Below are 55,536 nucleotides of genomic sequence, written 5' to 3'. Positions count from 1 at the left end.
TGCTGGGTTTAGAGGGGGCGTATAGGCCCGACAGCACCGATTGCCAAGGGGCGCGTGCCTGCTCAGACCGCTTGCAGTTTGCGCGCCTCATCTCCTGCCAGTTTCAGCAACTCGTCCATGAAGGGTTTGCCCAGATCGTCCTCCCGCACCGCCGCATACAGCCGCCGGGTGATGCCCTGCGCGGTCAAGGGCCGCGTGACGTAGTCAGAGGAGTATTTCACCTCCCGCACCACCCAATCGGGCAGGACCGACACCCCGCGATTGGAGGCCACCAGCAACAGGATCACAGCCGTCAGTTCCACTTGCCGAATGGCAGCCGGTTCCACTTTGGCCGGGATCAGCAACTGGCTGAACACATCCAGCCGCGCGCGGTCCACCGGGTAGGTGATCAGCGTCTCCCCGCGAAAATCCGCCGCCTCAACATGGGGTTTCTCCGCCAGGGGATGGGTGCTCGCGGCGACAAAAACCGCCTGGTAATCAAACAACTCAACGAATTTCACCCCCGGCAGCTCCTCCGGATCAGACGACACCACCAAATCCACCTCTTCACGCAACAGCGCAGGCAAGGCGTCAAACGCCAGACCCGGCCGAATGTCCACATCCACATCCGGCCAGCTTCGCCGGAATTGCTCCAACACCGGAAACAACCACTCAAAACAGGCGTGGCATTCAATGGCGATGTGCATCCGGCCCGTGCTGCCTTCCCGCAGGCCTGAGAATTCATCCTGCAACGCCTGCACCTGCGGCAACACCTGCTGCGCCAGCTTCAGCAACCGCTGCCCTGCGGGCGACAGTTTCAACGGTTTGGAGCGGCGCACAAACAGCTCAACCCCCGCCTGATCTTCCAACCCTTTGACCTGATGGGACAAAGCGGATTGGGTGATGTTCATCTGCTCGGCCGCCCGCGCCAACCCGCCTGCTTCATGGATCGCCTGAATGGTGCGCAAATGGCGGAACTCAATGTGCATGTGAGGTGATCCTCATGTTAAAGATGAAAGTTATGAATTTGTCTCACATCAGCAATCGTGAGACAAGAGGGCATCGCAAGTCAAAGGATGCCGCCATGACCACGCCCGCTGTCTCGTTCGAAGTCTTCCCACCCCGGTCGGTTGGCGCGGCTTTCACTCTGTGGGACACAGCGCAGACACTGGCCCCGCTGGCGCCGCGCTTCTTTTCGGTGACCTATGGCGCCGGCGGCTCCACCCGCGATCTGACCCATGACGCGGCCCACGTGCTGCGCCGCACCTCCGGCCTGCCGGTGGCGGCACATCTGACCTGCGTCGGCGCCAGCAAGGACGAGACGATGGCCGTCGCCCACGGATATGCCAAGGCTGGCGTGACCGACATCGTCGCCCTGCGCGGCGACCCGGCGGCAGGCGACGCGCAGTTCACCCCGCACCCCGACGGGTTCAAAGACAGCTGTGAACTGATCACCGCCATTGCGGAGACCGGCACCTTCAACATCCGCGTGGGGGCCTACCCCGATCCGCACCCCGATGCGGCCAGCCCACAAGCCAACATCGACTGGCTCAAACGCAAGTTCGATGCAGGCGCGGATGAAGCAATCACCCAGTTCTTCTTTGAGCCGGATACTTTTCTGCGGTTCCGCGACGCCTGTGCGGCCGCAGGCATCGACAAACCCATCACGCCCGGCATCATGCCGATTGTGAACTGGACATCCGCGCGCAACTTCGCCCAGCGCTGCGGCGCGGTGGTGCCGGACTGGCTGGATCAGGCCTTCGAGGCCGCACTGCGGGACAACCGTCACGACCTGCTGGCAACAGCGCTCTGCACGGAACTGTGCAGTGACCTGGTCGATGAAGGCGTGGAAGCGCTGCATTTCTACACGCTCAACCGGGCCGAACTGACCCGCGATGTCTGCCGCGCGCTGGGGGTCACACCACAAGCCACGCTGGAAGACGTCGCGTAAGACTTGCCCCCGCAGCCCCAGCCAGTAGCCTCCCCCGGACATGTCACTTGCCGGAGGCCCCATGCCGCGTATCGCCGAAACCCCCGAAGACCTGCTCAGCCAATCCGAAGCCCTGAAACTGTCGGGCCTTGAGTTCATGCAGAAGATCCTCGATGGCACCAACCCCGGCCCGCCCATCGCCGCAACCATGGGATACATCCTGCGCGAAGTGGCAGAGGGACGCGCGGTCTTTCGCGGCGCGCCATCGTTCAGTGTCACCAATCCGATGGGCACCGTTCATGGCGGCTGGTACGGCACGCTCCTCGATTCAGCGATGGCCTGCGCGGTGATGACCCATGTGCCGCGCGGATCGGTCTACACAACGCTGGAATACAAGATCAACATCCTGCGCGGCATCCCGCTTGGCATGGAAATCGACTGCATCGGCACGACAACCCACGCAGGCCGCTCCACCGGCGTCGCAACGGGCGAGATCCGCGGCGTGGCAGACGGCAAACTCTATGCCACAGGGTCCACCACCTGCCTGATCATGAAAATCGCCTGACCTCTGCCCCCAAGAGTACTGCCGCCCGACGCCCCTTCCAAATGGTTCTAAAAACCCCCTCGGAGAGCTAAAATCTCTTCTGGTGCTCCAAAAGAGATTTCAGGCCTCTGGCAGGGTTTTTTGAACCATTTGGAAGCAGGGTCAGGCGGTCCACCTCAGACGAAGTTGTTCAATCAGACCGGGTTTGTCGGCCTTGGCATTCCTGCGCTGCTCGATGCTTTCATGCAAACGTTCGGAGGCATCAAAGCCGACCTTGCGTTTGCGGCGTGTCATGAACACCCGGCCATAGCCGCGGAAGGTGCCGACGGAAGGGGCCAGCGGATCGGTGGGATAGCGCAGCGCCCAGCCCTGCGGCAGCGGCAGGCCGCTTTCCTGGGCGCGGCTCAGGAGCCAGATCAGGGGGATGTTAGCCAGAGGACGGGCGATGTTGTGGCCGCCCAGTTGCCCGCCGACATCGCCATGGGTGCCGGGGAACCAGACCTGTTCGACACGGCCCGCATAGGCGTCATGGGTTTCCCACAGCACCGGTTTATAGGCCACACGGGTTTCATTATGGGCCAGCGCGTGAAAGCCGTTCTTCACGATGCCGCTCAGATCCGGGGTGTGGAAGGAATGGCGTTCCTCGCTCAACCGCCACAGGATGGGAGCGTTGATGCCGAGCGATTTGACCGTGTCCCAGACGCCGATCATCTCGATCTCGACCCGGTCATGGCATTTGCTGCGGGCAAAAGCGCGGGCGGCGTTTGAAGTTGGGTCGCATTCATAGTGGCGGTAGGCGTCGCGCACGTTGCTTTCCGTGGCATGGGTTTCGCGCAACAACCCCACCCGGTCAATCACGCCTGCAAGGCTGCGCACCGCATATGCGCCGCGTGAATAGCCCAGCAAATAGATGCGATCGCCCACGCGGTAGCGCGATGCCAGATAGCCGTAGGCACGGCGTATCTGCCGGTTGATGCCCCGCCCCATCATCACATCCACCGCCGAGCGCCAGTCGCGCCATTGCAGACCCGGCTCGTAGTAGATCGACAGCGCCCCGCCCATCTCGCGGGCCAGCATATAGGCGCGGCCTGCGTTGGTCTGGCAATCGGGGTGCAGCGACGACATCGTCCCGTCCAGAATGATCAGATGCGTGACCGGGCCGCGACGCGGGCCGAAGTCCGTCTCAGGCCTGCGCCAGATCCGCCCCAGCAGGCGGTTCAGCAGCGTTTCCTGCGATCCTTCATTCAGCGGCGATTTTCTCACCCTGCAACATCTCCCAAACGCGGTGCGGCGTGAACGGCATATCCGCCTGTCGCACACCCTGATCCCACACCGCATCTTGCACGGCATTTGCAATTGCCGCCAGTGCGCCGACGGTCCCTGCTTCGCCGCAGCCTTTCATGCCCATGATATTGGCCGTCGAAGGCACCGGCTCTGAGGTAAAGGAGATATGGGGAATGTCGCCCGCCCGTGGCAAGGCGTAATCCATGAACGTTGCCGTGAGCAACTGTCCGTCCTCGTCATAGACCACCCGCTCCTGCACCGCCTGACCAATGCCCTGCACAACACCGCCATGCACCTGCCCTTCGGCCAGCATTGGATTGATAAGATTGCCAAAATCATCCACCACCGTGTAGCGATCCGTGGTCACAACGCCGGTATCGGGATCAATCACCACTTCCGCCACATGCGCCCCATTGGGGAAGCTGCGGCCCGGAAGTGTCGCGCGTTCGTGATGGCTCAGGAGGTCATCGCGGCCCTTGGTGCGGGCCATCTCCGCCACTTCCAGCATCGTGGGCGTCAGGTTTGAGCCGTCAGCGCGGAAGCGTTCGTCGTCAAAGCTGATCTCAGCCGCAGGCACGCCCATTTCCTCTGCCAGAAAGGCGGTGAAGCTCTCTTTGATCGTCTCTACCGTCGCCAGGGTGGCCGTGTTCTGCGTCGTCACGGAGCGCGAACCGCCCGTGCCGCCGCCTTGGGCGATCAGGTCGCTGTCGCCCTGCACCACCCGGATCAGATGCGCGGGGATACCCGTCTGGTCTGACAGGAACTGCGCATAGACTGTCTCATGCCCCTGTCCGTTGCTTTGTGTGCCGACGTAGATCGTCGCGGTGCCGTCGTCCTCAAAATCCACCATCGCGCCTTCGGAGGGATCGCCCAGGATGCTCTCGATATAGTAACACAAACCGATGCCCCGCAGCAGGCCGCGCTGCGCATCCGCAGCCTTGCGGGAAGCAAACCCGGCGGTGTCCGCCTCACGCATCACCCTGTCCAGCACGAGGTTGAAATCCCCCACGTCGTAGGTCTCCCCCGTGGCGGTGGTGTAGGGAAATTGCGCGGGTTTGATGAAATTCACGCGCCGCAGGTCCCAAGGATCCACGCCCAGCTCGCGCGCCGCGCGGTCGATCAGGCGCTCCAACACATAGATCGCCTCGGGCCGCCCGGCCCCGCGGTAGGCATCCACCGGCGTGGTGTTGGTGTAATACCCCTCGACCTGAAGCCATGTGGTCTGCACGTCATAGACCCCCATCAACACGCGGCTGAACAGCATCGTCTGAATTGCCTGCGCGAACTGCGAGTTATAGGCACCGAGGTTGCAGCGCGTGCTGACCCGGTAGGCGGTGATCCTGTTGTCCGCATCAAAGGCAAATTCCGCCAGCGAGGTCAGATCCCGCCCGCCATTGTCGCTGAGCATCGCCTCCGTGCGCTCCGACATCCAGCGCACCGGGCGGCCGGTGACGCGCGCGGCCTGTGCCGCGCAGAAATACTCCGGATAGGCCATCGCCTTCATCCCGAAGCCGCCGCCGGTGTCGGGATTGGTCACGCGCACGTCCGCTTCATCCAGATCAAACGCCTTGCTCAGATAGCCCTTGTGCGCCCAGACCCCCTGCCCGTTGTTGGCCACATGCAGCCGGCCCTCGACCCATTCGGCATAACACCCGCGCGGCTCCATCGAGTTCACGATGATCCGGTTGTCCTCCACATCCAGCGCCACGGTCCGGGCCGCTGCATCAAAGGCCGCCTGCGTGGCGGCTTCGTCCCCCATGCCCCAGTCAAAGGCTTTGTTGTCTGGGGCCTCGGCATGCAAGGTCTCCCCGCCTGCGGCCACATCCACCTTGGCAGGCAGGTCATCTACATCAAACAGGATCATCTCAGCCGCATCGCGCGCCTGAGCCATGGTCTCCGCCACGATCAGCGCAATCGGCTCCCCCACATAGCGCACCCGATCCTTGGCCAGCAGCGGGCGCAGTGGCCCTGCCCCCTTGCTGCCATCGCGGTTCTGCACCTGCGTGCCGGGCATCGACACATCAATCCCCGCCGCTTCAAGATCCGCACAGGTCAGCACCGCATGCACCCCCTCCGCCGCTGCCGCGTCAGACACATCCAGTTCCGTGATCACCCCATGGGCCTGAGAGGAGCGGAAGAAGAACCCGTGCAGCGCGCCCGCAGGTGCGATGTCATCCACATACCGCCCCGCGCCGGTCAGAAACCGCACATCCTCAGTCCGGATGACCGATTGACTCTTTCCGAATTTTTCCATGCTGTGCTGCCTCTGATTGGTGCCAATTCTCCAAGCGGACATTAGCTTGGGAATGTGCAGTGTCCAGTGCGGCCTCTTTACCCGCAACCCTTTCGCGCCATAGGGTTGCACCACGACCCAACTGCGCCGCAAGACAAAAGGATATTGCCCGATGGACCGTGTGAAATTCACCCAGATGAAAGACGGCACTGCCGAAGACTACGCCTTTCTGACCGCCCATGAGGTCGCCTATACCAAAGGCACCGCCGACCGCCTGCTCAATGCGCTTGTCGATCTGGACGAAGGGCTGTCGGGCTACCAGATCACCCGGCTGGGCCATTCGCTGCAATCGGCCACGCGGGCCGAACGCGATGGGGCAGACATCGACTGGATCGTCTCGGCGCTGCTGCATGACATCGGAGACATCTATGCGCCCTACAACCACGATGAATACGCCGCCACCATCCTGCGCCCCTTCGTGCGCGAGCAATGCAGCTGGTGTGTGCAGACCCACGGGGATTTCCAGATGATCTACTACGGGCATCACGTGGGCGCGGACCCGCACAAACGCGACCGCCATGCCGGGCACATCTATTTCGACGATTGCGTGACCTTCTGCGAACGCTGGGACCAATCGAGTTTTGATCCCGCCTATGACACCCTGCCGCTGGACCACTTCCGGCCCATGGTGCATGAGGTTTTCGCCCGCACGCCCTATGATCCGGAGGTGATCCGCCCCGGCGCCCGCGAACCGCTCACGGCCTGACCCCGGCGGGGCTGCGCCCCCCGCAGGCGCGCGCCCCCGCTGGCACCCTTTTCCTTCCCGCGATCCTCGGCTAGACCCGCATCAACTGCATACGGGAAAGATGACATGGCCCTCGACAAGACATTCAACGCCGCCGACGCCGAAGAGCGCCTCTACGCCGCCTGGGACCGCGCCGGTGCCTTTGCCGCAGGCGCCAACGCCAAGCCGGGGGCGGAGACGTTCTCCATCATGATCCCGCCGCCCAATGTGACGGGCGTGCTGCACATGGGCCATGCGTTCAACAACACGTTGCAGGACACGCTGATCCGCTGGCACCGGATGCGCGGGTTCGATACGCTCTGGCAGCCCGGACAGGACCACGCGGGCATCGCCACGCAGATGGTGGTGGAACGTCAGCTGGCCGAAACCCAGCAGCCGGGCCGGCGCGAATTGGGACGTGAGGCGTTTCTCGACAAGGTCTGGGAATGGAAGAAGGAATCCGGCGGCACGATCATCGAGCAATTGAAACGCCTCGGGGCCTCCTGCGACTGGGACCGCAACGCCTTCACCATGTCCGGTGCGCCAAATGCGCCCGAAGGCGAGGAAGGTAATTTCCACGACGCCGTGATCAAAGTCTTCGTCGACATGTACAACAAGGGCCTGATCTACCGCGGCAAACGCCTCGTGAACTGGGACCCGCATTTTGAAACCGCTATTTCCGATCTCGAAGTCGAAAACACCGAAGTCGACGGTCACATGTGGCACTTCAAATACCCGCTCGCCGGCGGCGCGACCTATACCTATGTGGAGAAAGACGAAGACGGCAACGTCACCCTGACCGAGGAACGCGACTACATCTCCATCGCCACCACGCGGCCTGAAACCATGCTGGGCGACGGCGCGGTTGCGGTGCACCCCTCCGATGAACGCTACGCGCCCATCGTGGGCCAGCTGTGTGAAATCCCGGTTGGTCCGAAAGAGCACCGCCGTCTGATCCCGATCATCACCGACGACTACCCCGATCCCGATTTCGGTTCGGGCGCGGTGAAGATCACGGGTGCCCATGACTTCAACGACTACGAAGTCGCCAAACGCGGCAATATCCCGATGTATAACCTGATGGACACAAAAGGTGCGATGCGCGCAGACGGTCGGCCCTACGCCGAGGAAGCAGCGGTGGCCCAGCGCATCGCCAACGGTGAAGAGACGTTTGACGAAGCGAAGATCGCCGCGATGAACCTCGTCCCCGAAGCCTACCGTGGCCTTGACCGTTTCGAGGCCCGCAAGGCCGTTGTCGCCGACATCACCGCCGAAGGCCTCGCCGTGATGACCACAGACGACGATCCGCGCCTCGGCCGTAGGATGGGTGGTTCTGCGTCGGAAGACGAAGGTTCACCCATCGCCACCCCCCTCGTCGAGGCCAAGAAGATCATGCAACCCTTCGGCGACCGCTCCAAAGTCGTCATCGAGCCGATGCTCACCGACCAATGGTTTGTGGCCACCGACAAGATCGTCGGCCCCGCACTGGACGCCGTGCGCAATGGCGATGTGCAGATCCTGCCGGAGCAGGACAAGAAGGTGTATTTCCATTGGCTGGAGAATATCGAGCCTTGGTGTATCTCCCGGCAGTTGTGGTGGGGACATCAGATACCGGTTTGGTATGGGCCCCATCCTGACGTTGTTGCTGACCCCAATGGCTTTCCCGGAAAAAGAGTGGCTTTCTGCGCAGCGTCAGCAAATGAAGCCTTCGAGAAGGCCCGCAAATTCTATCAAGAATTCGCTCCAAAATCGGAGCTGGAATTTGAAGAAAGAAATTGGGAAGACGGCACCTTCACGATGCACGGCTGTGAAGACGGAAACAGCATTGTTGAAATTGGTCTCGTTCGCGACCCGGACGTCCTCGACACATGGTTCTCCTCCGGCCTCTGGCCCATCGGCACCCTCGGCTGGCCCGAACAAACCGGAGCGCTCGACAAATACTTCCCCACCTCGGTCCTGATCACCGGGTTTGACATCATCTTCTTCTGGGTCGCCCGGATGATGATGATGCAATACGCTGTGGTGGAACAAAAACCCTTCGACACGGTCTATGTCCACGCCCTCGTCCGCGACGAGAAGGGCAAGAAAATGTCGAAATCCCTCGGCAACGTCCTCGACCCGCTGGAACTGATCGACGAATACGGCGCCGACGCCGTGCGCTTCACGCTGGCCTCCATGGCCGCCATGGGCCGCGACCTGAAACTCTCGACCCAGCGCATCCAGGGCTACCGAAATTTCGGCACAAAACTCTGGAACGCCCACCGCTTTGCAGAGATGAACGGCGTCTTTGACGGTGAGGCGGCGCAAAAACGGTGTACAGGTTGTGTACAGGTTGTGACTCCCGCTGCCACCCTCAACAAATGGATCGTCGGAGAGACGGCGCGGGTGCGGGAAGAGGTCGATCAGGCCCTCTCAAACTACCGTTTCAACGATGCTGCCAGCGCGCTTTATGCCTTTGTCTGGGGAAAGGTCTGTGACTGGTACGTGGAACTGTCCAAACCGCTGCTGCAAGACGACGCACCAGAGGCGGAAGAAACAAGGGAAACAATGGCTTGGGTGCTGGATCAATGCCTGATCCTGCTGCACCCCATCATGCCGTTCATCACCGAAGAACTGTGGCAAACCACCGCAAAACGCGAAAAAATGCTGATCCACGCCGATTGGCCCACATATAGGCTCGCCGACCATCTGGACGAGGCCGCTGACCGCGAGCTCAACTGGGTGATCACGCTGATTGAAAACATCCGCTCTGCGCGCGCCCAAATGCACGTCCCCGCAGGCCTCAAAGTGCCCCTGCTGATGACCGACATCGACGCCGCTGGGCAGGCCGCATGGGCGCGCAACGAGACGATGATCAAACGCCTCGCCCGCGTGGAAAGCCTTGATAAAGTGGATACTTTCCCCAAAGGCACCGCCTCCATCCCCGCGCCGGGTGCGACCTTCGGCCTGCCGCTCGAAGGTCTGATCGACATCGACGCGGAGAAGGCCCGCCTGCAAAAATCGCTCGACAAATTGAACAAGGAAATCGGCGGTCTGAACGGGCGTCTGAACAACCCCAAATTCGCCGCCTCCGCGCCCGAAGATGTGGTTGCTGAGGCCCGCCAAAACCTCGCCGAGCGCCAATCAGAGGCCGATCAGCTACAAGCCGCCCTGGATCGTTTGGCAGAAATGGCCTAACCGCTTCTTCCAAATGGTTAAAAAAACCCCCGCGGAGCGTTAAAATCTTTTCTGGACCGCCAAAAGAGATTTTGTGCCTCCGGCGGGGTTTTTTTAACCATTTGGAAGGGAATAGGTCGTATTAACCTTAATGCGGTCCTAGTTGTGGTGACGAAGATCGTCCATTTGGAAGGCCCCGTCTGGAGACAGATGGGGCTAACCTTTGGTCGGATTACTTGAAGACAGCCGCGCGTTTGCCGAATTCAGCAGCAACCACTTCCATTTGGTGGGGTTTGCCCATCAGGTCTGCCTGTTCGCGGGATTCCGCGAGCAACACCTCGGTGTCGTTCGCACCGGATTCAGCAAGCGCAATCAAGCGCTTGGCGGCGGGAATGGCAGATGGGCTTTTGCCTGCGATGGTCGCGGCCAGCGCATTTGCAGCCGCCAGCGGGTCGTCGGCCAGTTCCGTGATCAGACCCCAGCGTTCAGCCTGATCGGCAAGAATGGGTTCAGCCGTGTAGGTCAGCCGCCGCAGTACGTCCGACCGCACAAGGCGCGGCAACAGCACCATGCCGCCCATGTCCGGCACGATGCCCCATTTCATTTCCATCACCGCCAGCTTCGTGCCCGGTGCGGCAATGCGGATGTCAGCGCCCAGCGCCAGCTGCATCCCCGCGCCATAGACCACGCCGTGCAGGGCGGCGATCACGGGCACCTCCAGCCGGTGCCAGATCATCGCCACTTCCTGCCATTGGTTGGTGGTGCCGTCACCGTGGGTGCGGGGCATCAGAAGCTCGGACGGGTCCTTGCCGATCATTTGGCTCAGGCCGCTCACATCGATGCCCGCACAGAACCCCTTGCCGTCGCCTGACAGGACCACAACGCGGACGTTGGAAGCGGCAACCTCTTGACCTGCCGCGATAATCGCGTCGATCATGTCCTGATCTACGGCGTTCATCTTGTCCGCACGGGTCAGGCGGACCTGGGCGATGTGGTTCTCGATTGTGACGCTGACGCGGGTCATGGCATTCTCCCTTTATCTGCGCAGACTAGACCCCAATGGCCGCGCGTTGGCGAGGGGGAACGTTACGGCACAAGCCGGTCGATGGCGCGCATCATGCCCAGCTTCTTGTCATAGACAAGTGTGAGGATCCGGCGTGCGGCGGGTCTGCTTGCGACCATCGGGATCGCCCGTACCGCACTGGCAGCAACTGTGGCCGCGATGAAGCCGCGTCGGGTGAAATGGGGCATAGGGCCTCCTTTCTTGCGAACGTTTCTCATCTAGGCATGTCAGCCGCCGGTTTCAATGCACTTGCAAGGCGCCATCCCGGATCGTACCACCAAGATATGACCCAATATCGCCTCACCCCGCTTGCCGCTGATCTGCCTGCAACCGTCCCCTTCGTGGGCCCCGAAGCGCAGGAACGTGCAGCGGGCCGTGCATTTGATGCCCGGTTGGGGGCGAACGAGAACGTCTTTGGCCCCTCCCCCAAAGCCGTCACCGCCATGGCGGCCAGCGGGCAGTGGATGTATGGCGATCCCGAAAGCCATGATTTGAGGCAGGCTCTGGCCGCGCATCACGGCACGACACCTGCGCATATCATTGTGGGCGAAGGCATCGACGGCTTGCTGGGATATCTGGTGCGGCTCTTTGTGGGTCCGGGCGATGCGGTTGTGACCTCTGACGGGGCCTATCCCACATTCAACTACCATGTCGCGGGCTTTGGCGGGGTGTTGCACAAGGTGCCGTACCGCGATGACCATGAGGATCCGGGCCGCCTTTTTGCCAAGGCGGCGGAGGTGGATGCCAAGCTGGTATATCTGGCCAATCCGGACAATCCGATGGGGTCCTGGCATCAAGGCAGTGATCTGGCTGCCGCCATGGAGGCGCTGCCCGAAGGCACGCTGCTGGTGCTGGATGAAGCCTATATCGAAACCGCGCCAGAGGGCACGGCGTTGCCGCTGCCAGCCGATGACCCGCGTTTCATTCGGTTGCGCACCTTCTCAAAGGCTTACGGGATGGCGGGCGCGCGGGTTGGCTACGGCATCGGCCATCCGGATCTGATCACGGCCTTCCACAAGGTCCGCAATCACTTTGGCATGAACCGGTCCGCGCAGGAGGGTGCGGTGGCCGCATTGCAGGACGACGCCTGGCTCGCCCATGTCCAATCCGAGGTGACACGCGCGCGGGAACGGATTTCAGAGATTGCGCAGGCCCATGGGCTGGTCCCGCTGCCGTCGGCCACCAACTTTGTCACCATTGATTGCGGGCAGGACGGCGACTTTGCCCGCAAGGTGCTTGCCGGGCTGGTGGCACGGGGCATCTTTGTCCGTATGCCCTTTGTTGCCCCGCAAGACCGCTGCATCCGCGTCAGTTGCGGCACACCTGCGGATCTTGACGCGTTCGCACGCGCTCTGACACCTGCGTTAGAGGACGCAAAAAGGGGCTGACGCGCAGACAGGCTGCGTTATATTCTTGTTGAGAGATGCCTGATATGAGCCCGTTTCATGCGCGACAACAACGACCGACCCTCTGCACCTGATTTCACCGTGGCCTGCATTGTCATGTTCGGTGTCAACCTGACATGGATGTTGATGGTGATCTGGGTGGTCTGGGGATTGATTGCCGCCGCAGCGACCGGCTGGGCCGTGAACAAGGTCATCAACCGCATAGAAGCCGCGCGCAGTTAGGCCCGGTACCCGGCGGCAATCACGGCAGTTGCGGCATCCAGCGCACCTGCGCCATGTGGGATGTCCAGCGCGCTCAGCCCGCTTTCGATCCCGCCGAGCATGCCCATGATCATCTGACCGTTGATGTGCCCCATATGCCCCAGCCGGAAGAACCCGTGCCATGCGGGGTCATCAGGTGCGGCCATCCCCAGCCCGATACCAAGGGTCAGCCCGAGGTTCTGTTCCGTCCAGGTGCGCAGATCCGTCGCCTTCGGGGCGTCCAGCCGCAGCGCGGTCACGGCCGTGCTGCGGTGGGCGCGGTCGGTGACGTTCATCGCAAAACTGCCCGCGCTGCTCCACGCTTCGCAGGCGGCCCAGATCGCCTGCGCCAGGGTCGTATGGCGGGTCCAGATCGCCTCCATCCCTTCGGCGTGGATCAGGTCGAGCGCGACACGCAAACCGTAGAGGTGATGGGTGGGCGCGGTGCCGCCGAAATATTCAAAGAAATGATCTGGAAAGGCGCGCGGGGTCCAGTCCCAGTATCTGCTGACGCGGGGCATCTGCTGGCGCACCGCATAGGCGCGGTCGTTGAAGTAGACAAAGCTGACACCCGGCGGCACCATCAGCCCCTTTTGACAGCCTGTGACCATCACGTCGACGCCCCAGGCGTCCATCTCAAACCGGTCACAGCCCAGTGAGGCGATGCAATCGGCCATCAAGAGCGCGGGATGGCCCAGATCATCCAGCACGGCCCGCAGTGCCGGAATGTCGTTGAGGATGGACGAGGACGTATCCACATGCACCGCAAGCACCGCTTTGATCTGGTGGTCTGTGTCGGCGCGCAGGGCGTCCGCGATCCGGTCCATATCCATCGGCGTGTTCAGCCCGAAGTCGATCAGGTCAACCTCGGCGCCGATGCCTGTTGCCATCTCTCCCCAGCCGATGCCGAAACGGCCCGTGGCCGGCACCAGCACGCGGTCACCGGGGGAGATCACATTGGCAAGGGCAGCCTCCCATGCGGCGTGACCGTTGCCGATGTAGATCGCCACATGGCCGTCCGTGCGCGCCACCCGCTTGAGGTCTGTCACCAGCGCGGGCATCATGTCCACCAACTCGCCTGCATAGATATTCGGGGCCGCGCGGTGCATGGCCTGCAAGACGGCATCCGGCATCACCGAAGGGCCGGGAATGGCCAGATAGGACCGGCCGGGTGCAGGCATGGGGGTATGGGTCATCGGACACCTCTTGCTGTAACTTCGCGGAACCTACGCTTCCGCCCCGTGGCGTCAACCACTCTGCATGGTTGCCAGATGCTTGCCCTGTGTGCCCGCCTTGCGTAAACCATTGAAATTCCCTTTGCCGCTCGGAGGCTGGCGCGGACATGAACGACCAAACCTATACCTCCCGGCAGTTGCTGGCGTGGCTTTGGCGCGACTATCTGAAGAAACACGTCGGGCTGATGAGCGTGGCGGTGGTCTTCATGATCATCGAAGGCAGCACGCTGGGCGCGCTTGCGCGGCTGATGGAGCCAATGTTCGACCGTGTCTTTGTTGCGGGACAAGAGGATGCTCTGATCTGGGTGGGCCTGCTGCTGATCGGCATATTCGTGCTGCGGGCCATTGCCGGGGTGGCGCAGAAGGTGCTGCTGACGCGGGTAGCGCAGGCAACGGCGGCGGATATGCGGCTGGATCTGCTCGCCCGGATGATGAAGCAGGACGGTGCGTTTCACCAGACACATCCGCCGGGGTTCCTGATCCAGCGGGTGCAGAGTGATGTGAACGCGGTGGGCGACGTCTGGCGCGCGGTGATCACCGGTGCGGGGCGTGATTTCATTGGCCTGCTGGTTCTGCTGGGCGTGGCGATTTCCATTGATCCGATCTGGGCCTTGCTGGCCTGTGTGGGCATCCCGATCATGGTGCTGCCAGCCGCTGCCGCGCAGCGCTTTGTCCGCCGCCGGTCACGTGAAGCGCGTGATCTGGGTGCGGATCTGGCAACCCGGCTGGACGAGGTGTTTCACGGGCTGGTGCAGATCAAACTGAACGCGCTGGAGGACTATCAAGCCGGGCAATACCGTGATCTGACGGGTAAATTCATCAAGACCGAAGTGCGCGCAGCCTTTGGCAACTCGGCTATTCCGGGGCTGATCGACATCATTTCCGGCCTCGGGTTCGCCGCCGTGATCCTCTATGGCGGGTCGGAGATCATCTCAGGCGACAAGACCATTGGTCAGTTCATGACGTTCTTTACCGCGATGGGCTTTGCTTTCAGCCCGTTGCGGCGGCTGGGCGGGATCAGCGGGCTGTGGCAGATCGCGGCGGCGGCGCTGGAGCGGATCAAGGAGTTGATGGATGCGCCGCTGCATCTGGAGAACCCCAAATCGCCGATCGCCCTGCCCGAGGGCAAGACGGACATCACACTTGAGGACGTTGACCTTTTTTATGGCGACACGCAGGTGCTGGATCAGCTGTCCCTGAGTGCCGCAGCGGGCCAGACGACCGCGTTGGTCGGGGCCTCTGGCGCGGGGAAATCCACGATCTTCAACCTGCTGACCCGGCTGATCGACCCCAAGAACGGCCATGTGCGCATCGGCGGGGCGGCCACGACGGAACTGGCGATTGCCGATCTGCGCAGCCTCTTTTCTGTCGTGACGCAGGAAGCCTTGTTGTTTGATGAAACCCTGCGCGAGAACATCGTGCTGGGGCGGAAAGATGTCTCTGACACCCGCCTCAAGGAAGTGCTGGATGCCGCCCATGTGAGTGACTTCCTGCCCCAGTTGGAAAAGGGGTTGGAAACGCGGGTCGGCCCGCGCGGATCAGCCCTGTCAGGCGGGCAACGGCAACGGATCGTGATTGCGCGCGCCTTGCTGCGCGACACGCCCATTCTGCTGCTGGATGAGGCGACAAGCGCACTGGATGCGCAGTCCGAAAAGCTGGTGCAGGCGGCGATTGACAAACTCTCCGAAGGGCGCACCACCATTGTCATCGCCCACAGGCTTGCGACCATTCGGAGCGCGGACAAGATCATCGTGATGGATCGGGGCAAAGTGATGGACCAGGGCACCCATGATGAGCTGCTGGCGCGCGGCGGGATCTATGCGAACCTCTATCGTTTGCAGTTTCAGGACGGCAAGGAAGTGACCGACACCCGCAGGCTGGATGCCCGCAGCAAGAGCGTGCGCCGCGACGATGACCGCCCGCCCAGCCTGTTTGCCCGGATCAGCGAACGCCTGTTTGGCTAAGCTCAGCGGCGATAACTGCGGGCCAGCGTTTCAACATCCTGCCCGGCCAGATAGCGCAGCAGGGTCAGCAGATTGCGCGCCCCGCGCCGGAGCCATCCCTGACGGCGATACTTTGCGGCTGAGGTAACAGCGATCATATCCAGCCCCACAAGCTGCCCTTTGAGCGCGCGGGCAAGCCGCACGTCCTCCATCAACGGCTGGTCCGGATAGCCCCCTGCCCTTTGATAGAGCGCCTTGGAGAGCAGCAGCGCCTGATCGCCGTAAGGCAACCCCAGACGGCTGCGCAGGTTCGCCCAGCCGGCCACAAGGGCTGCTGCGATACCGCCTTGATCAAACGCCAACCGCCCCCACCCTGCCTTTTCCGGCTGGCTGAGATGCGCAAGTGCGGCTTTTGACCAACCGGGCGACAGCACCGTATCTGCATGGACCACCAGCAACCAGTCGCCTTTCGCAGCCGCGCAACCGCGCCGCAACTGCCCGCCGCGCGACGGCGCGCCGTGCAGCACCTCGGCGCCCCAGGCCTGTGCGGTGGCGCCCGTTGCATCGGTTGAGCCGCCATCGCTCACGATCAATTCGCGGATCAGTCCCGCCTCAATCCCCTCCATCAGGGCAGCCAGACAGGCAGGCAGGGGCTCTGCCGCGTTCAGCGTCGGGATGATGACAGAAACAGGCGCGCGCATGCTTGCCCCTTTTGGATGGCGGTCGATGCCTATATGTCACCTTGGAACAGCAAAGGACAGAAGATGACCAACCGACGCATCCTGCGCCTGACCGGCACTGACAGCCACAGCTTCCTGCAAGGCCTGATCACCAATGACGTGGACAAGCTGGCCCACGGTCCGATCTATGCCGCGATCCTGACGCCACAGGGCAAATACATCGCCGACTTCTTTGTTGTCGCGCGGGACGGCGGTATCCTGATTGATGTGGCCGAGACGCTGGGCGATATGCTGACGCAACGGTTGAGCATGTATAAATTACGCGCGGATGTGGTGATTGAAACGCTTGATCTGCATCTCCATCGCGGGTTGGGCGCGGCCCCTGAGGGCGCCTACACCGATCCGCGCAATCCGGCGTTGGGCTGGCGCGCGTACCGGGACATGCCGCAGGCTGATGATGGCACCGATTGGGATGCCCTGCGCGTGGCTCATATGGTGCCGGAAACCGGGATTGAGCTGACCTCGGACAGTTTCATCCTTGAGATGGGGTTTGAGCGTCTGAACGGCGTGGATTTCCGTAAAGGCTGCTACGTCGGTCAGGAAGTGACCGCACGGATGAAGCACAAGACATCGCTGCGCAAAGGATTGGCGCGGGTCCGTCTGGATGGAGACGCCCCGACAGGCACGGAACTGACAGCGAATGGCAAACCTGCGGGCACGGTATTCACCCAGGCAGAGGGGCAAGGGCTGGCGTATCTGCGCTTTGACCGGGCCAAAGGCCCCCTGCACGCCGGGGATGTTGCGGTCACCTGGACCGAAAATTCGGACAATTAGAAACAAAAAACCCCGGATCAGGTCCGGGGTTTGCTGCACCGCAGCACATGACGTGGCGTCAAGCTGCGTCAACTTACGGATAAGAAATCACGCCCGTTCGACGTATTCCATCGTCTCCGTGTTCACCACAATGTCTTCATCCTGACCGACAAACGGGGGCACGGACACTTTGACGCCATTGTCCAGAACAGCCGGTTTGAATGAATTCGCAGCCGTCTGACCTTTGACCACAGGCTCCGTTTCGACCACCTTGCAGACGACCTTTTGCGGCAGCGAAGCGTTCAATGCTTCCTCCTCGTGGTACTCCACCACGATCATCATGCCGTCCTGCAAGAAGGGGCGGCGCTCTCCCAAAAGCTCGGAGGACAGTTGCACCTGATCGTAGGTTTCCGTGTCCATCAAAACCAGCATCCCACTGTCTTCATACAAGAATTGCTGATCCTTCTGTTCCAGCCGGACTTTTTCAACCTTGTCCGCGGACCGGAAACGTTCGTTCAGTTTGGAGCCGTTGCGCAGGTTGCGCAGCTCGACCTGAGCAAAAGCGCCCCCCTTGCCAGGTTTCACATGGTCGACTTTGACCGCCGCCCAAAGGCCGCCGTTATGCTCCAGCACGTTGCCGGGGCGAATTTCATTTCCGTTAATCTTTGGCATGGTCCAAAACCCCGTACAAAGGTTGATGTGAAGTTAACCCAGCCTATATCCAGAGGAGGAATAGCATGCAAGCAAGGCTCCGCTCATGCCGCACCTGCGAGATGATATGCAACCAACGCATGGGAGACATGCGATATAGTTGTATCCGAATCGAACTGGATGCGTCATAAGAGGCGTCACGCCAGAATGACAAGAGCAAGAATAACGGAAAGGACGACGAGATGAGAGATTTCGTTGACGGCACCGCTTTCAATAACGAACAGGGCAATCGTGCCCGCAAATTGTTTGCTGCAGTGGTGCTCGCGGCTCTCGATGACGCGATTGCTGACGACAAGAAATATGGCAATGGCCCAGAACAGATCGCTCGCTGGGCCCGCTCCCGCGATGGCCGCGAAGTGTTGAGCTGTGCCGGCATTGACCCTAACGAACGCGTGGTTTCTGGCCTCATGGATTTCGTCGGCAAAGGCGTGCGCACATCTGTCGCGCTGTCGCGCGAAGAGTCAGAGCGCAGGAATGCAGCTTTGCAGGCCGAAGCGGCCTGATCGCACACAGAGTTTGATTTTATGAACGCAGCCTACGGGCTGCGTTTTTTTGTGCAAGATGGGCTGCATTCAACTGTCCTGGAAGACAAACAGCCACGTCCGCGCCACGTTCAGTTCGGCCAGCAGCAGCAGCGCAAACACCACTGACAGGACCATGCCCGGACGCTTTACCCACAAGGTGATCGCGGCAACGACGCAGGCGAAAGCCTCAAGAGGGGCAATCAGATTAGCCCCCTGCCTGCGGTCCCAATAGCTGAACGGACTTTCAAAAACCCAGCCCGTGAGCGGCCAGAAATGCGGCCGACCATCGTCATGGTGCAGCGGGAAGTCGAGCGCCAGATGCAGCAGCGCCGCCCCTGTCAGCGCAATCCCCCAAGCGCTGCGTTTCCACAAGGCGATGGCCAGCAGGACGCCCCAGACAAGGAACGAATTGTCGATCGCAAAGATCCGTTGCCAAGTGTCAGAGAAATACAGCTCATTAAAGACGATGTTGGGCGGGATGTTGTAGATCGTCAAAGCCGCGCCTGCGAGCAGATACAGCGACAGATCAGGTAACAAGGCCCCCACCAACGCCGCCCAAAGCACCTTGCGCGGCATCGGATTGGCAGCCCCCTGCCGGCTGGGTGCCATGACGGCCGCGCCGATCAGCAAATGCGCCGGTGTGTTCATCGCTTGCCTCTTCCCCCTGCCCCGAATTTGCGCCAGTTTGACCGAAAACCAGCAGAGCCACCACATGACAAAAGCCATCATGATACAAGGCACCGGCAGCAATGTCGGGAAGTCGATGATCGTCGCCGGGTTGATCCGGGCCGCGGTGCGGCGCGGCGTGGAGACACGGCCGTTCAAGCCGCAGAACATGTCGAACAACGCAGCCGTCACGGAAGATGGTGGGGAAATCGGCCGCGCGCAGGCATTGCAGGCGCGGGCGGCAGGGGTGGCACCCCATACGGATATGAACCCCATCCTGTTGAAGCCGCAGTCGGCAACAGGCGCACAGGTGATCGTGCAGGGCCAGATTGCAGGCCATCAGGAGGCCGCAGCCTTTGGCAAGAACAAGGCCACTCTGATGCCAGCGGTTCTACAGTCATTTCATAGGCTTGCAGACACATGTGATCTGATCATCGTTGAAGGCGCAGGCAGCCCGGCAGAGACAAATCTGCGGTCTGGCGATATTGCCAATATGGGATTTGCACGGGCGGCAGAGGTTCCGGTAATCCTGATGGGCGACATCGACCGGGGCGGCGTGATTGCGCAGATTGTCGGCACGCAGGCCGTTCTGGAACCCGAAGATCAGGCGATGATCAAAGGGTTTTCAGTGAACAAATTTCGCGGTGACCGCAGCCTGTTTGATGCAGGCCGCGATGACATTGCCGCGCGGACAGGGTGGCCGTCCCTCGGCGTGATCCCGTGGTTTGATCAGGCGCATCGCTTGCCCGCCGAAGACGTGATGGACCTGCCTGCCCGCAGCCAGTCGGGCGGAGCGGGCTGTGTGATCGCTGTGCCGCGTCTGCCGCGAATCTCCAATTTCGATGACCTTGATCCGCTGTCGGCGGAACCGGGTGTCGATCTGCGCGTGATTGAGCCGGGCCACCCCCTGCCCGGTGATGCTGATCTGGTGCTGCTGGTGGGCAGCAAGGCGACGATCTCTGACCTCGCAGCGCTGCGCGCGGAAGGCTGGGACGTTGATATCAAAGCACATCTGCGGCGGGGTGGCAGGGTGCTGGGTCTGTGTGGGGGGTATCAGATGCTGGGCCGGACCATCGCCGACCCGCATGGGATCGAGGGTATGCCGGGAACGGTTGAGGGTCTGGGCCATCTGGAGGTCGATACCGTGATGGAGCCGATCAAACATCTGTCGCTGAAACAGGGGACCCACCCGGCAAGCGGCACGTCCTTGCAGGGGTATGAGATCCATATTGGCGAAACCACGGGCTCGGATTGTGCACGCGGTTGGCTGGTGTTTGAGGGACAGCGTGCGGGTGCGACGCGCCCGGATGGACAGGTCGCAGGGTGCTATCTACACGGCATTTTTAACAGCGACGGGTTCAGAAAGGCCTATCTGCAAGGCTTTGGCGTCACATCAACATTGGCCTTCGACGCAGGTGTAGATGCCGCGCTGGATGCACTGGCGGACCATGTGGAACGGTACATGGATGTGGGTCTGTTTCTGTCGCTCGCCGCGGGCGTACAGAGACCCTAGGTGTTTATTCCAGTTCCTGCGCGGTCAGGGCGCGGTGGATTTCACGGCGGACCAGCTTGCGCACGTTCCGGGTGATCCGTTCACCCAAAGCGCCTTGCAGCTCTGCGCGGACGATCTCACTGACGATGTCGCGCAGGGCTTCTTCATCCAGCAACTGGCTGTCGTCTACGTCGTCGAGGCCATCCTCTGCGGTGGAAGAGGTTTCGGCCGCGGTGTGTTCAATCGGCGTCTGGCGCGCCGTTACCGCGGTGCGGGCATCGGCTTCTGCCTGGGCGCGGGCTTCCTCGCGCTGCGCTGCTGCGCGTTTGTCAGCAGCGACACGTTCGGCGGCGGCGGCGCGGGCCGCTGCAATGGCACGGTCCCTTGCTGCCTGATCTTCGGCAGCGATGTCCCGTGTCCGGGCCTCACGCGCCTCCCCTTCTGACCGCATCTCTGCGGCACGCTCTTCCTGAGCGGCGGCGGCGGCCGCAGCACGGGCTGTGCCGATCATCACCACATCCGGGTGCGCTTCCTGCCAGGCGGCCTGCGCCGCTTCGGAGCGCAGAGGCAAACCTGTCGCATCATGCGAGACGTCGTCCTCCCAGGCCATCGCAGGCTGGTCGGTGCCGGAATAATCATCTGTGCCGGGGGTATCAGGCTCCCAGGTGTCAGCGATATTGCCAATGGCGGTTTCCAATGCGGCGATCTTCGCGCTCAAGGTTGCCGCTTTGCTGGCGGCAACCATACCGGCCTGGCGATCCTCGTCCGGTGCGTCGGCGCTGCTTTGAGGTGCTTCTGGCTCGTGCAGGTCCTGATCCCTCGCAGCGGCTTCCTGACCGCGCTTGGCCAGCATATCAAAGTCAAACATATCGTTCTCCCCTGATGCTTCCTCTTCTGGTTCAGCTTCTCCTTCAGCCTCGGCCTCGGCTTCAAACGTGTCGTCATCTGCCTCCGCCTCTTCCTCAGCGGCATCAAGGTCGCCTTCCGCCACATGCGGCGGGTCTTCACTGACCGTGGCAGGAGGATGCGCGCTCACATCATCCGCTTCGCCGGTCTCTTCCTCATCATCGCTGAAGCCATAGGGGTCTTCGCTGTAGTCGTCTGCATGGTCATCGTGTCTGAACATCGGCATTTTCGATGGGTCAGCGGAACTGGTGGCTTCTTCGCCGTTCTCATTGGCAACCAGATCATCAAAAAGCGCTTCGTCCTCGCCCGACCAGCCGAAATCTGCGCCGATACGGCGGTTGTAGACATCTGACGGCATATCATCAGAGGGGTCGAACAGCTGTTTGGCCGTCTCCCCCACGGTGTCTTGGTATGTGTTCTGGGGATCTGCCTGCGGAATGCTCTCGTTCTTCTCAACCGTCTCTTCGTCTTCCACACGCAAGGCCGGGGTCAGCACCAGACGATCTGCGGCGTCTTGGGATTGGGCCGTTTGTTTGGGGCGTTTCTCTTCCGAGACCAGACGTCGGATCGAAGACAACACATCTTCGACCTCGGCATTTGTGACGGGATCAGACATAGGATTCTACCACTCTTTCCTCAGCCCTCATGGTAACGATCTTCGCGATTCCTGCAACGGGACCGCGAGAATTGTCAGTCTTTTTGCAGCGCCCGCAAAACACGGTCGAGCTTTCTGCCCTGCTCGGATTTCTTAGCAGGTGCATCCTTAACAAGATTGTAATAGCCCTCCGGATCATAGAGCTGAACAGGCAGGCGCAGGTCCTTGGCCGTCAGACGGCCCGTGGCGGACAGCACGGAATACGCCGCAACATAGAGGTTCGCCCGCGCCGTCACGCGGGATGTTTCCGCGTCCAGCAACGACTGCTCTGCATCCAGAACATCCAGTGTTGTCCGCGCGCCCAGCGTTGCTTCTTCGCGCACACCCTGGAAGGCGATACGTGCGGCACGGATCTGGCGATCCGTCGCTTCAAGCTGCGCACGCGCTGCCAGAAGATCCGCATAGGCGTTGCCCACCAATTGCTCCAGATCGTGTTTCACAATGTGCAGTTCTGCCCGCTGGGCATCGCGCTGTGCCATGTTGCGACGAATGGCCGAGGACAACCGCCCGCCCTGATAGATCGTCTGGTTGGCCTGCACACCAATGCTGGCGATGTTGCTGCGCGCAGAGGAGTTCATATCACGGCTGATCCGCGCATTGCCCTGTAGCGTGACACGTGGGTTCAGATCGGCAGTGCTGGCGCTGGTCAGCAGATCGGCTGCCTTGGCCTGAAACTGCGCCGTGAGCATCCGGGGATGCTGCCGCACGGCAAGCGCTTTGGCCGCCCTTACGTCATTGCCCACATTGGGCAAGGCGGGTGGCTGGGCCAGATTGCCGGGCGTGCGACCGACCGCATTGCGATACGCTTCAATCGCCTGCAACAGGTCCCCTTCTGCGCCCGCCAGTCCGCTGCGCGCCTGAGCGAGCTGCGCTTCAGCCAGCGCCACATCCGTCCGCGTCACTTCGCCAACCTCGAAACGGTCTTTCGCTGCCCGCAGTTCCTGGGTCAGCAAACGCTGGTTGTTCTTTCTGAGCGCCACAAATTCAGAAGCTTCGAGCACCCCGAAATAGGCTGCAACAGCCGAGAGCAAGACCTGTTGTTCGATGTTGCGCAGCACCTCACGGGTGGCAAGTACGGTTTCCTTGGTTGCTGCCACGCGCAATTTGCTCGCGCCGGAATCATACAGGAGCAGTTCAGCCGTCAGGTTAGCGGCAAGTGTCAGATCCTCGTTTGCCTGACGGACGCCCCCACTGGTGGAGAATCGCGAGCTGCCGAAGTCTTGGGTTGCTTCCGCCGACCAGCGCAGTACCGGCTTGAGCGTCGAGACCGCCGCGGCGACATCCTCGTCCGCTGCGCGCAGCAACGCCCGGTTCTGTTCAATCAATCCAGAGTGCTTGTAGGCGCCCACCAGGGCATCTGCCAAGGTTTCTGCCTGGGCCTGAACGGCCACCACATTTGCTGCCACGACGACGCAAAACGCGCGCCCAAATGACATCACACGGCTCCTGGCCACCATCACCAAAACTCCTGTCTAACGAATTCTCTGCCTGTTCGGACGCATTCTCGTCCTTTATATCCCTAAAGGGTAAACACAGAATCCTTTTCAAATCCACGTATTACAGGGGCAGAGGCGTTAAATACCATGCGCCAACTGACAATTCCGTCACGCTTGTGGCCTAAACGCACCTCTCCCAGGGCGCCATCCATGAAGAGACAGGCAATCCGCCCTCCTTCTTTCAACTGATCCGTGAGCGTTGACGGCACCTGCTGCACCCCGCCCTGAATGATAATCACATCATAGGGACCGTGTTTTGCGGCACCGTTGCCCAAGGGGCCCTGATGGACCACAGCATTGTCCGCACCCGCTGCCACCAGCGCTTCCTGCGCCTCTCGCGCCATGGCTTCGTCTTCTTCCACGGCCACGACGGCTTCGGCCATATGGGCAATCACCGCTGCCGAATATCCCATCGCACAGCCCAGATCGAGCACCATCTCGGTGTTGCTGATGGCCAGCGCGTCCAGCATCTTTGCCAAGGTGCGCGGCTCCAGCAGCACCCGCCCCTGACCAAGATCGAGGTTTTCGCCCATATAGGCCGCCTCCCGCTGCGCTGAAGGTACGAAATCTTCACGCGGGACGGTTAACATTGCGTCAATGATCGGAAATTTAGTCACATCCGAGGGGCGGACCTGTGTGTCTACCATCATCGTCCGTCGGTTTGCGAAATCGCGCATCTGCATCTCTCATGGGGTCAATTGCGTTGGCGAAGATGTGCCATATCGCGCGCAGCACAGCAACTGCCCCCGTGCGATCCCCGTACGATTTGCGTCATATGGCATCTTGCAGCACCCGCATTGATCCGCTAGCAGTGCGCGAGACCACAGGCGGCGAGTTGGCGGAGTGGTTACGCAGCGGATTGCAAATCCGTGTACACCGGTTCGATTCCGGTACTCGCCTCCACATCCCTCCGCACGCCTCCTCCCCCCGTCACCAAGGCAAGACATGCGCCCCCAGAACGGCGTAGTCGAAGCCGTCCGCACGGCCGCCCAGATGTGTCGCCAGAAAACGCTCCATGCGGCGGTGGGCGATGATGCGGGTCTTCCACCCCCAGGCGCTGAACTGATGGCCCGCGCCTTTAAGCAGCATGTAGTCCACTTCTTTTCCAGCCTCTTCAAGGGCTTGCACCATGCGGTCGGCCTGGTCCTGGATCACACGCACGTCGTTGGAGCCCTGGATGATCAGCAGTGGCGCTTCCACCGCCGCGGCGTTGTAGAGCGGGGAACGGTCCCGGATGTCAGCGAGGTCCTCGGGATCTTCCGGATCACCGATGTATTTGAGATACCAGCTTGGCCAGCCCTGCCAGTAGGCGGGCACCTCCTGCAACATGGTGGAGATGTCAGAGATGCCGTTGATGTTGATCCCGGCCGCAAAGAGGTCAGGGCTTTCCGTCAGAGCCGTCAAGACCTTGAGGCCGCCGAAACTCCCCCCAAGCACGCCCACTTTTTCAGGGTCGGCCAACCCTTCTGCCACGGCCCAGGCGCGTGCATCCACGATGTCGAGGTGCATTTTGCGGCTGACTTCGCCCACTGCGGCCTCCCGGAAGGCGCGGCCGAATCCGCCGCTGCCGCGGTAGTTTACGTCCAGAACGACGTAGCCACGGTTGGCCAGCCAGCTGTGAAAGCCGTTGAACCCCCAGCCGCTGCGGGTGACGGGCCCACCATGGATCAGGATCACCATCGGCGCGGCCTGCGTTACCCCTTTGGGTCGGGTAAGCGTGGCATGCAGCGTCAGCCCGTCGCGGGCTGGAAAACTGACCGGCTCCATTTCCGACATATGTTGTGCAAAGGCGGCGATGGGTGGCGTGGCAATTGTCGTGACCTCGTCCCTTTCGGCATCAATCAGAAATTTGGACCAGCCTTTTGTGCTGTGTTCCGTCTCAACAATCATCTTAGACATGTCGTTAGTGCTGGAGACACGGTGCAAGGCCACCTGCCCTTCCTGCGGGATGGCGCCCAACATCGCTTGATAGGCGGGATCAAAATACGCGCGACGCTGATAGTCAGGATAGGAAACCGCGCTCAACGGTGCGCCGGTGGCCGGATGCGTCTCCACCCAGCTGAGGTCGACCGTCTCATCTTCGAACAGGATTTCCTGCGTCCTGGTGGCCGGATCAAAACGGATCAGCGCTGACGTGTCTCTGCCCAGTGTTGAGACGGCGAGGATCTCTCCATTCTCATCCGGTTCGGCAAGAACGCTGAACCAATCTTCCAAGCCGCCTTCGGCAATCTGCATCCAACTGCCATCGGGCTGGAGAAGTTCTGTACGCCAGTCATCCGGCGTCTCGAACACTGTCTTTGCATAGATGTCGCCACGGCGGTTCACCCGCCATTGCACGCCCAGCTCGGAGACCTGTTCAAGGGGTGTTGTCTCCCCACTGTCGAGATTGAGGCGAAACAGGTCAAATTTGCGCGCGTCACGGGCGTTGTGGGCCACCAGAATGTCCGCGCCGCTTTCGGCAGGGACCGCATGGATCCAGCTTTTGACGTCGCGACCAAAATCGTAGCTGCGCGGTTCCGCACCGGGTTGGGTGACGTCGATGGACACGATGACATCGTTTTCCCAGCCATCGCGATCGGCCTGATACAAAAGGTATCGGCCATCGGCGGACCATTGGTACCAGCGCACTTCGTCGGAGGTGTGAAAGATCTCTGTCGCCTCGCCCTCAAGGGGCCGGACCCAGAGCGCAGGTTTGAGATACTTGGATTCGAGCCATGCCAGATACTTGCCGTCCGGCGACAGCCGGTAGCGCCAGCTTGAGTCCGCGTTGGCATAATAATGCCGCAGGGCAACCAGATCGGGAAGTCCTGCTTGTAACGCCGGATGGGTCGCCGGGATTGGACGGAAGACCCAGAAGACCACTGCCGCCGTTGCCGCAATCAAGACCAGAACGCTGATGAAAATCTTACGCAACATGGGGTATCTCCATGGGATCAAATGAAATTTTGGCGCGTGTCACGCCATTGAATCATGCGCGGAAACGTAAGGACATGCTCACATGTCGCGGGCATCCGCGCAATCGGCATAGTCCTCATCTCGGCAATGAAATGCCAATGGTCTGCAAGATTGCATCTGCCGCGCGGCGTGATCCGGAACGGGCTTTCATCGCCGATGAAATCTGCCCCAGGTGATCCCGCATGTGCCGATCCGCCAACAGGGTCGACATCGTGTCGTGCAGCATCTGCGGCGACCAGCGGTCGCGCTGAAAATGAACGCCGGTGCCGGTTTGCGCCGCACGAAGGCCGTTGTCATGGCCGTCCCAGCAGTAGGGCATGACCAGCGACGGCACGCCGAAATACAAGGCTTCGCAATAGCTGTTGTTGCCGCCGTGATGGATGAACAGATCCGTTTGCGCAACGATGGAGGGCTGGGGAAACCAGCTGCCCAGATAGACGTTGTCCGGCACCCGGCTGTAGCTTTCCAGAAACCCGCCGACGTTGACATAAAACCGGGCGGGAAACGTGGCGAAGGTGTCGATCATCCGGCTGATCAGGTCCGTATCAATCGCGCCCAGACTGCCAAAACTGAGGTAGATGATCGGCCCTTCGTTGACCGGCAGGGGCGGCGGGTCAAAACGCGCCTCTTTGCGCACGCAGCCTTCCAGAAATACGAAGCGTTCAGCCGGTAGCGGTGCTGCCCGGTCATGGCGAATGGCAGAGGGGGCGAGGATCAGATTGAGGTGCGGCGACGCCTCAAGGTATTGGCCGTCCGGAAGCGGCGGCAGGCCGCAGGTTTTGCGAAACCGATTGTACCGCTGATGCGATGCAGCGGTCACGTCAAGGTAGGCGCGTTCAAAGCCGGGGCGCGCTGGATCGTCGGCGGCCATGCCGGACAGATAGGGTGGCACGTTTGCATCCGGCAGCTCTGTCTCGGCGCAGGAAACCACCCGGATCCATGGCACACCGGCATTTGCGATGGCGGGAAACATGATCACATTGTCCAGCACAATACCGTCAGGTTTGATGCGCTTGAGCAGCGTTTGCAGCCCCTCCTCCACCTGCATGGCCGTATCGACAATCGCATCCCATGTCGGCGCCACATAGGTTTCAAGCTGTTCGGTCGGGGTCTGGTTGAAGTGCACCAGATGCGCTGTAACAAAGGCCTGCCAGGTCTCTTCCGTCTGCTGTTTGGCGGAGGGCGAAGCGGGCAGTTGATATTCCTTGAAGCCATATTCGGTGAACACCCCGTTAAAGCCGGGATGGCACAGGAAGACCGGCGTTGCCCCTTGGCGCTGCAACTGCTGCGCAATGCCCACGCAGTTCAGCGCGGAGCCAAAGCTTGCTTCGGGGAACAGGGCGATGACGGGTTTGCTCATCCAACGGCACCACGCATTCTTGGCAATATCCCCCGATTGACGGTTTGCGGCCTGCGGATCTGGCTGCGGCGCAGGTGCAGGATCATCTGATCCGCCGCCAATTGGTGTTGGGACCGCTCAAGACTGTCCAGGATATCAAGATGTTCTTCAAGGGACTGGCGCAGCCTGAAATCCGGGATGGTGTGGTCTTTCTGCGTGGTCAGGCGCAGACGGTGGTGGGCCAGCAACGCCCCCTTGGCAAAACGGTTGCCAGAGCTTTCGGCGATGAAGCTGTGGAACGCACAATCAAGGTGCAGAAACGCCACTGCGCTCATGCTGCCGTCACTGCTTTGAAGGAACGTCTCCATCTGTTGACGCAGAAGACCGGTCTTTTGACTGTCCATCTTGAACCCCGGCGCAGTGATGGCCTGTGCCTCCAGCGCGAGGCGGAAGGCGAGGCTTTCATCTATGGCGTTGGGCGTATCAAGTATAGGTTGAAAGGCCCATGAACGGCCGGGAAGTTGGGTCACCACGCCATCAGCGCTTAGTATTTTTAGCGCATTTAGTACAGCAGAGCGCGGCACATCATATCGACGCACCAGCGCGCTGATCGATTGCACATCAGTTATCCGCCGCTCCGCCCGGTCATTGAGAATGCGTGCCGCAAGAGAGGCTTCAACTTCCTCCAGACGCGCCAACCCATCAACGGCGATCTTCTCCGGCGCGAGGCTGACGAAATAGCCGCCTTCGGCCCGGCGCTGAACAATCTCCTCATTTTCAAGGACTTTCAGCGCGGAACGCACGGGTGTTCGGGAGACTCCACAGGCTTCGGACAAGCGCGATTCCGGCAGATGATCCCCCTCCGTCAGGCCCTGCTCCGCGATAAAATCGACGATCTGCCGCGCCAATTTGAGATGGTTCTGCCGTGTGTTGCTGCGCACTTTCTGCATGACCGCACCTTCGTGGCACCCAAACGGCAACCAGTTCCCTGATCATTTCACCTGAACCGAAAAAGACAGCAAAAACAAATTGACGTATCTTTTGCACGATTAATACTGACCCTATCGCGACAATTGAGAATCGCAACAGAAATCGGTCGGCCCCTGCCGACGCGCCAACAGACCACATTCTTGGAGGTACTACACAATGTCCCGACACATCCTGCGCAATGGCACGGGCCTGATCGCGCTTCTGGCAGCCTTCGCCACACCCGCCTTTGCAGACGGCCTGACCGTCTCCAACTGGGACGGTTATATGGCCGCCGACGCCATCGACAACTTCAACTCAGAAACCGGCAACACCGCAGAACTGGTCCTGCACGCCACGAACGAAGAGATCATGGGCAAGCTCATCGCTTCCAAAGGGGTTGGATATGACGTTGTCTTCGTCTCCTCCCCCTTTGCGGAGGTGCTGAACAATCTGGGGCTGGCCGAAACGCTGGACCATGCAAAGATCCCCAACATCGGCAATCTCTATACCGAAGCGACGACGCTGTCCCATGATCCGGGCAACACCTTCTCCCTGCCCTATGCCTGGGGCACGACGGGGCTGTGCTATCGCTCTGACCTTGTTGACACACCAACATCCTGGAACGATCTACTGAAACCCGCCGAAAGCGTCTCCGGCAAGACCACCATGCTCGCCACGGACCGGTGGTTGCTGGCGGCAGGGCAGTTGAGCCTTGGATACTCCGTGAATGAAACCGACGCGGACAAAATGGCCGAAGTGCGCGACTTGCTGATCGACGCCAAAGGCACCTTGCTGGCTTACGATGACACGACCTTCTACGCCAAGCTGGTGTCGGGTGAGGCCGAACTGGTGCAGGCCTGGGACGGCTGGTGCAACTACGGCATCGGTGAAAACGCGGACATCAAATATGTGATCCCCGAAGAAGGGTCTGACCTGTGGGTCGACACGATGGTGATCATGAAAGCGTCCGAGAACAAGGACGCGGCCTATGAGTTCGTGAACTACATTCTGGACGCGGACAACCACCGTTGGGCGGCGGAAAACATCCTCTACAAAGTCCCGAATGAGGCGGCGATGTCTGGTGTTGACGGTGGCTTGATTGAGACCTTCCCCAACATGGGCATGGCCCCCGCAGACATGCTGAAGTTTGAGCAGCTGCGCGACGTGGGCGCGGCCCAGCGCGACTATTCCCGTCTCGTGTCGGAAATCAAAGCCGCAAACTAACGCTCCCTGACCTCCGGGCGCTCTGGTGCGTCCGGGGGACATTTGTCTGAAAAACCGGTGCAGGCACCGGTGAATGGTTTCCTCATGTCCACTGACCGCAGACCCATGCTTTTGATGACCCCGGCGCTGCTGTGGTTGTTTGGGCTGATGGTGGTGCCTTGCCTGCTGATCCTTGTCCTCGCCTTCTTCCGGCGCGGGATCTATGGCGGGATCGAATACACATGGACGTTTGAGAACATCGCGCTGGTCTTTGACCCGCTGTATTTTCAGATCTTCATGAAGTCTGCGGGCATTGCGGGCCTCTCTGCCGCCATCGCCTGCGTCTTGGGCTATGCCGCCGCCTACGCGATTGCCGCGATGCCCCGGCGGCATCAGCCGCTGCTGCTGTTCTTTGCCGTGCTGCCGTTCTGGTCGAACTATCTGGTGCGCACCTATGCGTGGATTGTACTGCTGAACCGTGAAGGTCTGATCGTGAACCTTGCGCGTTGGATTGGGTATGAGGGCGAATTGCCCAGCATGCTCTATACCGAACAGGCCGTGGTGATCGGGTTGGTCTACAACTACCTGCCGTTTGTGATCCTCAGTTGCTACGCGCCGCTGTCGCGCCTCAGCCCTGAGATTGCGGAGGCCTCCCGCGATCTGGGCGGATCGGCGTGGACGACCTTCCGGCGTGTGACCCTGCCCATGACGGTGCCAGGCATTGCGACGGGGTTTGTCTTTGTCTTCGTGCTGTCCATCGGCAATTTCGTGACCCCTGCCCTGTTGGGCGGTGGTCAGTTCCAGATGATCGGCAATCTGGTTTACGCGCAGTTCCTGACCGCCAATGACTGGCCCTTTGGTGCGGCCCTGTCGATGGTGCTGATCGCGGTGATGCTGGGGCTGTTGATGGGACAGGCTGTGGTGGCCGAGCGTGCCTCTGGCGGAAAGCGGGCCCCCGATGGCTGATCGCAATACCTTCCGGCTGATGCTGCTGATCCTTGGGGTGGTCTTTGCCTTCCTCTATATCCCGATTTCGGTGCTGGTCGGCCTGTCCTTCAACGAAGGGGGGCTGCCGACCGCCTGGACCGGGTTTTCGACCAAATGGTACGGCGCGCTGCTGGAGAATGACGACATCCTGAAGGCGGCAGGCAACACGTTGATTGTGGCGGTGTTTTCGACACTGCTGTCGACCATCCTCGGCACGCTGCTGGCCGTGGGCGTGGAGATCAGACGCCGCAACGGCAAATGGCTGGAAACGGTGATCTTTGCCCCGATGATCATCCCCGACATCGTGCTGGCGATTGCGCTTTTGAGCATGTTCTCCCTGATGGGCGTCAAGATGGGTCTGCATACGATCATCGTGAGCCATGTGGTGTTCAACCTCGCCTTTGTCTGCGCCGTGGTGCGGGCACGGTTGAAAAGTTTTGACTGGTCGATTGTCGAAGCGTCTGCTGATCTGGGCGGCTCCACCTTGAACACGCTCAGACGGGTCGTGATCCCCGTGCTGATGCCTGCGATCATCGCAGGCGCGCTGCTGGCCTTTACGCTGTCGGTGGATGAATTCATCATCGCGTTCTTTACAGCCGGAGCGGGTCGCTCCTCCATCACGCTGCCCATGCAGATCTTCGCGATGATCCGCTTTGGGGTCACGCCAGAGATCAACGCGCTGGCGACGCTGGTGATGTCCGTTTCTGTTGTCGCGCTGGCGCTGTCGCAGCGGCTGAACAAAGGAGGGCTTCCGGGTCAATGAGTGACGCTTTCCTGAGCATCAAGGATGTTAACAAGACCTTCGGCTCCGTTCACGCCGTTGATGGCGTGTCGCTGGACATCCATGAGAACGAATTCTTCGCCCTGCTCGGCGCATCCGGCAGCGGCAAGACCACCCTGCTGCGGATGCTGGCGGGGTTCGAAGACCTCAGCGGCGGGGATGTGGTGCTGGAGGGGGCCTCCATCGCCGCCCTGCCCCCCAACCGGCGTCCGGTGAACCTGATGTTCCAATCCTACGCGCTGTTTCCGCATATGACCGTGGCGCAGAACATCGCCTACGGGTTGGAGATGGACAGATTGCCGCGCGCTGAGATCACGTCGCGGGTGGCGGAGATTCTGGAAGTGATCCAGTTGGGCCATCTGGCAAAACGCAAGCCCGACCAGTTGTCCGGTGGGCAGAAACAACGGGTGGCTTTGGCGCGGGCATTGGTGAAACGGCCCAAGGTGCTGCTGCTGGATGAACCCTTGGGCGCGCTCGACAAGAAGCTGCGGTCAGAGATGCAGTTGGAACTGAAACGCCTTCAGCATGAGTTTGGCATCACCTTCATTGTCGTCACCCACGATCAGGAAGAGGCGCTGGTCATGGCAGACCGCATCGCCATCATGCGCGACGGCGGGCTGCTGCAAGTCGGCACGCCGCAGGATATCTACGAAGCCCCTGAGACCCGGTTTGCCGCCGATTTCATCGGGGTGATGAATTTTCTGCCTGTCACGGCGGGGGATCAGGGTTTTGTCGCCCGCGATGGCAGCGTGATCCTGGCCGACCGGGTGAATGGCACAGGCGGTGCCATTGCCGCTGTGCGCCCCGAACGGCTGGTGCTGGGCGACCGGGGGCAGAACACCCTGCGGGGTACCGTGACCAACACTGCGTATCACGGGCTGGATTTGCTTTTGCACATCACCACGCGGCTCTCCGACACCCCTGTCATTGCCCGGATGACGGCAGAGATGGCCGATCACCTACGCCCTGAGATGGGGCAGGAGATCACCCTCAGCTGGTCCGCCAAGGACACCCATATTTTCCCGGCCTGACGGGCCACACCGACACCGATAAAGGAGACACCATGGAACAGAAAACCTTCGCCTTCTTCCCCGAAGCCGCCTTCGGCCCCGCCCTGAACTCGGTCGGGATCGCGCAAGCCATCACCGCGATGGGTCACAAGGCTGTCTTCCTGTCCGACCCCGGCTTTGTCGAGATCTACGAGGGCTACGGCTTTGAAGCGCATCCCGTTGCGTTGTCCGAGCCAATGGAACCTGAGCAGATGGCCAAGTTCTGGGAAGACTTCATCAACGGCCACATCCCCAACTTCCGCAAAGCGCCGATTGATCAGATCGACAACTACGTCAAGGAATGCTGGGAAGCGATTGTCGACAGCGCCAAATGGGCGGAGAAGGATTTGCCTGCCGTGCTGGCCAAGATCAAACCCGATGTGATCGCCGTGGACAACGTGATCCTTTTCCCCGCGATCAAGCAATACGGCGTGCCTTGGGTGCGGATCATCTCTTGTTCCGAGAATGAGATCGAAGACCCGAAAATCCCGCCACATCTGTCCGGCATGGCATCGGATGACACCGCAGGCCACGCCGCGTTCCGCGCAAAGTTCGAGGAGGTGATCAAACCGATCCATGAGGATTTCAACGCCTTCCTGGAGACCTGCGGCGAGGCGCCCTACAAGCTGGGCGAGTTCTTTGAGGCCTCCCCCCACATGAACATGATGCTCTATCCAGAGCCGCTGACCTATGAGCGGCAGCACCCGCTGGACCCCGCCCAGTTCCAGTACCTCGAAGGCTGCGTGCGCAAGGATGAGGATTACGAGGTGCCGACCTTTGCGGCTAACAACGACGGGCCGCTCTTGTATATCTCCTTCGGCTCGCTGGGCGCTGGCGATACCGACCTGCTCAAACGCCTGATCACGCTGGTTGGCAAGTCCCGCTACCGCGCCTTGGTGAACGTCGGCGACTATGAGGGCGAATACTCTGATATCCCGCCCAACGTCGTCATCCAAAGCTGGTATCCGCAGCCCTCTGTCATCCCGCAGGTCGATGCGGTGATCCATCACGGGGGCAACAACTCCTTCACGGAATGCCTGTTCTTCGGCAAGCCTGCGGTCATCATGCCTTATGTCTGGGACGGCCATGACAATGCGATGCGGGTGCAGGAAACCGGGTATGGGTTCCGATCCGACCGCTATGACTGGACCGATGAGGAGATGATCGCCAAGATCGAAACCTGCCTCACGGATGCTGACATGCACGCGCGGCTTGCGAAAATCTCGGCCCATATGCAAAGCGGCGAAGGGCCTGTTAAGGCGGCAAAACTGCTGGCGGGTCTGGTCGAATGACCAACCTCGCCTCCTCTGCCCCGCATATCCACGGGGCCTGTGATTTCGATGATCTGGTGGATTGGGGCCCGCAGCCGGATGCGCTGGCGGGGGCCTCGCATTCCACCGGGCGGCTGTTGCACAAGGGGCCGGATAACATCCCCGAAAGCGGCATCTGGGACTGCACGCCGGGGCGCTGGCGTCTCAGCCTGCCGCGCGATGAGTTCTGCCATTTCGTCAAAGGGCGTGCGACCTATCGCTCAGACGATGGAGATGTGATTGAAGTCACGCCGGGAACCTGCGTTCTGTTCCCCCAAGGCTGGACCGGAGAGGCCGAAGTCCATGAAACCATCCGCAACATATACATGCTGAGCTGAGGCAGACCGATGAAAGCACCCGTACTTCACAAACCTTTGGAAGTGACCGAAACCGTCGATTGGGGGCCCATCGACACCATGATCGAAGGGCAGTCTCATACCAGCGGCGTGTTGCTGCACAAGGGACCGGAGGGGCAGTCCGAATGTGGGCTGTGGATTTGCACCCCCGGCACGTGGAACTGCCACGTTACCCGCGATGAGTTTTGCCATTTTCTGGAAGGGCGCTGCACCTATGTGCATGAAAGTGGCGACATCATCGAGGTCACGCCAGACACCGCCGCCTTTTTTCCACAGGATTGGAAAGGGGTCTGCACCGTGCATGAGACAGTCAAGAAGGTCTACATGATCCGATGAACGCCGCCACCATCCTGCCGCCATTGGACCGCCCGATTGTGACGTTTCTGGCCCGTCATGGGCTGAGCGATGCTGCGATCGAACGCCTGCCCAGCGATGCCTCCCCCCGGCGGTACTACCGCCTGACCGGAGAGGGCAAGCTGCTGATGGAAGACCGCACGGACCCGGTTGGCTTTGCCGCCTTCATCCGGCTCGCGCGGCATCTGGGGGGGCTGGGGTTGAGCGTTCCGCGTGTGCACGGGGCTGATCCGGCTGTCGGGTTGGCGCTGATCGAGGATTTCGGGACCGGCACCTACGGCGCGCTGCTGGCGCAGGGACGTGATGAGAATGCGCTCTATGCACTGGCGATCGATGCGCTTGTGCATCTGCACAGCCATGCCAATGCCGCGGATGTCACCGCACCTGTTTATGACACCGATACCCTGCTGGACGAGGTCTCCCGCTTTTCGCATTGGTTTGTGCCGACTTTTGCGCCGCAAGTGGATGTCGAAGCCTTCGATGCATCGTTCCGCCTGCTATGGGAGAATGCGTTTGAGAGGTTGAAGATCGCGCCGCAAACACTTGTTCTTAGGGACTTTCACATCGACAACCTGATGCTTCTGGAAGGTCGGACAGGGGTTGCCGCCTGCGGCCTTCTGGACTTCCAGGATGGCGTGCTGGGACCTGCGGAGTATGACCTCATGTCGCTGTTGCAGGATGCCCGCCGGGATCTGGCACCGGGGCTGGAGCAGGCCATGCTCGACCGCTATCTGGCGGCCGTGCCCGCGTCCTGTTGCCCGTCGGAGGAGATATTGCACCGCTACCATCTGCTGGCTGCCCAACGCCACACGCGGCTGGCCGGGCAATTCCTGCGGCTGCACCAACGCGATGGGAAACCCGGCTACCTGCGCTTCATGCCGCGTGTGATGTGGCAGATGCAGACCGCGCTCAAAGACGCCGGATTGATTGAGATTGCGCAATTGCTCGACACCACCCTGCCCGGTTGGCGCGATGCGGGGGCCGCACTTTCGAAACCCGTGGAGAGGGACAGGTGATGTTGGACATTCAGAAACCCTGCTATTTCGTAACGCCGCGCTTTGTCGGTGCTGCGGGCGCAGGCCAACCCGTGATAGATCCCGCAACGCTGCAAGCCGTTGGCACCCGTGCGCAAGTCACCGCGGCTGAGATCGACGCGGCGCTCGCACAGGTCACCGCCGCGCAAGCCGAATGGAAACATATCGACGCCAAATCGCGCGCCAAAGTCCTCCATACCCTTGCCAACCGCATTGACGCGGCGGACTTCACCGATTGCGCCATCCTGATGAGCCGGGAAATGGGCAAACCCTATCCCGAGGCCATCGGAGAGATTGCCAATTGTGCGCCCATCTTCCGCTATTTCGCCGAAATGGCCCGTGATGAAGCAGGCAAGGTTGCGGGCACCACGCAATTGGGGTCCTTGCAGTTCGCCAAATATGAGCCGCTGGGCGTTTCCGTGCACATCATGCCGTTCAACTTCCCGATCCTGCTAATGTGCTGGACGGTGGCCGCGTCACTGGCGGCGGGGAACGGCTGTGTGGTCAAGCCTGCCGAAGCCACAACCCTGTGCACGTTGGAGTTCATGCAGGTCTTTGCCGATCTACCCGAGGGTTTGATCGCCTGCCTGCCCGGCGGGGCGGAGGTGGGCAAGGCGCTGGTCGACAGCCCGCGCACCCATGCGGTGGCCTTCACCGGCTCTGTGGCCGCTGGACAGGCGGTCGCCGCCGCTGCGGGGGCCAGGATGAAACCCGCTGTGATCGAAGCAGGTGGCTCTGACCCGATGATCATCACCGCCCATGCGCCGCTGGATATTGCCGCCGCCGGTGCCGTCACGGGCGCGTTCCACATGTCCGGGCAGGTTTGCACCTCAACCGAGCGGCTTTATGTTGTCGACAGCGTGCACGACGAGTTTGTTGCCGCTTTCAAAGCCGAAACAGCACGCCTGCGCGTCGGGAACGGTCTGGACACATCAGAGATCGGCCCGCTGGTCAGCAAAGCCGCGCGGGACAAGGTGGAACGTCTGGTGGCGGATGCGGTGGCCAAGGGGGCACGGGTCGTCTGCGGCGGGCGCATCCCGCCGGATCACCAGACAGGGTGGTTCTATGAACCAACAATCCTGACGGAATGCACAGCCGAGATGGACCTGCTGCATCAGGAATGTTTTGGCCCTGTCGTCGCCATCGTCAAAGTCCCGGACTTCGAAGCCGCCATTGCGGGTGCCAATGCCTCGGATTTCGGGTTGGGCGCCTGCGTCTTTACCACCTCGCTGGAAGAGGCGCATGCGGCGCATGAACAGTTGGAGGCCGGGATGGTCTGGATCAACAATCCCATGATCGACAACGATGCACTGCCTTTTGGCGGCTGGAAAAACTCCGGCATCGGGCGGGAGTTGGGGCGCATGGGGCTTGATACCTTCCGGCGCTCCAAGATGGTCATTCTGGATCACAAACCCATCCGCCACGACTGGTGGTATCCCTATCCGGACGATTGGTTTCTGGATGCAGGCGGACGGAAGATGTCGTGACGCAGGGCTTTCGCCATGCGGGATGATGGCCCATCCGGTGCGCCCCTCTGGGCTAGGGCCAGTCCGGAGCCGTTCTGGCACAGCACTGTTGCCGCCGCGCCTCCCTGCCCACCGCTGACATCGGACAGCACATGCGACCTTGCCATCGTTGGCGGAGGTTTCACCGGGTTGTGGACGGCCCTGAAGGCCCGTGCGCGTTGGCCGGACGCAAGGATTGTGCTGTTGGAAGGGGGCCGCTGCGGGCAGGATGCCAGCGGGCGCACCGGCGGGTTTTGTGCACCGTCGATCTCTCATGGCGTGTCCAACGCGCTGGCGCGCTTCCCGGCAGAGGCAGCGGAGTTGATCCGGCTGGGACGCCAAAACCTTGATGACTATGTGCAGGATCTCAGCGACTACAAGATGGAAACCGGGTTCCAGCGCTGCGGCAAACTGAACGTTGCAGCGACACCGTGGCAAGCCGACGGTCTGGACCGCATGGCGCGCCACTATCAGCGCTTCGGGATCGACTGCACACTCCTGACGGGGGACGCCCTGCGCGCCAAGCTGGACAGCCCCGCCTATACCGCAGGCCTTTATGAGCCGAATTATGGCTTGATCAATCCCGCCCGCACCGTGTCGGAGCTCCGCCGGGTCTGCGTTGAGCAAGACATTGTTATACATGAGCAAAGCACAGTCACAGCGCTGTCCAAGACAGGCTCCCATGTGGCGCTGAAGACGCCAAAGGCGCAGCTTTCGGCCAAACAGGTCGTTCTGGCCACCAATGCCCGCGTTCCGCTCCTCAAACGCCTGCGCGCCGCCTTCATCCCGATTTACGACTACTCTCTGGTGACCGAACCGCTGAGCGAGGATCAATGGGCCAGCATCGGCTGGAGCGGGCCGCATGGCATTGCGGACAGCGGCAATCAGTTCCACTATTTCCGCAAGACGCCCGACAACCGGATGCTGTGGGCGGGCTATGACGCAATCTATCACTATGGCAGCAACCGCGACGCCGGGAACCTGCAACGGCCAGAGAGCTTTGCCCGGCTTGCCGCGCAGTTTGCTAAGGCCTTTCCCCCACTGGCCCACGTCCGGTTCAGCCATGCCTGGGGCGGGATCATCGACACCTCTGCCCGCACCACCTTCTTCGTAGGGCGCGCCTGGGGTGGACGGGTGGCCTATGCAATGGGGTTCACCGGACAGGGGGTCTCCGCCAGCCGGTTTGCCGCCCTCACCATGCTTGATCTGCTGGAAGGCGCTGACACCGAACGCACGCGCCTGCGCATGCCCCGCCGCTGGCCCGTGCCCTTCCCGCCAGAGCCGTTTCGGTCCATGGCAGTGCGGCGGGCGCAACGGGATCTGGCCCGTGAAGATAGAACCGGGCATCGCTCAACCTTTTTGCGGACACTGGATCGCTTCGGGATAGGATTTGATTCCTGACGCCCGGACAGCTAGACTTTCCCACAGGTCCAACACGTACAAGGGAGGGCACAAGCTGAGCATGCGCATCATCCGCCGACTTCAGCACGGTCCCCGCTGCGCCCTGTAAATCCGTTTGCAGGGCTGGCCCGGGAACACCGCCCCACATAGGTCTGCCCCAAGCCGCGCTGCGGCACCTCTTGCTATGACCTGAGACTTCTATGACACTTCTGAATACCAACGGCCTGGGCGTGACGCTCAGCAATCCGCTTTTTACAGACCTCAACCTCACCATATCCAAAGGCGACCGCATCGGGCTTGTGGCCGCCAATGGCCGTGGGAAATCCACACTGCTTGATGTGCTTGCCGGAACCGGCGAGGCCACGATCGGAGAGATCACCTGCGCCCGTGGCCTGCGGATCAGCCAGGTCACCCAGAACGTGCCGCCAGACGCGCTGCCGCTGACCATCCACGCGCTTGTGCTTGCCGCTTTGCCGCATGAGCAGGCCGAATACGAAAGCTGGCGGGTGGATGTCGTGCTGGATGACCTCAAGGTGCCCTATGATCTGCAACACAAACCGCTGAGCGATCTCAGCGGCGGGTGGCAGCGCACGGCGATGTTGGCAGCAGCCTGGGTGAGCGAACCCGACATGCTGCTGCTGGATGAACCGACCAACCATCTGGACCTGCACCGCATTAGCCTGTTGCAGGACTGGCTGGGCGCCTTGCCCCGCGAACTACCCGTGGTGATCACCTCCCACGACCGCGCCTTTCTGGATGCCACGACCAACAAGACGCTCTTTTTGCGGGCCGAAAGGTCGCGGATCTTTCCGCTGCCCTTCACCCCTGCCCGCGCCGCACTTGAAGAAGCGGATGCCGCTGACGAACGGCGCTTTGCCAATGATCTGAACAAGGCCCAGCAATTGCGCAAGCAGGCCGCAAAGCTGAAGAACATCGGGATCAACTCCGGCTCGGACTTGCTGGTGGTCAAGACCAAACAACTGTCCGAACGTGCAGAGAAGATAGAAGCCGCCGCCAGACCCGCGCATCAGGAGCGCCCGGCAGGGGACATCAAGCTGGTCAACAGCGGCACCCACGCCAAGGCTTTGATTACGCTGGAGGACGTGCAGGTCGAGACGCCAGATGGCAAACCGCTTTATACCACGGGGCAGAAATGGATTCTGCCCGGTGACCGGATTGTCCTGTTGGGCAGCAACGGCACTGGAAAGACCCAGCTTGTGCAGGCCATCCAACGCGCGCTGATCGGGGAAAACAGCGCCATCAAATGCGCCCCTTCGGTCGTTTCCGCCTTTTCGGATCAGCATCTGGGCCAATTGGATGATGCCGACACACCCATGACAGCGGTGGCGGGGCAATTCGACGTTGGGGATCAACGCGCACGTGGATTGCTGGCCGGTGCCGGGGTTGAGATCCGGATGCAGGACACGCGGATCGGCGCACTCTCCGGCGGGCAAAAGGCGCGGCTGGCCATGTTGGTGCTGCGTCTGAAGAACCCGAACTTCTATCTGCTGGATGAGCCGACAAACCATCTGGACATCGAAGGACAGGAAGCGCTTGAGCGCGAATTGGTCGGCCATGGTGCCGCATGTTTGCTGGTCAGCCACGACCGCAGCTTTCTGCGCAATGTCGGCAACCGCTTTTGGTGGATTGACCGAAAGAAACTGGTCGAGGTCGACAGCCCGGAGCCCTTCCTGACCAAGGAAATGCAGCGGTCCTGAAACGCGCGACCGAAGACACTGATTGGCCGGTCATCGCCCCTTTGATCGGCCAAATAGATGTTACCTCGCGGCCGGCCTCTGGCCATCTGGTGCATCAGTGCCTATCTGTTGATCATTCGCGCAAGAAGCAGGCACCTCGCTTCTTGCCAGCACCAAGATCGAATTTGAACGCTATGAAACACTCCCTCCCAAGTCGCAGAGATCCCTACAAGATGTTGGAGGATGCGTTGGACCAGGGATGGCATCCGATTGATACCGTGCCCTTGCGGGCTGAAGGCGCGTTTATGGTGCTGACCCTGTCGGGCCTGACCCGATTGGCGCGCAACCGCAAAGCCTTTCGCAATCCGCGGCCAGCGGATGGCTATGGACCCAGACGCATGACGGTCAGTTCGGTCGAGACGGGCAACTACCTTGCTGCAATCGCGTGGAAGTGGCCCGACTAGAGCAGCCGACCCAAAACCCGAAGCACTCAGTTGCGCAGAAAGGCCCCGGATGCTCTTGGGCCAGTCAGACAGCCGCAGGGGCGAGGCCCAGAATATCCCGCGTCTGCGCAAAACTGGCCACAGGGCGTTCGTATTTCTCACACAGCTCAGCCGCACGCGCGATCAGTGCCGCGTTGGATGGCGCAAGTCGCGCGCGGTCCAGCCGCATGTTGTCTTCCAACCCTGCCCGCGTGTTCCCGCCTGCGGCGATGGCCCATTCGTTGACCTCGATCTGCGCAGGCCCGATGCCAGCGGCGCACCACGGTGCCTCCGGCGCGCGGGCGCGCATGGTTTCAACGTAGAAGTCAAACACCGCCTTGTCCGCAGGCATCGCGTTCTTCACCCCCATCACGAACTGCACATAGAGCCTGCCGGGCAGCACCCCGGCCTTGTGCATCGCAATCGCCTGCAAGATATGGCTCAGATCAAAGGCTTCGATCTCAGGCGTGATGCCATATGTGGTCATTTCTGACGCCAGCCACGCGACCAGATCAGGTGGGTTTTCATACACGCGGGTCGGAAAATTGTTTGAGCCGACAGAGAGCGACGCCATGTCAGGCCGCAATGGCAACATGCCGCCCCGCTCCTGCCCCGCTCCGGACCGTCCTCCGGTTGAGAACTGGATCACCACACCGGGGCAGTGTTTCTCCAACCCTTCTTTCAAGGCGGCGAACTTCTCCGGGTCAGACGACGGTGTCTCATCCGCGTTGCGCACATGCGCGTGGATGATCGACGCCCCCGCTTCCACCGCCGCGTGGCTGCTTTCGATCTGCTCGGAAACCGAAATGGGCACGGCTGGGTTGTTGGCTTTGGTGGGCACGGATCCGGTGATCGCGCAACACAGGATACATGGGTTTTCAGACATCGAAGAATACCGTTTCTTTCGGACCTTGCAGGTGAATGTCCAGATGATACCCGCCTTCAACGGCCCTTGCCACAAGCGTCTGCGCTCGCGATCCAGCGCGCTGATACACCGGATCGCTGCTGTTGTCCTCATCCGCAAAATAGGCGCGTGTTGTCAGGCCAAGGCCGATCCCCCGCGCCACGATCCACACCAGGATATGCGGCGCCTGCGCCCCCATGGCGCCGGGTTTCAGCGTCTCGAACCGGAATGCGCCCTGCGCGTCGGCGGGCTGGCGTCCCCAGCTGGTGAACCCCTCGGGTGAAAAGGTCCCATCCGGAGCGGCTTGCCAGATCTCGACCATCGCGTCGGTTACCGGTGCCCCTTCGCCGTCATAGACCGCGCCGATGAAGCTGATGCGCGTGCCCGCGACCTCTCCCGTGATCATCTCGGCCCCCAGATCCTGCCCGTCGTACATGCCGCGCAGGCCCGCAAACCGGGGCACACAGCCAATGTGGACGTAAGGCCCCGCAGTTTGAGAAGGCGTTTCCTTCATGTGCCGTCCTTGAAGTTCTCAAAATAGGTGGCATCGCGCCCGCGCAGAGTGATGTCAAAGCGGTAGGCGCGGATGTCCATCGGCACAGTCTGTCCCATGTCCAGCCGCGCCACCAGCGTGTCGATGCCCTTGGGGTCCGGAATGGACTGCACAATCGGGCAAAGCGCGATATGCGGATCACCTTCGAAATACATCTGCGTGATCAGCCGCTGGGCAAACCCGTCTCCAAAGACAGAGAAATGAATATGTGCGGGCCGCCAATCGTTGCCGCCATTGGGCCAGGGATAGGGGCCAGGCTGTATGGTGCGAAAGCTGTAGGTCCCGTCAGGCCCCGTCACACACCGCCCGCAGCCGCCGAAGTTCGGGTCAAGCGGCGCAAGGTAGCCGTCCTTCTTGTGACGATAGCGCCCGCCTGCGTTGGCCTGCCAGACCTCGATCAGCTTGCCCGGCATCGGCCTTGCGTCCTGATCGCGCAAAACCCCATGCACAAGGATACGCGGCCCCAATGCCGCTTGCCCCGCTGCGGCGTAGTTGACGATCAGATCGTCATCATCCGCCCCCAGCATGCCTTGCCCGAAGACCGGCCCGGCCATCTCTGTCGCGGTTGGCGCGTAGTGCAGCAAGGCATGCGACGGCGCGCGAAAATGGGTTGAGCGATAGTCCGGATAGAACGGCGGCGGATGCGCCCCCAGATCGCGTGGTTTGAACGGTGCCTCAGCCATCACCACTCTCCCTCATCTCTGCCAAGGTCTGCTTGGCCAGTTTCAGCGCATGGTTTGCCCGCGGAACACCCGCATATACCGCAACATGTTGAAAAACCTCACGCAAATCACTCTCCCCCGCGCCGGTGCGGGCAGTTGCGCGCACGTGCATGGGGATTTCATCAAAATTCCCCAAGGCTGCCAGCAGCGCCAGGGTCAGCATTGACCGCTCGCGCAGCGATATCGCGTCACTGGCCCAGACCGTGCCCCATGCGCCTTCGGTGATCAGGGTTTGAAAGGCATCATCAAAGGCGGTGCGCGCGCCCTCTGCCCGGTCAACATGGGCATCCCCCAACACCGCGCGGCGCACGGCCATACCGGCCTCCTGCCGGGTCTGTGCGGGTGCTGTCCGGTCGATCATATCCCGGATGACCTGCGCCACAGCATCCGGAGCATCAAGACAGGGCAAATGCCCCACACCTTCCAAAGTGATGTGCCGCGCCCCCGCAATGCGCCCGGCAAGATCGGCAACCTGTGCCGGCGTCACCGATCCATCCGCACTGCCCGACACGCAAGTGGTGGGCAGCATGATCCCGGCAGTTTCCGATGTCAGATCCGCGTCGCGCAACGCGGCGCAGGCCTGCACATAGGCGTCCGGATCGTTACGTTGCAGCATTGCCTTGTGCCCCGCCCAAGCCTCTGGTGCCGCGTTTTTGAAGGCGGGGGGAAACCATTGCGCCAGAATGTCGTCAGCAAGTGCAGCCAGCCCCTGCGCCCGCACCGCTGCAATGCGCGCTTCCCACCGCTCAACCGTGCCAATGCGCGGGGCCGTGTTGCACAAGACCAGCCCCCGCAGCAGATCAGGACGCACCGCCGCCACATACTGCGCCACCATGCCCCCAATCGACACACCGCAGAGGATCACCTGTTGCAGCCCAAGCGCCTCAAGCAGCGCAATCAGATCCCCGCCCAGCGTCTGGATGGTGAGCCCATCCGGCCCACAGTCCCACCCACTGGCACCATGGCCCCGCAAATCATAGGTCAACCGCGCCTGCGTCGGTCCGAGCGCCAGTAGCGCATTGTCCCAGATGCTCTGATCACATCCCAGCGCATGGGCGCAGACCACAACCGGCCCACTGCCCTGTTGATGGCGATAGGCAATCAGGGTCTCGTTGCACGTCTTGAAGTCCAAAAGCCTCTCCGCCCCTGCGCCGGATCACTCCAGCGGCAGGCCTACGTAATTCTCTGCAATTGTCTTCGATGCGGCTTCCGATTGCACGAGGTAATCGAACTCAGCCCGCTGCATCCGCTTTTCAAACGCCGAATGCTCGGGAAACTGGTGCATCAGGTTGGACAGCTGCCATGAGAACCGCTCCACCTTCCAGACGCGGGCCAGAACGATCTGTGAATAGCTGCCGATATGCTCGGTCGTGCCGGTGCGATAGCGTTCGATCAAGGCGCGCGACAGCAAACGCACATCTGCCACGGCCAGATTGAGCCCCTTCGCCCCTGTCGGCGGAACAATATGCGCCGCATCCCCCGCAAGAAACAGGTTTCCATACCGCATCGGCTCCGCCACGAAGGACCGCAGCGGTGCGATGGATTTCTCAATCGATGGGCCGGTTTGCAAATCTGCGGCAGAGGCTTCACCGATGCGGCGGGCCAGTTCTTCCCAGAACCGGGTGTCGGACCAATTGGCCACATCATCCCCGGCTTCACACTGGAGGTAGTATCGACTGCGGGTCTGCGACCGCATGGAACACAAGGCAAATCCGCGCGCGTGATTGGCATAGATCAATTCGTCACTCACCGGCGGGCGTTCGGTCAAAAGCCCAAGCCAACCAAAGGGATAGACACGCTCAAAGGTGTTGAGCACATCCCGGGGGATAGCCCGGCGCGACACGCCGTGAAAGCCATCACAGCCCGCGATGTAGTCACATGTCACCGTCATCGCCGTGCCGTTTTGGGTAAAACTGACCGTGGGTTGATCCGTTTTCATCCCTTCGGGCGTGACGTCTTCGGCATTGAAGAAAAAACGTGCGCCTTCGGCGGTTCGCTTGTCGAACAGGTCCTTCGTCACTTCAGTCTGGCCGTACACCAGCACCGATGCGCCCGTGTGCGCCGCGATATCAATGCGGTGGCGCTCCCCGTCAAAGGCCAGCTCGAAACCTTCATGCACCAGCCCCTCTTGGTGCATCCTGTCGCCCACACCCGCCTCCGTCAGCGCGTCAACGGTGCCACGCTCCAGGACACCGGCCCGAATACGCCCTTCGATGTAGCTGCGGTCACGGCGATCAATCACGATGCTGTCCACACCGGCATTGGCCAACAGTTGCGATAACAACAATCCGGCAGGTCCCGCGCCAATGATGCAGACCGATGTACGATGGGATTTGGACATTAAGACACTCGCCGAACGGAACCTGAGGTTGAGACTAGGCAGAATGCCCGTCCGGTCTCAAGGGACCATTGCCGTTAATACTTGCACTATCCGATCTTTTGGCTACCACAGGGAACAAAAACGACCGGGGAATTATCTTTTGCTTCAAAAACCCATCCCGACCTATGCGCTCTATGGCGAATTCCTGTCTGCCACGGAATCTGATCCGGTCCACCATGAGACCATCCGTGAGCGCAGCAGCAAACATGGGTGGGACATCAAACTGCACCGCCACGAAGCCCTTTCGCAGTTCTTTCTGTTCGAAACACCCGGTGTGCAGGTGCAAGCCGGAGAGGTCGCGTTTCGCACCACGGGGCCGACGATCCTTTGTGTGCCGCCCATGGTCACTCATGGTTTTCAGTTTCCCAAGGACATTGTGGGCGACGTGCTGAGTTTTCCGCTGGAGCAGTTGGAAGACACCGCGCGCAACCGTCTGAGCGTCTTTACGCAGGGCAAGCCACGGGTCATGACACCGACCCCCACGCTGAACTTTGACGGGGTGCGACAGATCACCCGGCACCTTGCCCGCGCCTTTCACGCTTTTGAAGCCGACCGAACCGAATTGTTGCAGCATCTGATCCAGACCTTGCTGATCTACCTGACCGCCGGGCAGCCACAGCACATCGCCCCCGCCACCGGTGGCATCGATCTGACCAAACACGAACAACAGTGCCAGACGTTCTGCAAACTGATCGAACAGAAATACACCAGTGACGCCGCTGTTGGGTGGTATGCCCATGCGCTTGGGGTTTCGCCCCCGCATCTCACCCGGATCAGCAAACGCATCCTGGGTGCCACCCCAAACGATCTGATCACCCGCAGACGCATGATCGAAGCGGAGCGTCTGCTGAAGTTCACCCTGCATCCCATCGCGGATATTGCACTGCGCGTCGGGTATCGCGATGCGCCCTATTTCAACAGAGCCTTCAAGCGTTGGCATGGAGTCTCACCAGGAGTTTTTCGGAGAACCCAATCGGTGTGAAGGGTGCTTAATCGAGATTAGGATCATCCCTTAACTATTTGATATTTAATTTGAAATTCAGAATCTATATATAGTTCACCACTCCAGAACACCGCTCGCAAACGACGATTGATCACCCAAGCGCGCGCACCCGAATTTCTCTGTTGATTCAGATGTTTGATTACGTTTCAGCCAAAATCAAACCGCGTTCTGATGCCCCTCGTCTACATTTCGCGATTTAAGACATCTGTATGCTCACCATTGTGAGCGCTCATTGAGCAATTCAACCAAGTCGTTGAGAACCCTATATAAAACAGACCTCAAACGCTCTGCTTTGTCAGCACGCCAATGCCAGGGCGGCACTTCATCCATGTAACTCCGCTGAGCCAGTTCCAGCCGCATCGCATGGAGGTTGCGTGCCGGACGCCCGTGTTTGAGCACAGACCATCCGCCGCTGGTGCCGGGACTGAGCGCCGTATCGTAGTCTTGGGCCGCATAACAGCGCGTCAGAACAGAACGTTCCATCGAAGGTGTACAGGATTTGGATAAATTGGTCCAAATGTTGAAAGTTGGAAAGTCATGCAGGACATCCTGTGGATTAAATGATCCAATTGAATGACAATCGAACAGTAACGCAGTGCCATGGAGCTCCTTGAGGCGCTGCATTTCGACCGAAATCGCATCGTGATAGGGCAAATGATACCGTTCTATCCGCGCAGCCATTTCTGCCGCGTCTGGCGCGGCATTTTCACGGTAAATCGCGGCACCTTCACGGTCTGTAAGGGGAAAAAGCCCCGAGGCAGAGAGCCAGGGAAAGGTCTTCGAGGTTTCCGGCGCATGATCAACGTCCAGAACGTAGCGGTGAATGGGCGTTTGAATCACGCTAAGATCCATCCCCAAGCCGTTGTAAAGACGGTCAATATGCCAATCCGTCTCGGCGAGCGCCCTGCCTGTGTCACTGAAGGTTTCAAAGATATCCACAGGCACTTCCGTACCCGAATGAGGGATGCCGAGCACGATAGGCAGACTGCCTTGCGTCACCTCGATCATAACCCCTCCCCGATCCCGCCTCAGCCTTGATGCTGGGCCCGGACATACTCCATCACCGCGCCGCGTACAGACATCTCTCCGCGGTCTCTGGCATCGTGAATGACCTGTCGCACCTCATCCAGCGCGCAGCGCCGCAGCAGGCTCTTGACCGGCCCGATTGACGCAGGACGCATGGAGAGCGTCCGAAACCCGATGGCAGCAAAGCACAAAGCCTCAACCGGGCGCCCCGCATCTTCACCACAGAACGACAGCGCCGTGTCGGTAACCCGACACCGGTCCGCGATCCCTTCGAGAAAGGTCAGGAAACTGACGTTCAGCGTATCATAGCGCCGGCGCACCCGCTCATTCTCACGATCTGCGGCGAAGAAGAACTGCTTGAGGTCATTGCCACCAATCGACAGAAACTCCACCTCTTCAAAGAACTTCTGCGGCGCAAAAGCGAGGCTGGGCGTCTCCAGCATCGCCCCCACCTCAATCCGTTCCGGCAGCACGTGGCCCAGCCGATCTTCGCGGGCAAGTGCCTTGTCCATTTCCGCCCGCGCGGCGCGGAATTCCTCAAACTGCGCCACAAAGGGGAACATCACCGTCAGCGGCCGCCCGTTTGCCGCACGGATCAACGCCTGCAACTGCATGCGCATCACCCCCGGTTTATCAAGCCCAACCCGGATCGCGCGCCAGCCCAGCGCCGGGTTCGGCTCATCGTTGGGTTTCATGTAGGGCAGCACCTTGTCCGACCCGATGTCGAGCGTGCGAAACACCACCCGCTTGCCCTGTGCCGCATCCAGAACGCGGCTGTAGAGCGCTGACAGCTCAGACCGCCGGGGCATCTTGTTGCGCACCAGAAACTGGAGTTCCGTCCGGAACAGGCCCACACCTTCCGCGCCGGAATTGCCGAGCGAAGGCAGGTCCGCCATCAGGCCCGCGTTCATATGCAGGCCAATTGTATTGCCGCACCGGGTCATGGCCGGCAGATCCCTAATCGAGGAATATCGTTCCTGCGCAGCCGCTTGCATGGCGATCTTGTCGCGAAATGCCGCCGCAACCGTATCCTCGGGACGCAGGTGCACAATGCCCTGCTCCCCGTCCACCATGATATGATCGCCATTCAGCGCTTCATTGGTGATCCGGCTTGCATGCACCACCAGCGGGATCGCCAGCGCCCGCGCGACAATCGCCGCATGGCTGCCCACCGATCCACCTTCCAGCACGATCCCCTTGAGCTTGCGGCCATACTCCAGCAACTCCGCCGGTCCAATGTTACGCGCAACAAGGATCGGATCGCGGGGTAATTCGGCGCCGGTATCCGCGCCCTGCCCGGTCAGAATGCGCAGCAACCGATTGCTGAGATCATCCAGATCGCTCAACCGCTCCCGCAGATAGGCGTCTGTGATCTCGCTCATCCGGGCGCGGGCCTGCGATTGTTCCTTTTCCACAGCCGCTTCGGCAGACAGGCCGTTCTGGATGTCCTGCGTCATCCGCCGCATCCAGCCCTTGGAATTGGCAAACATGCGGTAGGCTTCGATGACCTGCTGCTGATCCTTGTCCCCTGCCGCCATCGACAGCATCTGATCCACGCTCAGCCGCAGCTGATCCACCGCTTCGGTCAGCCGCTCCGTCTCGCGGACCGGATCATCGGCAATCGGGTTTGACACCACCACGCGCGGCTCATGCAGCCAGACATGCCCTTCGGCCACGCCCTCCTGCCCCACGGTGCCGCGGGTCATCACCGGCTGGCTGTGGCGCGCGGACATCGCGGCCCCTTCGCCCACAAATGCACCCAGCTCCGTCATCTCAGCCAGCACCATGGCGACCACTTCAAGCGCGTAAATCTCATCAGCGGAGAATTCCCGCGCCGTTTTCGATTGCACCACGAGAACGCCCAACGGCTCTCCCAAGCGCTGCACCGGCACGCCGAGGAAGGAGGAATAGATCTCTTCCCCCGTCTCCGGCATGAAGCGAAACCCCGGCGCTTGCGGGGCATTTGGCGTGTTGACCACCTTGCGCCGCTTGGCCACCCGGCCCACCAGACCTTCGCCCAGCTTCATCCGCGTTTCATGCACCGCTGCCGCATTCAACCCTTCGGTCGCACAGAGCTCCAGCGTATCCTGGTCGCGGAACAGGTAGATGGAGCAGACTTCGCAGCCCATCGACGTGGCAATCAGATGCGTGATCTTGTTCAGCCGCGCCTGACCCGCGTCATCGCCTGCCATGGCGTCGCGCAAGCGACCCAGCAGTTTTCGGCTTTCCGTTTCAAAGCGCTCTGGCATTCCCGCGCGCCTCCCCCCGTGATTAAGCGGCTTAGACCACAGTTCAACAGAGAGGAAAAGTGCGCCCGTTGTCCAGCCTCTGCGTAGCGATCAGACACGCAGGGCCTTGCGACCGCGCCTCCAGATGCCCAAATCAAAGGCAAGGGAGGCTTTCACATGCTGTTTATCGGACTTCTGATCCTGTCCATCGCCGGTGCCTGGTGGACTTACCGTGACGCCACATCCCGCGGCATGCGCGGTCAGGGGTGGGCGCTCTTCATGGTGCTGACCAGCTGCCTTGGGCTGCCGGTCTATCTGATGATCCGCAAACGCCGCGTGGCCTAAACGCGCCTCAAGCTGCTTTGTCCAGCTCAAAAGCGTCATGCAGCGCTTGGACGGCCAGTTCCATGTATTTGCGGTCAATCAGAACGGATATCTTGATCTCTGACGTGGTGATCACCTTGATATTGATGCCTTCGGCGGACAGACACTGGAACATCTTTGCGGCCACGCCCGTGTGGCTGCGCATCCCGATCCCCACGACGGATACTTTGGCCACATCATTGTCAACGATCAACTCTTGATAGTTGAACACCCCGTCGGTCGCCGCCTGCGCCATCGCCTTTTCGGCGCGCGCCACCTGATCGACCGGACAGGACCAGGTCATATCCGTGCGCCCCTCCTCCGAGATGTTCTGAACGATCATATCCACATTCACCCCCGCATCGCTGAGCGTGCTGAAGATCGTGGCCGCAATCCCCGGACGGTCCGCGACGGAGACAAGGGTCATCTTCGCTTCATCCCGGCTGAAGGCGACGCCTGCGACAACATTGCTTTCCATGATTTCCTCCTCATCACAGACCAGCGTGCCTGCGTCATCTGATTGTTCTTCAAAGCTCGACAACACGCGCAGCTTCACCTTGTAGCGCATCGCCAGCTCGACCGAGCGTGTCTGCAAGACCTTCGCGCCAAGCGATGCCAGCTCCAGCATCTCCTCGAAGGATATCCGGTCCAGCTTGCGCGCCTTCGCCTCAACCCGTGGATCGGTGGTATAGACCCCATCGACATCGGTATAGATATCACAGCGTTCCGCCTCGAACGCCGCCGCAAAAGCCACCGCCGTGGTATCCGACCCACCGCGCCCCAGCGTGGTGATCCGCCCCTCCGGGCTCACGCCCTGAAAGCCCGCCACCACAGCAACCTTCATGCCTTCGCCGAACTTGGCCAAGATGTTGTCGCTGGGAATTTCCTCGATCCGCGCAGCCGAATGGGCCGACGACGTCCGCACCGGCACCTGCCAGCCCTGCCAGGACCGCGCGGGCACATCCATCTCCTGCAAGGTCAGGGCCATCAGCCCCGCCGTCACATTCTCGCCTGAAGACACCACCGCATCATACTCACGCGCATCATAAAGCGGTGACGTCTCATTCACCCAGCCCACCAGCTCATTGGTCTTGCCTGACATGGCCGAGACGATGACGATCACATCATAGCCCTTGGCCACCTCAACCCCCACACGTTTTGCCGCGCGGCGGATACGGTCCAATGTGGCCACCGACGTGCCACCGAATTTCATCACCAGAACAGGCATGATCCCTCGCCTTCAAACTCTGCGGCTCTCTACGCGCTCAGCCCTCCAAGGGCAAGTCAGGCCCCGCCCCTCTTTTCTCTACAAATATCCCGGAGCACGAGGCAGAGCCTCGTTCCCGATTTGGCGAAGACAAATCCATAAAATCGCATGCGGGCTTGCCCGCTCCTGTCTGAGGGTGCCGCTCAGAACGGACAGGCATCTCCGTCCCACATCTCAAAACAACCCGTCGTCTCCACGCTCAGCGCCTCAAACCGCGCGACAAGCCCCGCAACGGATTCCGTCACGCTGATCGCGGCTGCATCACTGCCCATGTCGGTGCGCACCCACCCCGGATGGTAGACCCCTACGGCAATCCCCTCAGGCTTGAGATCCAGCGCAAGGTTCCGCCCCAGGTTCAGCACGGCCCCCTTGGAGGCCCGGTAGATATAGCTGCCGCCGCCCGCACGGGTGTCCGAGCCCATCTGCGAGCCGATGATGGCGATCTTTGCGCCCCCGGCCCGGCGCAGGTGTGGCAACAGGTGCTGAATGGTCAAGAACACCCCCGTCACATTGGCCGCAAAGGTCTGCGCCCAGAGATCCGCGCCAAAACCGTCTTCCAGCGCATGCCCCTTGTCCAGATAGACACCCGCATTGCACACCAGCAGATCAATCGCGCGATCCCCCAGCGCTTCGGCCATTTCGGCATGTGACCGGGGCTGGGTGACATCCAGCATCATCTGCGCGCCCGCACTGCGGCCGGTGCCAATCACCTCTTGGCCTGCTGCCGTGTAATGGGCCGCCAGCCCTGCGCCGATGCCTCGGGTTGCGCCGGTAATCAGAATTGTCATGATCGTCCTTTCAGCTCAGCTGAGTTTCTTTTTCGGCTTGAAGGGCAGCGGCATCACCGGCACCCCGTCGTCCACAAGCGCCTTTGCCTGCTGCAAATTCGCCTCGCCATAGATCGACCGTTCCGGCGCGTCACCAAGATGCATCGCGCGGGCCTCATCGGCGAACTTGTCACCAACGTAGTCGGAGTTTTCCTCAACTTTCTGACGCATTTCCGCCAAGGCTCTTTCCGCGTCCGACCCCGGTGCGCTCAGCGCCATGGGGGCCGCGTCTGTCTCCCCGCCTTTGGTGATGCGTGGTGCCATCACGGCTTTGCCCACCGTCGCGGAGCCGCACACCGCACAGGACAGATGCCCCGCCTTCTCAAGCGCGTCATAGGCGGAAGCGGACTGGAACCAACTGTCAAAGTCATGTCCCTGATCACATCTGAGCGTGTAGCTGATCATGCTGGCCTGCGTTGTTGCTGCGCCAACAGATGGGGCAGCGGCCCGCATGCGTCAAGCATGACAGCCCCTGTTTACCGGGATTTACCACTGGGGCGCGGGTCAAAATCCTTGATCAGCTGCGCCAGTTCCGGCTCCGTCACCAATCGTGCGGCTTTCTTGCGCGACACCCAGCGGCGGCGGCGCTGCCCGTATTCGGGAAAACGTTTGGCCAAGGCTTTGACCGCCACGGGATAGAGCATCGCAAGGCACTGCAAATCATCCGTTTCGAGCCGTCCCTTCGCGTAGGAATAGACGCCCAGACACGGCCCATCAGCCCGCCCGCGCACCCCGGCTTCTTCCCATGCCTCCTGCAACGCAGAGGCCGCGGGCGTGCGCCCTTCCATCGGCCAGCCTTTGGGCACGATCCAGCGCTTGGTGCGGCGGGAGGTCACCAGCAGCACCTGCACCTTGCCGCGTTTGATCCGATAACACAGCGCAGCAAACTGCGTGCGCACATCTCTTTTGGCTGCACCATGCAGGGAAATGGGCAATTGCTTGATCATGCGCACCCCATCGTTCAGCGCAGAAATACTGTCGGTCCAATCATAGAACCGGGATTAGGCGAAGGCCAGCGGGCGTGCAAGGCTTGTACCCCAAGGGGCCATGTTCAATAGTGCCCCCGATGATACGTACCTTCCTTTTCCTTTCAGCGCTTTGGAGCGGGACTGCCGCCTTGGCCGATCCGCCCCCCGTGACCGTTTTTGCCGCCGCCAGCCTGCGCGGCGTGCTGGAAGACGTGACCGAAAGCTATGACAGCACGCTCAGCCTGTCCTATGGCGGGTCCGGCACCATGGCCCGGCAAGTGGCCGCAGGGGCACCGGCGGATCTGGTGATCCTCGCCAATACCGACTGGATGGACTGGCTGGTGGATCAGGGCGTGGTCGCCGGTGAAAGCACGCAAGCCGTCGCCGGCAACAGGCTGGTGGTGATTGGCCCTGCCGGCACAATGCCGCTGGGGGAGCCGGGTTTGCTGCCCGTGCAACTGGGCAACGGGCGCCTCGCCATGGGGCAACGGGATGCGGTGCCCGCAGGCATCTACGCGCGCCAATGGCTGGCGGCATCAGGCCTCTGGGACAGCCTTCAGATCCAGCTTGCGGAAACGGACAACGTCCGCGCCGCCCTTGCGCTGGTGGCCCGCGCCGATGCGCCTTTCGGGATTGTCTATGCCAGCGACGCCGCAGCGGAAGCCCGCGTCGATGTGGTCTTTGCCATTCCCCCCGACACCCATGATCCCATCACCTATCCCGCCACCGCCCTCAGCCCCGCAGGGGCAGACCTGCTGGCCTTCCTGATGTCCCCCGCCACCCAATCCCGCTTTGCCGTCCACGGCTTTGCGCCGCCGCCCTCATGAGCGTGGACGCCGCCGCATGGGACGCCCTGCGCCTGTCGCTCTGGGTTGCCTGCTGGGCTACTGTGCTGGCCATCCCGCTGGCGCTTTGGGTGGCTTGGCTGCTGGCGCGGCGGTCCTTTCGGGGCAAAGGCCTGCTGAATGCGCTGGTGCATCTGCCGCTGGTCCTGCCGCCGGTGGTGACAGGGTATCTGCTGCTGATCGCCTTTGGACGCACAGCGCCAATGGGCCGATTGCTGGAAAGCCTCGGCCTCGGTCTTGCGTTTCACTGGTCGGGTGCGGTGCTGGCTGCGATCATCATGGGATTTCCGCTGATGGTGCGCGCCATGCGGCTGGCGATTGAAGCTGTCGATCCCAAGCTGGAAGAAGCCGCCGCGACCCTTGGTGCGCCCCGCATGGCCATATTTGCCCGCGTGACCCTGCCGCTCATTGCCCCCGGCATCCTTGCCGGCGCGGTGATGGGCTTTGCCAAAGCCATGGGCGAATTCGGCGCCACCATCACCTTTGTCGCCAATATCCCCGGCCAGACGCAAACCCTGCCCAGCGCGATCTGGACCGCCCTGCAAATCCCCGGCGGGGAAAGCCAGGCCGCCGTGATGGTGGTCATGGCCTGCATCGTCGCCCTCGCCGCTGTTGCGCTGTCAGAAGCGCTGGCGCGGCGCGTCGCGGCACGGATCGCTGGCCTGTGAGCCTGACCGTCGACATACGCCACCGGTTCGCGGGGTTCGCGCTCGATGTCAGCTTTGACGCGGGGCCGGGGATTACGGCCCTCTTTGGCCGCTCTGGCGCGGGCAAGACCACAATCATCAACGCTGTTGCCGGGTTGCTGCGCCCGGATGAGGGCCGGATCGCGCGGGGCAAAGATGTGCTCTTTGACGCCGCAAGCGGCACAGATGTGCGGCCGCAGGCCCGTGGTCTGGGCTATGTCTTTCAGGATGCACGCCTTTTTTCCCATCTCAGCGTCACCGAGAACCTGATGTTTGGCAGCCGCTATGCGCCGCGCGACCGTCCCGGTCCAACGCTGGACGATGTGGTGGCGTTGTTGGGGCTTGATGCGGTGCTGACCCGCGCCCCCGGCACCCTGTCGGGCGGAGAGAAACAACGCGTCGCCCTTGGCCGCGCGCTCTTGAGCCGCCCGCGCATGCTGCTGATGGACGAACCGCTTGCCAGCCTCGATGGCCCGCGCAAGCAGGACATCCTGCCCTATCTTGAGCGATTGCGCGACGGGCCGCTGGGCCTGCCCATTCTCTATGTCAGCCATGCGGTCGACGAAATCGCCCGTCTCGCAGACCGGCTTGTTCTGCTTCAG

53 protein-coding genes, 1 tRNA gene and 1 pseudogene (1 of these 55 only partly in view) are annotated in these 55,536 nt (G+C 61.3%); 28 read left to right on the top strand and 27 right to left on the bottom strand.

Annotated elements, in window-relative coordinates; translation table 11 throughout:
* Window positions 1–62: 62 nt before the first annotated feature.
* Window positions 63–968, bottom strand: coding sequence for a LysR family transcriptional regulator (locus Q1A91_RS14805; RefSeq protein ID WP_299878899.1), 906 nt, complete (start codon window positions 966–968; stop codon window positions 63–65).
* A 95-nt stretch (window positions 969–1,063) separates the two neighbouring features.
* Between Q1A91_RS14805 and metF the strand changes: the two genes are divergently transcribed.
* Both metF and Q1A91_RS14795 read left to right on the top strand, forming a co-directional pair.
* Entirely contained in the window at window positions 1,064–1,930 is an 867-nt protein-coding gene (gene metF, locus Q1A91_RS14800) for a methylenetetrahydrofolate reductase [NAD(P)H] (protein ID WP_299878896.1), read from the top strand.
* 61 nt (window positions 1,931–1,991) lie between these two features.
* Window positions 1,992–2,474, top strand: coding sequence for a PaaI family thioesterase (locus Q1A91_RS14795; protein WP_299879470.1), 483 nt, complete (start codon window positions 1,992–1,994; stop codon window positions 2,472–2,474).
* 141 nt (window positions 2,475–2,615) lie between these two features.
* Here the strand turns inward: Q1A91_RS14795 and Q1A91_RS14790 are convergent, their stop codons facing one another.
* Together Q1A91_RS14790 and Q1A91_RS14785 are read right to left on the bottom strand one after the other, a co-directional pair.
* The gene (locus Q1A91_RS14790) at window positions 2,616–3,665 is read right to left on the bottom strand and encodes a DUF2235 domain-containing protein (protein WP_299879467.1); all 1,050 of its coding nucleotides are present in this window, start codon (window positions 3,663–3,665) and stop codon (window positions 2,616–2,618) included.
* A gap of 28 nt (window positions 3,666–3,693) precedes the next feature.
* Complete coding sequence (locus tag Q1A91_RS14785) at window positions 3,694–5,991, bottom strand: xanthine dehydrogenase family protein molybdopterin-binding subunit (protein WP_299878893.1); 2,298 nt, start codon at window positions 5,989–5,991, stop codon at window positions 3,694–3,696.
* 151 nt (window positions 5,992–6,142) lie between these two features.
* On the opposite strand from Q1A91_RS14785, the gene Q1A91_RS14780 reads away from it, so the two are divergent.
* Together Q1A91_RS14780 and Q1A91_RS14775 are read left to right on the top strand one after the other, a co-directional pair.
* Window positions 6,143–6,736 carry an HD domain-containing protein gene (locus tag Q1A91_RS14780; RefSeq protein ID WP_299878890.1) on the top strand — a complete coding sequence of 198 codons (594 nt, stop codon included), beginning with the start codon at window positions 6,143–6,145 and terminating at the stop codon, window positions 6,734–6,736.
* A gap of 105 nt (window positions 6,737–6,841) precedes the next feature.
* Entirely contained in the window at window positions 6,842–9,931 is a 3,090-nt protein-coding gene (locus Q1A91_RS14775) for a valine--tRNA ligase (protein WP_299878887.1), read from the top strand.
* A 211-nt stretch (window positions 9,932–10,142) separates the two neighbouring features.
* Here Q1A91_RS14775 and Q1A91_RS14770 read toward each other — a convergent pair whose 3' ends face one another.
* Together Q1A91_RS14770 and Q1A91_RS14765 are read right to left on the bottom strand one after the other, a co-directional pair.
* Window positions 10,143–10,934 carry a crotonase/enoyl-CoA hydratase family protein gene (locus Q1A91_RS14770; protein ID WP_299878884.1) on the bottom strand — a complete coding sequence of 264 codons (792 nt, stop codon included), beginning with the start codon at window positions 10,932–10,934 and terminating at the stop codon, window positions 10,143–10,145.
* Between the two features lie 62 nt (window positions 10,935–10,996).
* Window positions 10,997–11,161, bottom strand: a complete 165-nt coding sequence (locus Q1A91_RS14765) for a Tat pathway signal protein (RefSeq protein WP_299878881.1) — start codon at window positions 11,159–11,161, stop codon at window positions 10,997–10,999.
* A 96-nt stretch (window positions 11,162–11,257) separates the two neighbouring features.
* On the opposite strand from Q1A91_RS14765, the gene Q1A91_RS14760 reads away from it, so the two are divergent.
* Complete coding sequence (locus Q1A91_RS14760) at window positions 11,258–12,361, top strand: pyridoxal phosphate-dependent aminotransferase (RefSeq protein WP_299878878.1); 1,104 nt, start codon at window positions 11,258–11,260, stop codon at window positions 12,359–12,361.
* 57 nt (window positions 12,362–12,418) lie between these two features.
* The gene (locus Q1A91_RS14755) at window positions 12,419–12,601 is read left to right on the top strand and encodes a hypothetical protein (RefSeq protein WP_299878875.1); all 183 of its coding nucleotides are present in this window, start codon (window positions 12,419–12,421) and stop codon (window positions 12,599–12,601) included.
* On the opposite strand, the gene Q1A91_RS14750 is transcribed toward Q1A91_RS14755, so the two are convergent.
* On the bottom strand, window positions 12,598–13,815 hold the full coding sequence (locus tag Q1A91_RS14750; protein ID WP_299878872.1) for an aminotransferase class V-fold PLP-dependent enzyme: 1,218 nt from the start codon (window positions 13,813–13,815) through the stop codon (window positions 12,598–12,600). The two genes, Q1A91_RS14755 and Q1A91_RS14750, sit on opposite strands and share 4 nt — an antisense overlap.
* A gap of 146 nt (window positions 13,816–13,961) precedes the next feature.
* Here Q1A91_RS14750 and Q1A91_RS14745 point away from each other — a divergent pair, with 146 nt between their 5' ends.
* Window positions 13,962–15,818, top strand: coding sequence for an ABC transporter ATP-binding protein (locus tag Q1A91_RS14745; protein WP_299878869.1), 1,857 nt, complete (start codon window positions 13,962–13,964; stop codon window positions 15,816–15,818).
* Between the two features lie 2 nt (window positions 15,819–15,820).
* Here the strand turns inward: Q1A91_RS14745 and Q1A91_RS14740 are convergent, their stop codons facing one another.
* Window positions 15,821–16,498: a TIGR04283 family arsenosugar biosynthesis glycosyltransferase gene (locus Q1A91_RS14740; RefSeq protein ID WP_299878866.1), complete on the bottom strand. Its 678-nt coding sequence runs from the start codon at window positions 16,496–16,498 to the stop codon at window positions 15,821–15,823.
* A gap of 63 nt (window positions 16,499–16,561) precedes the next feature.
* Here Q1A91_RS14740 and Q1A91_RS14735 point away from each other — a divergent pair, with 63 nt between their 5' ends.
* The gene (locus Q1A91_RS14735) at window positions 16,562–17,311 is read left to right on the top strand and encodes a folate-binding protein (protein ID WP_299878863.1); all 750 of its coding nucleotides are present in this window, start codon (window positions 16,562–16,564) and stop codon (window positions 17,309–17,311) included.
* An 87-nt stretch (window positions 17,312–17,398) separates the two neighbouring features.
* Here Q1A91_RS14735 and efp read toward each other — a convergent pair whose 3' ends face one another.
* Complete coding sequence (efp, locus tag Q1A91_RS14730; protein ID WP_299878860.1) at window positions 17,399–17,962, bottom strand: elongation factor P; 564 nt, start codon at window positions 17,960–17,962, stop codon at window positions 17,399–17,401.
* Window positions 17,963–18,183: 221 nt separating this feature from the next.
* On the opposite strand from efp, the gene Q1A91_RS14725 reads away from it, so the two are divergent.
* Entirely contained in the window at window positions 18,184–18,504 is a 321-nt protein-coding gene (locus Q1A91_RS14725; RefSeq protein WP_299878857.1) for a DUF6280 family protein, read from the top strand.
* Window positions 18,505–18,573: 69 nt separating this feature from the next.
* Here the strand turns inward: Q1A91_RS14725 and Q1A91_RS14720 are convergent, their stop codons facing one another.
* Complete coding sequence (locus Q1A91_RS14720) at window positions 18,574–19,173, bottom strand: cobalamin biosynthesis protein CobQ (RefSeq protein ID WP_299878854.1); 600 nt, start codon at window positions 19,171–19,173, stop codon at window positions 18,574–18,576.
* Window positions 19,174–19,237: 64 nt separating this feature from the next.
* Here Q1A91_RS14720 and Q1A91_RS14715 point away from each other — a divergent pair, with 64 nt between their 5' ends.
* The gene (locus Q1A91_RS14715) at window positions 19,238–20,704 is read left to right on the top strand and encodes a cobyric acid synthase (RefSeq protein WP_299878850.1); all 1,467 of its coding nucleotides are present in this window, start codon (window positions 19,238–19,240) and stop codon (window positions 20,702–20,704) included.
* A 4-nt stretch (window positions 20,705–20,708) separates the two neighbouring features.
* Here Q1A91_RS14715 and Q1A91_RS14710 read toward each other — a convergent pair whose 3' ends face one another.
* The 3 genes from Q1A91_RS14710 to Q1A91_RS14700 form a co-directional block, all read right to left on the bottom strand.
* Entirely contained in the window at window positions 20,709–22,205 is a 1,497-nt protein-coding gene (locus Q1A91_RS14710; protein ID WP_299878847.1) for a hypothetical protein, read from the bottom strand.
* 74 nt (window positions 22,206–22,279) lie between these two features.
* Window positions 22,280–23,680: a TolC family outer membrane protein gene (locus Q1A91_RS14705; protein WP_299878844.1), complete on the bottom strand. Its 1,401-nt coding sequence runs from the start codon at window positions 23,678–23,680 to the stop codon at window positions 22,280–22,282.
* Window positions 23,681–23,763: 83 nt separating this feature from the next.
* Window positions 23,764–24,417, bottom strand: a complete 654-nt coding sequence (locus Q1A91_RS14700) for a protein-L-isoaspartate O-methyltransferase (protein ID WP_299878841.1) — start codon at window positions 24,415–24,417, stop codon at window positions 23,764–23,766.
* Window positions 24,418–24,569: 152 nt separating this feature from the next.
* Here Q1A91_RS14700 and Q1A91_RS14695 point away from each other — a divergent pair.
* Window positions 24,570–24,643 (top strand) — tRNA-Cys (locus tag Q1A91_RS14695).
* A 27-nt stretch (window positions 24,644–24,670) separates the two neighbouring features.
* Here Q1A91_RS14695 and Q1A91_RS14690 read toward each other — a convergent pair.
* The 3 genes from Q1A91_RS14690 to Q1A91_RS14680 all read right to left on the bottom strand — a co-directional run bounded on the left by Q1A91_RS14690 (window position 24,671) and on the right by Q1A91_RS14680 (window position 28,984).
* Window positions 24,671–26,656, bottom strand: coding sequence for a S9 family peptidase (locus Q1A91_RS14690; RefSeq protein ID WP_299878838.1), 1,986 nt, complete (start codon window positions 26,654–26,656; stop codon window positions 24,671–24,673).
* 115 nt (window positions 26,657–26,771) lie between these two features.
* On the bottom strand, window positions 26,772–28,055 hold the full coding sequence (locus Q1A91_RS14685; RefSeq protein WP_299878835.1) for a glycosyltransferase: 1,284 nt from the start codon (window positions 28,053–28,055) through the stop codon (window positions 26,772–26,774).
* Window positions 28,052–28,984, bottom strand: a complete 933-nt coding sequence (locus tag Q1A91_RS14680) for a GntR family transcriptional regulator (RefSeq protein WP_299878832.1) — start codon at window positions 28,982–28,984, stop codon at window positions 28,052–28,054. The genes Q1A91_RS14685 and Q1A91_RS14680 overlap by 4 nt, the downstream gene beginning before the upstream one ends.
* A 196-nt stretch (window positions 28,985–29,180) precedes the next feature.
* Between Q1A91_RS14680 and Q1A91_RS14675 the strand changes: the two genes are divergently transcribed.
* The 12 genes from Q1A91_RS14675 (at window position 29,181) to Q1A91_RS14620 (ending at window position 41,144) form a co-directional block, all read left to right on the top strand.
* Window positions 29,181–30,227, top strand: a complete 1,047-nt coding sequence (locus Q1A91_RS14675; protein WP_299878829.1) for a spermidine/putrescine ABC transporter substrate-binding protein — start codon at window positions 29,181–29,183, stop codon at window positions 30,225–30,227.
* Between the two features lie 105 nt (window positions 30,228–30,332).
* Window positions 30,333–31,172, top strand: a complete 840-nt coding sequence (locus Q1A91_RS14670; RefSeq protein ID WP_299878826.1) for an ABC transporter permease — start codon at window positions 30,333–30,335, stop codon at window positions 31,170–31,172.
* The gene (locus tag Q1A91_RS14665; RefSeq protein WP_299878822.1) at window positions 31,165–31,956 is read left to right on the top strand and encodes an ABC transporter permease; all 792 of its coding nucleotides are present in this window, start codon (window positions 31,165–31,167) and stop codon (window positions 31,954–31,956) included. Before Q1A91_RS14670 ends, Q1A91_RS14665 begins: the two co-directional genes overlap by 8 nt.
* Entirely contained in the window at window positions 31,953–33,005 is a 1,053-nt protein-coding gene (locus Q1A91_RS14660; protein ID WP_299878819.1) for an ABC transporter ATP-binding protein, read from the top strand. Before Q1A91_RS14665 ends, Q1A91_RS14660 begins: the two co-directional genes overlap by 4 nt.
* 32 nt (window positions 33,006–33,037) lie before the next feature.
* Entirely contained in the window at window positions 33,038–34,315 is a 1,278-nt protein-coding gene (locus Q1A91_RS14655; protein WP_299878816.1) for a glycosyltransferase, read from the top strand.
* On the top strand, window positions 34,312–34,671 hold the full coding sequence (locus Q1A91_RS14650; RefSeq protein WP_299878813.1) for a cupin domain-containing protein: 360 nt from the start codon (window positions 34,312–34,314) through the stop codon (window positions 34,669–34,671). Before Q1A91_RS14655 ends, Q1A91_RS14650 begins: the two co-directional genes overlap by 4 nt.
* A 9-nt stretch (window positions 34,672–34,680) precedes the next feature.
* Entirely contained in the window at window positions 34,681–35,025 is a 345-nt protein-coding gene (locus tag Q1A91_RS14645; RefSeq protein ID WP_299878811.1) for a cupin domain-containing protein, read from the top strand.
* Window positions 35,022–36,059: a phosphotransferase gene (locus Q1A91_RS14640; protein WP_299878808.1), complete on the top strand. Its 1,038-nt coding sequence runs from the start codon at window positions 35,022–35,024 to the stop codon at window positions 36,057–36,059. Before Q1A91_RS14645 ends, Q1A91_RS14640 begins: the two co-directional genes overlap by 4 nt.
* On the top strand, window positions 36,059–37,564 hold the full coding sequence (locus tag Q1A91_RS14635; protein ID WP_299878805.1) for an aldehyde dehydrogenase: 1,506 nt from the start codon (window positions 36,059–36,061) through the stop codon (window positions 37,562–37,564). Before Q1A91_RS14640 ends, Q1A91_RS14635 begins: the two co-directional genes overlap by 1 nt.
* Before the next feature lie 15 nt (window positions 37,565–37,579).
* Window positions 37,580–38,983 carry an FAD-binding oxidoreductase gene (locus Q1A91_RS14630; RefSeq protein ID WP_299878802.1) on the top strand — a complete coding sequence of 468 codons (1,404 nt, stop codon included), beginning with the start codon at window positions 37,580–37,582 and terminating at the stop codon, window positions 38,981–38,983.
* 200 nt (window positions 38,984–39,183) lie between these two features.
* Window positions 39,184–40,701, top strand: coding sequence for an ABC-F family ATP-binding cassette domain-containing protein (locus Q1A91_RS14625; RefSeq protein WP_299878799.1), 1,518 nt, complete (start codon window positions 39,184–39,186; stop codon window positions 40,699–40,701).
* Between the two features lie 173 nt (window positions 40,702–40,874).
* Window positions 40,875–41,144 carry a hypothetical protein gene (locus tag Q1A91_RS14620; RefSeq protein ID WP_299878796.1) on the top strand — a complete coding sequence of 90 codons (270 nt, stop codon included), beginning with the start codon at window positions 40,875–40,877 and terminating at the stop codon, window positions 41,142–41,144.
* 64 nt (window positions 41,145–41,208) lie between these two features.
* Here Q1A91_RS14620 and Q1A91_RS14615 read toward each other — a convergent pair whose 3' ends face one another.
* The 6 genes and pseudogenes from Q1A91_RS14615 to pobA form a co-directional block, all read right to left on the bottom strand.
* Complete coding sequence (locus Q1A91_RS14615; RefSeq protein WP_299878793.1) at window positions 41,209–42,048, bottom strand: 3-keto-5-aminohexanoate cleavage protein; 840 nt, start codon at window positions 42,046–42,048, stop codon at window positions 41,209–41,211.
* Window positions 42,041–42,580: a protocatechuate 3,4-dioxygenase subunit alpha gene (gene pcaG / locus Q1A91_RS14610; protein ID WP_299878790.1), complete on the bottom strand. Its 540-nt coding sequence runs from the start codon at window positions 42,578–42,580 to the stop codon at window positions 42,041–42,043. The genes Q1A91_RS14615 and pcaG overlap by 8 nt, the downstream gene beginning before the upstream one ends.
* Window positions 42,577–43,302, bottom strand: coding sequence for a protocatechuate 3,4-dioxygenase subunit beta (pcaH, locus tag Q1A91_RS14605; protein ID WP_299878787.1), 726 nt, complete (start codon window positions 43,300–43,302; stop codon window positions 42,577–42,579). Before pcaH ends, pcaG begins: the two co-directional genes overlap by 4 nt.
* Complete coding sequence (gene pcaC / locus Q1A91_RS14600; protein WP_299879465.1) at window positions 43,295–43,702, bottom strand: 4-carboxymuconolactone decarboxylase; 408 nt, start codon at window positions 43,700–43,702, stop codon at window positions 43,295–43,297. Before pcaC ends, pcaH begins: the two co-directional genes overlap by 8 nt.
* 18 nt (window positions 43,703–43,720) lie before the next feature.
* Window positions 43,721–44,407 (bottom strand): annotated as a pseudogene (locus Q1A91_RS14595) (alpha/beta fold hydrolase); the annotation flags it as partial.
* Between the two features lie 90 nt (window positions 44,408–44,497).
* On the bottom strand, window positions 44,498–45,682 hold the full coding sequence (gene pobA / locus Q1A91_RS14590) for a 4-hydroxybenzoate 3-monooxygenase (RefSeq protein ID WP_299878784.1): 1,185 nt from the start codon (window positions 45,680–45,682) through the stop codon (window positions 44,498–44,500).
* Between the two features lie 139 nt (window positions 45,683–45,821).
* Between pobA and Q1A91_RS14585 the strand changes: the two genes are divergently transcribed.
* A complete protein-coding gene (locus Q1A91_RS14585) occupies window positions 45,822–46,703 on the top strand; it encodes a helix-turn-helix domain-containing protein (RefSeq protein WP_299878781.1) in 882 nt (293 codons plus the stop codon).
* 234 nt (window positions 46,704–46,937) lie between these two features.
* On the opposite strand, the gene Q1A91_RS14580 is transcribed toward Q1A91_RS14585, so the two are convergent.
* Complete coding sequence (locus Q1A91_RS14580) at window positions 46,938–47,732, bottom strand: N-formylglutamate amidohydrolase (protein WP_299878778.1); 795 nt, start codon at window positions 47,730–47,732, stop codon at window positions 46,938–46,940.
* Between the two features lie 20 nt (window positions 47,733–47,752).
* Window positions 47,753–49,999 (bottom strand): phosphoenolpyruvate--protein phosphotransferase, encoded by a 2,247-nt coding sequence (gene ptsP / locus Q1A91_RS14575; RefSeq protein ID WP_299878775.1) that lies wholly within the window; start codon window positions 49,997–49,999, stop codon window positions 47,753–47,755.
* A 156-nt stretch (window positions 50,000–50,155) separates the two neighbouring features.
* On the opposite strand from ptsP, the gene Q1A91_RS14570 reads away from it, so the two are divergent.
* Window positions 50,156–50,323: a hypothetical protein gene (locus Q1A91_RS14570; protein ID WP_299878772.1), complete on the top strand. Its 168-nt coding sequence runs from the start codon at window positions 50,156–50,158 to the stop codon at window positions 50,321–50,323.
* Window positions 50,324–50,330: 7 nt separating this feature from the next.
* Here the strand turns inward: Q1A91_RS14570 and Q1A91_RS14565 are convergent, their stop codons facing one another.
* The 4 genes from Q1A91_RS14565 to Q1A91_RS14550 all read right to left on the bottom strand — a co-directional run bounded on the left by Q1A91_RS14565 (window position 50,331) and on the right by Q1A91_RS14550 (window position 53,382).
* Window positions 50,331–51,569 carry an aspartate kinase gene (locus Q1A91_RS14565; RefSeq protein WP_299878769.1) on the bottom strand — a complete coding sequence of 413 codons (1,239 nt, stop codon included), beginning with the start codon at window positions 51,567–51,569 and terminating at the stop codon, window positions 50,331–50,333.
* A 182-nt stretch (window positions 51,570–51,751) separates the two neighbouring features.
* Window positions 51,752–52,396, bottom strand: coding sequence for an SDR family NAD(P)-dependent oxidoreductase (locus tag Q1A91_RS14560; protein ID WP_299878766.1), 645 nt, complete (start codon window positions 52,394–52,396; stop codon window positions 51,752–51,754).
* Window positions 52,397–52,411: 15 nt separating this feature from the next.
* Window positions 52,412–52,840, bottom strand: coding sequence for a DUF1178 family protein (locus tag Q1A91_RS14555; protein WP_299879462.1), 429 nt, complete (start codon window positions 52,838–52,840; stop codon window positions 52,412–52,414).
* A 71-nt stretch (window positions 52,841–52,911) separates the two neighbouring features.
* Window positions 52,912–53,382, bottom strand: coding sequence for an NUDIX hydrolase (locus tag Q1A91_RS14550; RefSeq protein WP_299878764.1), 471 nt, complete (start codon window positions 53,380–53,382; stop codon window positions 52,912–52,914).
* Between the two features lie 119 nt (window positions 53,383–53,501).
* On the opposite strand from Q1A91_RS14550, the gene modA reads away from it, so the two are divergent.
* The 3 genes in view from modA to modC are tightly spaced (each overlapping or abutting the next) and all read left to right on the top strand, a layout consistent with a single transcriptional unit that may run on beyond the window.
* On the top strand, window positions 53,502–54,230 hold the full coding sequence (gene modA / locus Q1A91_RS14545) for a molybdate ABC transporter substrate-binding protein (protein ID WP_299878761.1): 729 nt from the start codon (window positions 53,502–53,504) through the stop codon (window positions 54,228–54,230).
* A complete protein-coding gene (gene modB / locus Q1A91_RS14540) occupies window positions 54,227–54,916 on the top strand; it encodes a molybdate ABC transporter permease subunit (protein ID WP_299878759.1) in 690 nt (229 codons plus the stop codon). The genes modA and modB overlap by 4 nt, the downstream gene beginning before the upstream one ends.
* Window positions 54,913–55,536, top strand: partial view of a molybdenum ABC transporter ATP-binding protein gene (gene modC, locus Q1A91_RS14535; RefSeq protein WP_299878756.1) — the 5' portion only. 465 nt of this gene lie beyond the right edge of the window; only the first 624 of its 1,089 coding nucleotides appear in the window; the start codon lies at window positions 54,913–54,915; the stop codon falls past the right edge of the window. Before modB ends, modC begins: the two co-directional genes overlap by 4 nt.

Source organism: uncultured Sulfitobacter sp., assembly GCF_947500075.1.
GTDB lineage: Bacteria > Pseudomonadota > Alphaproteobacteria > Rhodobacterales > Rhodobacteraceae > Sulfitobacter.
This window is presented reverse-complemented; position numbering and strand designations above follow the sequence as displayed.

Excerpts from the sequence above, each read along its gene's own strand:
- Q1A91_RS14805 (WP_299878899.1), bottom strand. The coding sequence starts at position 968 with ATGCACATTGAGTTCCGCCATTTGCGCACCATTCAGGCGATCCATGAA.
- metF (WP_299878896.1), top strand. The coding sequence starts at position 1,064 with ATGACCACGCCCGCTGTCTCGTTCGAAGTCTTCCCACCCCGGTCGGTT.
- Q1A91_RS14795 (WP_299879470.1), top strand. The coding sequence starts at position 1,992 with ATGCCGCGTATCGCCGAAACCCCCGAAGACCTGCTCAGCCAATCCGAA.
- Q1A91_RS14785 (WP_299878893.1), bottom strand. The coding sequence starts at position 5,991 with ATGGAAAAATTCGGAAAGAGTCAATCGGTCATCCGGACTGAGGATGTG.
- Q1A91_RS14780 (WP_299878890.1), top strand. The coding sequence starts at position 6,143 with ATGGACCGTGTGAAATTCACCCAGATGAAAGACGGCACTGCCGAAGAC.
- Q1A91_RS14775 (WP_299878887.1), top strand. The coding sequence starts at position 6,842 with ATGGCCCTCGACAAGACATTCAACGCCGCCGACGCCGAAGAGCGCCTC.
- Q1A91_RS14770 (WP_299878884.1), bottom strand. The coding sequence starts at position 10,934 with ATGACCCGCGTCAGCGTCACAATCGAGAACCACATCGCCCAGGTCCGC.
- Q1A91_RS14765 (WP_299878881.1), bottom strand. The coding sequence starts at position 11,161 with ATGCCCCATTTCACCCGACGCGGCTTCATCGCGGCCACAGTTGCTGCC.
- Q1A91_RS14760 (WP_299878878.1), top strand. The coding sequence starts at position 11,258 with ATGACCCAATATCGCCTCACCCCGCTTGCCGCTGATCTGCCTGCAACC.
- Q1A91_RS14755 (WP_299878875.1), top strand. The coding sequence starts at position 12,419 with ATGCGCGACAACAACGACCGACCCTCTGCACCTGATTTCACCGTGGCC.
- Q1A91_RS14750 (WP_299878872.1), bottom strand. The coding sequence starts at position 13,815 with ATGACCCATACCCCCATGCCTGCACCCGGCCGGTCCTATCTGGCCATT.
- Q1A91_RS14745 (WP_299878869.1), top strand. The coding sequence starts at position 13,962 with ATGAACGACCAAACCTATACCTCCCGGCAGTTGCTGGCGTGGCTTTGG.
- Q1A91_RS14740 (WP_299878866.1), bottom strand. The coding sequence starts at position 16,498 with ATGCGCGCGCCTGTTTCTGTCATCATCCCGACGCTGAACGCGGCAGAG.
- Q1A91_RS14735 (WP_299878863.1), top strand. The coding sequence starts at position 16,562 with ATGACCAACCGACGCATCCTGCGCCTGACCGGCACTGACAGCCACAGC.
- efp (WP_299878860.1), bottom strand. The coding sequence starts at position 17,962 with ATGCCAAAGATTAACGGAAATGAAATTCGCCCCGGCAACGTGCTGGAG.
- Q1A91_RS14725 (WP_299878857.1), top strand. The coding sequence starts at position 18,184 with ATGAGAGATTTCGTTGACGGCACCGCTTTCAATAACGAACAGGGCAAT.
- Q1A91_RS14720 (WP_299878854.1), bottom strand. The coding sequence starts at position 19,173 with ATGAACACACCGGCGCATTTGCTGATCGGCGCGGCCGTCATGGCACCC.
- Q1A91_RS14715 (WP_299878850.1), top strand. The coding sequence starts at position 19,238 with ATGACAAAAGCCATCATGATACAAGGCACCGGCAGCAATGTCGGGAAG.
- Q1A91_RS14710 (WP_299878847.1), bottom strand. The coding sequence starts at position 22,205 with ATGTCTGATCCCGTCACAAATGCCGAGGTCGAAGATGTGTTGTCTTCG.
- Q1A91_RS14705 (WP_299878844.1), bottom strand. The coding sequence starts at position 23,680 with ATGTCATTTGGGCGCGCGTTTTGCGTCGTCGTGGCAGCAAATGTGGTG.
- Q1A91_RS14700 (WP_299878841.1), bottom strand. The coding sequence starts at position 24,417 with ATGCGCGATTTCGCAAACCGACGGACGATGATGGTAGACACACAGGTC.
- Q1A91_RS14690 (WP_299878838.1), bottom strand. The coding sequence starts at position 26,656 with ATGTTGCGTAAGATTTTCATCAGCGTTCTGGTCTTGATTGCGGCAACG.
- Q1A91_RS14685 (WP_299878835.1), bottom strand. The coding sequence starts at position 28,055 with ATGAGCAAACCCGTCATCGCCCTGTTCCCCGAAGCAAGCTTTGGCTCC.
- Q1A91_RS14680 (WP_299878832.1), bottom strand. The coding sequence starts at position 28,984 with ATGCAGAAAGTGCGCAGCAACACACGGCAGAACCATCTCAAATTGGCG.
- Q1A91_RS14675 (WP_299878829.1), top strand. The coding sequence starts at position 29,181 with ATGTCCCGACACATCCTGCGCAATGGCACGGGCCTGATCGCGCTTCTG.
- Q1A91_RS14670 (WP_299878826.1), top strand. The coding sequence starts at position 30,333 with ATGCTTTTGATGACCCCGGCGCTGCTGTGGTTGTTTGGGCTGATGGTG.
- Q1A91_RS14665 (WP_299878822.1), top strand. The coding sequence starts at position 31,165 with ATGGCTGATCGCAATACCTTCCGGCTGATGCTGCTGATCCTTGGGGTG.
- Q1A91_RS14660 (WP_299878819.1), top strand. The coding sequence starts at position 31,953 with ATGAGTGACGCTTTCCTGAGCATCAAGGATGTTAACAAGACCTTCGGC.
- Q1A91_RS14655 (WP_299878816.1), top strand. The coding sequence starts at position 33,038 with ATGGAACAGAAAACCTTCGCCTTCTTCCCCGAAGCCGCCTTCGGCCCC.
- Q1A91_RS14650 (WP_299878813.1), top strand. The coding sequence starts at position 34,312 with ATGACCAACCTCGCCTCCTCTGCCCCGCATATCCACGGGGCCTGTGAT.
- Q1A91_RS14645 (WP_299878811.1), top strand. The coding sequence starts at position 34,681 with ATGAAAGCACCCGTACTTCACAAACCTTTGGAAGTGACCGAAACCGTC.
- Q1A91_RS14640 (WP_299878808.1), top strand. The coding sequence starts at position 35,022 with ATGAACGCCGCCACCATCCTGCCGCCATTGGACCGCCCGATTGTGACG.
- Q1A91_RS14635 (WP_299878805.1), top strand. The coding sequence starts at position 36,059 with ATGTTGGACATTCAGAAACCCTGCTATTTCGTAACGCCGCGCTTTGTC.
- Q1A91_RS14630 (WP_299878802.1), top strand. The coding sequence starts at position 37,580 with ATGCGGGATGATGGCCCATCCGGTGCGCCCCTCTGGGCTAGGGCCAGT.
- Q1A91_RS14625 (WP_299878799.1), top strand. The coding sequence starts at position 39,184 with ATGACACTTCTGAATACCAACGGCCTGGGCGTGACGCTCAGCAATCCG.
- Q1A91_RS14620 (WP_299878796.1), top strand. The coding sequence starts at position 40,875 with ATGAAACACTCCCTCCCAAGTCGCAGAGATCCCTACAAGATGTTGGAG.
- Q1A91_RS14615 (WP_299878793.1), bottom strand. The coding sequence starts at position 42,048 with ATGTCTGAAAACCCATGTATCCTGTGTTGCGCGATCACCGGATCCGTG.
- pcaG (WP_299878790.1), bottom strand. The coding sequence starts at position 42,580 with ATGAAGGAAACGCCTTCTCAAACTGCGGGGCCTTACGTCCACATTGGC.
- pcaH (WP_299878787.1), bottom strand. The coding sequence starts at position 43,302 with ATGGCTGAGGCACCGTTCAAACCACGCGATCTGGGGGCGCATCCGCCG.
- pcaC (WP_299879465.1), bottom strand. The coding sequence starts at position 43,702 with ATGATCGACCGGACAGCACCCGCACAGACCCGGCAGGAGGCCGGTATG.
- pobA (WP_299878784.1), bottom strand. The coding sequence starts at position 45,682 with ATGTCCAAATCCCATCGTACATCGGTCTGCATCATTGGCGCGGGACCT.
- Q1A91_RS14580 (WP_299878778.1), bottom strand. The coding sequence starts at position 47,732 with ATGATCGAGGTGACGCAAGGCAGTCTGCCTATCGTGCTCGGCATCCCT.
- ptsP (WP_299878775.1), bottom strand. The coding sequence starts at position 49,999 with ATGCCAGAGCGCTTTGAAACGGAAAGCCGAAAACTGCTGGGTCGCTTG.
- Q1A91_RS14570 (WP_299878772.1), top strand. The coding sequence starts at position 50,156 with ATGCTGTTTATCGGACTTCTGATCCTGTCCATCGCCGGTGCCTGGTGG.
- Q1A91_RS14565 (WP_299878769.1), bottom strand. The coding sequence starts at position 51,569 with ATGCCTGTTCTGGTGATGAAATTCGGTGGCACGTCGGTGGCCACATTG.
- Q1A91_RS14560 (WP_299878766.1), bottom strand. The coding sequence starts at position 52,396 with ATGACAATTCTGATTACCGGCGCAACCCGAGGCATCGGCGCAGGGCTG.
- Q1A91_RS14555 (WP_299879462.1), bottom strand. The coding sequence starts at position 52,840 with ATGATCAGCTACACGCTCAGATGTGATCAGGGACATGACTTTGACAGT.
- Q1A91_RS14550 (WP_299878764.1), bottom strand. The coding sequence starts at position 53,382 with ATGATCAAGCAATTGCCCATTTCCCTGCATGGTGCAGCCAAAAGAGAT.
- modA (WP_299878761.1), top strand. The coding sequence starts at position 53,502 with ATGATACGTACCTTCCTTTTCCTTTCAGCGCTTTGGAGCGGGACTGCC.
- modB (WP_299878759.1), top strand. The coding sequence starts at position 54,227 with ATGAGCGTGGACGCCGCCGCATGGGACGCCCTGCGCCTGTCGCTCTGG.